Source organism: Flavivirga amylovorans (assembly GCF_030540875.1).
GTDB classification, from domain to species: Bacteria; Bacteroidota; Bacteroidia; order Flavobacteriales; family Flavobacteriaceae; genus Flavivirga; species Flavivirga amylovorans.
Genome location: NZ_JAUOEM010000004.1, coordinates 494,547 through 552,217, shown reverse-complemented (window position 1 = coordinate 552,217; position 57,671 = coordinate 494,547). Strand labels below are relative to the sequence as shown.

Sequence of the window (57,671 nt, the reverse complement as noted above, 5' to 3'; positions counted from 1 at the left end):
AGAGGTTTGGGACAGTCAAGGTGAAAAGAACCCCCATTCTGCAGCACATTATGGAACATACGCTTTTAAACCTAAATACCCCTTGGCACTCTTAGACCAAGGTGTAGATAAATATACAGGAACATCTATTTTTTTAGAAGCCCATAATAGAAATGAAGCCCAGTTTGACGAAGCCTCTGACCAAACAGGATTAGCAAGGTTTGGGAATTTAACACCAGATTTTATCTTGTTGTTTATAATGCCCTTGCTCATCCTCCTCATAGTTTATAATAGTCTGACGAAAGAAAAGGAAATGGGAACCATCACACTACTTGATAGTCAGGGAGCAATTGGTTTTAAACTCATTTTTGGAAAATGGTTGGCAGTATTTCTACCATTATTTACGTTACTATTTGTCCTCTTTATAACAACAGGTATCATCTTATCTAGCTTGCAAGATTTTGGCGTTTTTAGTTGGCTATCGTTAACGACTTTATTTCTGACTTATATAATCTATTACGCCATATTTATCAATTTGGTATTGATAATTTCTGCATTGGTAAAAAAGTCTGGAATCGCATTAGTACTGTCTTTAAGTATATGGATTTTAGTTTGTTTGATACTACCAAAAATAGCTAGTAACATTGCTGAATACAGATACCCTTACCCCTCAAAACAAGAGTTTGCAGCAAATATTGCAAAGGATAAAAAAGAAGGATTAGATGGTCATAACCCTTGGAACGAAGCATCAAAAGCTCTTGAAAAGCAAGTCTTGAAAGAATATGGTGTAGATAGTTTAAGTCAATTGCCTTTTAATTATGCGGGCTATAGAATGCAAAAAGGGGAAGAACACCAAGCGGAAATCTACTTCAAGCATTACAAAGAATTAAAAACGCAGTATTCAAACCAATCAAGAGTTTATAGACAACTAGCGGTTGTTTCTCCTTTTTTGCCCACTCGCTTTTTAAGCATGTCAATTGCCAATACAGATTATGCTACGCATTGGGATTTTGCTGATTCTGCTGAAAATTATAGAATTAAAACTCAAAAATTTCTTAATGAACATTTCGCAAATGAATCCAAATATGGTGATTGGTCCTGGAAAGCAGATGCAGACTTCTGGAAACAACTACCAAAATTCAATTACGAACCACCAACATTATCAGAAAACTTAAAACATAATACTGGTAATATCCTAATACTATTCTGTTGGTTACTCGGTTCGTTCGTCGTACTATTTTTCACAACTAAATCGCTTAAAAATGTTAAAATATAATTTTAAATACGAATGGTTACTTTTAATACGCAAACGATGGATTCAAGTACTAACCATACTACTATTCATCCTCTTTGGCTTCGCTGTATATAATGGTACACAAAAAGTCGATGCGAGGAATGCCAGTATTTCTTCTGCCATAAACGAGTTTAAAATGGAAGAAAAGAAAATGTTAGTACAATTCGACTCTATTGAAAAAGGTTTTAAGGTCAATACATCAAGTTGGCTCTTACCAACCCGACCGATAGTTATTGGTAATTTACATCCAAGAGTGGTCAATATGCCTGCTAAATCAACAGCCTTTATATCTACTGGACAGTCTGATATGTTTGCACATTATGTACAACCTATTGTTACTGGCGATGACTCAACAATGAATTTTAAGGAAATGACCAGTCCAGTTCAATTATTATTTGGAAGCTTTGATTTGACTTTTGTGACTGTTTACCTTTTACCGCTTCTTATTATAGCATTTTCATTCAATATATTGGCATCCGAACGTGAAAGTGGTTCTTTAAAATTATTGGCATCACAACCTATTAATATTAGGACTTGGGTCTTACAAAAACTAGGGTTGCGTTTCTTTTGGTTAGTCATTGCTATCATTATAACACTCTCATTAGTGTTCATTGTTTTTGGTTTTGACTTCAAAACAAGTTTAACGTCTTTTATGGCATTATTATCTATTATTATTACATATACTTTATTCTGGTTTGTATTAGCTTTTGCAACTAATATTTGGATAAAGAGTTCTGCTAAAAACGCCATTACGTTAATAGGATTTTGGATTCTGTTTGTTTTGTTGTCCCCTTCATTAATAAATCAAATAAGTAATACACTTTATCCCATTCCATCAAGAATATTGATGCTAAATGAAATGCGTTCAATTAAAGCCGAAGCCACCAAGAAGCAAGATGAAATTTTAGATAATTTTTTAAGAGACCATCCGGAATATGCAACAAATGACAGCACACAAGTAAGAGGGTTTTATCAAAAATATATGGCTACACAACAATTGATTCAAGATGAATTGAAGCCATTACTATCGGAATTTGATTCACAAATAAATAACCAACACAAGTTAGTAAATGCTTCAATTTGGCTTTCACCTGCTTTAATTGTACAAAATTCATTGAATAGAATTGCAGGTACTTCAACAGAAGACTATCAAGATTTTAAACGTCAAAGCTTAACATTTTCAAAAGAATGGAGGAACTTTTTTAAACCTATGATGTTTAAAGATGAGAAGTTCAAAAAAAGTGACTATAAAAATCTTCCAAAGTTTGAGTTTAGCTATGCTAATGTGAATACATACGGCAAAACACTTGGACTCGTGATATTAAGTAGTTTGATTTTGTTTTTAGTATTAGTACTAAAACCGAGGAAAAATCAAATAGAATTAATCAGTTAACCGTTAAATCTTATCAAAAAATGAACAACACAAATAAGCTACCAGTAACCGTTATTAGCGGTTTTTTAGGAGCAGGCAAAACCACTTTGCTGAACCATGTTTTACACAATAAGGAAGGTTTGAAAGTAGCTGTAATTGTAAATGATATGAGCGAAGTAAACGTAGATTCCGAATTGATAAAAAGTGAAAACACACTATCACGTACTGAAGAAAAACTGGTTGAAATGAGCAATGGCTGTATCTGCTGCACGCTTCGTGAGGATTTAATGGTAGAAGTTGAGCGATTAGCCAAGGAAAACCGTTTTGATTATTTGCTCATAGAAAGCACGGGCATTAGTGAGCCTGTTCCCGTTGCCCAAACGTTTTCTTTTGTTGACGAAGAAAATGGGATTGACCTGTCCCGATTTAGTTATGTCGATACCATGGTTACCGTCGTAGACGCATTTAACTTCTTTAAGGATTTTGGGAGTCCAGAAACTCTTATGGATAGAAAACTTACTGATATAGATGAAGATTACCGAACCATTGTGGATTTATTAACCGACCAAATTGAGTTTGCAAATGTGATCCTTTTGAATAAAACAGATTTAGTATCAAAAGAGCATCTGGATGTACTTATGAAAATTATTTCCAAACTAAACCCTCCCGCTCGTATACTGAAATCGAGTTTTAGCAAGGTTGAACCTAAGGAAATATTAAACACAGGCTTATTTGATTTTGAAGAAGCAGAACAAAGTGCTGGCTGGATAGAAGAATTAAAGAAAGACGAACATACACCTGAAACGGAAGAATATGGTATCAGTTCTTTTGTTTATCGTAGTAAGAAACCGTTTGATCCGGTACGTTTTTGGAATTACGTGCAACACCAATTCCCAAGTAACATTATAAGAAGTAAGGGCTTATTTTGGTTAGCATCCAGACCAGAACAAGCATTGGTTTGGGGCCAAGCTGGAGGCTCATTAAAAGCTGATAGTGCTGGCGTCTGGTGGAGCAGTATGCCTTTTAAAAAACGTATACAGCAAATGGCCTTTATAGAAAACCAAGGACATATAGAAAGCGAGTGGGACATTACTTTTGGTGACAGAAAAAATGAAATCGTATTTATAGCGCAAAATATGGATGAAGCACTTATTAGATCTCATTTAGATACTTGTCTTGTAACAAATGAAGAATTGGCAACCCAAAAATGGGAAGAAGGCTATGAAGATGATTGGCCTGTAGAAAGAGTCTATGCACTTTAATTAGATTAAAATGGAATACAGTAGAAGAAAATTTATTTCCTTTTAGAGCTCATATAAAAAACATGACGAGTGTTAATTGGATCATGCACAAAAGTTGTGTGTGATCCGTATTCTGTGTTTTACTTTCTCTTAATAAGCCTTATATTATTTATAAATACCTCCAAGGGTTCTTTATTAAACAGATTGCTTCGTCCTATCGTCCTCGCAAAGACGGTGTCTTGCTGTTTACGATTAAAAGCACCTCTGGTATTATCCTTCTTCTTTCGTTCTACAAGGCTTTAAGATAATCGTTAAGAACAGACCAAAGAGGCTAGCCCAGACCCTTGGCAAGAATAAAGAACAAAATTTTGAAAACCAGGAGCATAGCATTGGGTAGAGCGATGGAGCGACGCAAAATTTTGGGCTTGGTTCTTCTTGAACGACAGCAAAAGAAGAAATTCCTACGAAGGGGCGTCCTTTCTTTTGTTACTTTTCTTTGGACGAGCAAAGAAAAGTAAATCATTAAACAGTATAATTAATTTAAAATGCGAAATTTTGAATTAATCATAAACACAACAATTAATCTTGATCCGAAATATCTGCTGTACATATGTTGTACAGAAAAATAAAAAAAGGCTCTCGATTTCTCGAAAGCCTTGCCTTTACTAGTAGCGGGAACTGGACTCGAACCAGTGACCTTCGGGTTATGAGCCCGACGAGCTACCTACTGCTCTATCCCGCGATATAATACTAAAATAATTTACTTAGCTTTTAACTTTCGGTTCATAATGCCGACCAAATTATTTCGGACTGCAAATATACAATCCTTTTTATGTTTCTACAAGCTTAAAACTAAAAAAAATTATTGCTCAATGCTACTTGCCTGAAAATCTACTAATTCTGAATTTAAAAATTGAACAGACACTTGAATAGGATTGCAACATACTTCGCAATCTTCAATATAAGATTGTTTTGCAATAGAATTATCTATCAATACAGAAATCCTTTCCCAACAATATGGACATGTAAAAAAATGCTCTTGAATAGCTATAAAAATAAAAAAGCCAACATAAATAATGTTAGCTTTTAAAATAAAATTAATAAAATTTAATTATTCTTTTTCAATGTCCATAGTTGCTGTAGCATTTTGCATTTCTAAATGCACTAAACTTGGTGGGTTTTTACCAGAAACACTAATATATTCTTGGTTTAAATTATTGTCACTTACCATCATAGTATTCAACTTAGTTAAATTCATTAACTCCATTGGTAAATCGCCAGTAAACTGGTTTGTAGACAATAATAATTCTTCTAAATTCGTTAATTGTGCTATTTCAACTGGAATCTCACCGTTCATTTTATTATCCATGAGGCTTAGTTTTTGCAACTTAGATAAAGCAAATATTTCTCTTGGTATGTTACCTGTTAAATAGTTACTTCCTAATAAAAGTTCTTTTAAATTGGTTAAACTCATTAATGAATCAGGAATATTACCAGCAAATTTATTGCTATAAAGTTTTAAAGCTTCAAGTTTTTTTAATTCTCCTAGTTCGGGAGGAATTTCACCTTCAAAATTATTCATAAACAATTCTAAAGATGTCAATTCTTTTAAATTCTTCAAAGTAGATGGTAGCTTTCCCCTTAATTTATTAAAACCTAAATTAAGTTTCTTTACATGAATTAAATTACCAATTTCTTGTGGTAATTCACCTTGGAGATTATTAAATTGTAGGCTAATTTCAACTACTTTATTATCTTCTACTTTAATACCATACCATGTATCTATTGAAGCTTCTAAATCCCAAGTAGCACTCCACTCGGTTCCCTTCGTAGCTTTGTATATAGCAATTAATGCATCTTTTTCTGTAGAGGAAACATTAGCAAATGTATAAGCCGTTACAAAAAAGCATATTACTGAAAGTTTTAAAGTTTTCATGTTTCAAGTAAATTTGGGATTAATTCACTTACGAAATTAGAAGAAATATCGATTAAAAACTATTTTATTCGATGAAATACATTAAATTTTAACAAATACCTGCTGATAAGCTAGAATTTTACTTATCAAAAAATAAAATAAATAGGTTCATTCTAGTTTCTTAGAAATTGATATTTAAAATTCCTCCACTTATTTGAAGCATTTGCAATTCGGCTAACTTAGCAAAATATTTAGCTTGATTTCTATTCAATTCTGCATTAAGTAATGGTTGAATGTTAAACTAATTTCCTAAACCGTCTATTTCAAATTGAACTACTTCCCATTTCTCCATCAAGTCTTGCAAATCAGTTTTCTTTTTTTGATAATCATCGAAAAAGTTTGGTTTGGAAGTTACTGCCTCGTAATTAATTTCAAGCTCTAAGTCAATAGCTTTTATATCCCGTTCAAGCTGGTTGATTTGAGCTTCAACATTACTCAATCTATTATTTAAAGACTTTAGTTTTTTCTGGTCTTCATACGATTGATGCTTCTTCTCTTTTTCTTTAGGAACATCCTTTACTACTGTTCGTTTTTCGACTTCACGAAGGTTTTCAACTTTACGTTGCCCTAAATAATAATCTATATCTCCTAGATACTCTTTTATTTTATGATCTTTAAACTCGTATACTAAATTGGTTAAACCTTGGAGAAAATCCCTGTCATGCGATACCAAAATTAAAGTGCCTTCAAATCGTTTTAAGGCTTCTTTTAATACATTTTTAGATTTAATATCTAAGTGGTTTGTCGGCTCATCCATTATTAAAACATTGAATGGCTGCAACATTAATTTCGCTAATGCTAAACGATTTCGTTCGCCTCCAGAAAGTACACGTACGTATTTTTCAACTTCATCACCACGAAATAAAAAGGATCCTAAAATATCACGAACTTTACTTCTATTGGTTTCATTAGCCGCATCAATCATAGTATCTAAAACAGTTTTGCTACCATTTAAATACTCTGCTTGATTTTGAGCAAAATACCCTATCTGTACATTATGGCCTAACTTTAAATGCCCATCATACTTTATATCTCCTACTATAATCTTTGCTAATGTTGATTTTCCTTGTCCGTTTTGTCCAACAAAAGCTGTTTTACTATCTCGTTCTACAAGCAAATTAATGTTTTTAAGAACTTGATTATCCCCATAATTTTTTGAGACTCCTTCGGTTTCTACTACTACTTTCCCTGGTGTTATAGATACAGGGAAGTTAAGCGTCATTACACTATTATCATCTTCATCGACTTCTATTCTATCAATTTTATCAAGTTTTTTAATAAGTGATTGTGCCATCGTCGCTTTTGATGCTTTAGCACGAAATTTTTCAATAAGCTTTTCTGTTTGCTCAATCTGTTTTTGTTGATTTTTTTGAGATGCTAACTGTTGCGTTCTTAACTCTTCTCGTAGTACTAAGTATTTTGTATAAGGCTTAGGATAATCATAAATTCTACCTAAAGAAATCTCAATGGTTCTATTAGTAACATTATCTAAAAACATTTTATCATGCGATACTATAACTACTGCTCCTGGATAATTCTTTAAAAACCCTTCTAACCAGATAATAGATTCTATATCTAAGTGGTTAGTTGGCTCATCTAATAAAAGAATGTCATTATTTTGAAGTAATAATTTAGCCAATTCTATTCGCATACGCCAGCCTCCTGAAAAGGTATCGGTTAGCTTATCAAAGTCTGGTCGTTTAAAGCCTAGTCCTTGGAGAATTTTCTCAGTGTCTCCTTGGTAATTATAACCACCTAAAATTTCATATTGATGCTGAATCTCATTAATATCAATCATAAGTTGATTATAGCCTTCACTTTCATAATCGGTACGTTCTGCTAACTGGGTGTTGATGCCATCCATTTTAGCTTCTAACTCTTTAATTTCTGTAAAAGCTTGGTAAGCCTCTTCAAGTACCGTTCTTCCTAAAACAAAATCAATATCTTGTTTTAAAAACCCAATTTTTAGTTCTTTATCTGCTGCAATTTGTCCAGTATCTGGCTCCATCTCTTTTGACAAAATTTTAAGCATCGTGGATTTACCTGCTCCATTTTTCCCAATAAGCCCTATTCTATCCCCATTACCTAGTTTAAATGTAATGTCTTCAAACAGGTATTCCCCTTGAAATGATATCGATAAATTATGAATGTTCATCATAGATATGTAACTTAAATTACGGCACTTTAATTATTAAAACTTATTTTTGCCTTGACTTTGTGACTAAGACAATCTAAATAGAAACCCCAATTTATAATCGAGTTTTAGATTTTTTCTATTGCGCTTGCAAAAATACATTATATATGTTTAAAAAAGGAACAAAATTATATAGCATTCTAACTGGGGCTTGCCCGAAATGTCATGAAGAATCTATGTTTAAAAACAAGAATCCTTACATACTTTCTGAAGCTTTAAGCATGCATGAACATTGTAGTAATTGTAAAACAAAATACAAGATAGAACCTTCTTTTTTTTATGGTTCTATGTATGTGAGTTATCCTGTTGGAATTGCATTTGCTACAGCAGCTTTTGTTATTTCATATTTTGTGTTTAACGCAAGTATCCATATTATATTTATATCGATTATAGCAACTTTAATTGTGTGTATGCCTATTATTTTAAGGCTTTCAAGAAACATTTGGATTAACTTTTTTATGCATTACGATAAGTCGCTTGCAAAAAAGTAAAAAGCTACCTGTATCATTCTTAACTAGAACAGCACGTTTAAAAAGAAAAACGATTAATATCAATTTCTTTTTCTAGAGGAACCCCGTTTTCAATAAAATTATAAAGTTGCTTAGCTACATAAGGGCCAATCATAACACCTCGTGTACCTAAACCATTTAATACAAACAAATTTTTATGTTTTTGGTGTTTTCCTACTAATGGACGTCTATCTTTAACTGTAGGACGAATTCCAGCCACTTGACCTACTACTTCAAAAGAACAGCTAATAAGCTTTTTAAGCTTATTTAAGAGCGTTTCTTTTGCTTCTTTAGTAATACCATTACTTAAATCTTTCCATTCGTAAGTAGCTCCCACAATATATAAATCATTCCCCAATGGAATTAAAAAGACGCCTGCTTTTAAAACATAGTTTATTTTTAAATCTGGTGCATGTATTATTACTAACTCTCCTTTTGCTGGTACCAATGGTAAATGATTAAAATATGGGTTTTGTTTAATACCATATCCTTCAGAAAACACCATGTTGGTTGCTTTTAAATTTTGATATTGAATTGTATTGTTTTCTATTGTTATAGCATCATGATTAAAAGCTTCTTCAAGCAGTAGTTTATTTTTCAATAAATCTATTTTATAAGCTTCAATCATTGTTTTTACATCTATTCTTCCTGTATCTAAAACTTCACCGAATCCAAAATCTGCTTTAATAGCATGATTCTCATTTTTAATAAGTTTTTCCGATAGGTATTCTGAAAGTATGGGTTTATCTGATGCTGCAAACCAATCATTTTGTTCTTCTAGCGATGCAAACTTACGGTAAACAGGAATTTTATAATCTAATTTTACATCCAACTCTTTTTCTAAGCGTGCATAGAGTGGTAGTGCTATTTCTAATTGCTCTTTACTTTTCCAAACCGATGTAAATCGTTTCAATACTACTGGATTATATAATCCTCCAGCCACAATAGAAGATAATTGTGATGTGTTATCAAATGCTATAAATGTTTTTTTATTCGCTTTTAATTGCTCACAAAAACTAATGCCGGCTAGCCCAATTCCTACTACGATATAATCTACTTTCATAATCCACGAAGATAATTAGAAAATTGGATTCTTACTACTGTTTACATAAGGCCTTTCATCTCCATTCAAGATAGGTAAATCAACCTAAAATTCAGGGTAATAAAAAACGCCCACTTAAAAAGTGAGCGTTTCGTATATTCTAATTGATTGTGAGAATTAATAAGTCCACATATCTAATTCAAAGTCTCTAATTCTGTCTTTAATCCTTTGAGATTCTAATAATTGCATTAAAGCGTTTTGTGATATGTACTCAGATATTTGTCTATCTTCTTGAACATTTTCTTCTTTATAAATATATCCGTGAAAACGTCTTGCATTTAAAATATGGTCAAAAGAAAAAGGAATGGAACTATTTTGATTATTGAATGATTTTGCTTCATGCAATACCTCTCTAGCATCTGGGAAGAATACCCAAAATAAAGGTACTAAATCTGGCTCTGGCTCATCAATAAAATTTACATCTGGCGCAACAGGAGCTATTCCTAACAATCTGTATTTCATTTCAGCCTGACGCTTATCAAAATACCAAAGACCTTTGATGTGGTATTCCTTAATATCTGCAGCTGTAATATCTCTTCTATTAATATATTCTGGAGATAATGCTTCTCCCGCATTTAATTGTTCAATACCTAATTCTGTAGTATCTATTTTAACCAAAGCTGCTTCTATATCTTTTAAAGTACGTTTTGCTGTAAAATAAGAATCATCATATATGTTTTCTATTCTTCCATTAGCAATGTTCTTCATAAGGACATGATATAACGATCTTCTATCATTACCAATATTGTTAGTATCGGTAGGGTAATATAAAGGAAAGTTTGCTCGTTCATCAAGAATAATTTTTTCCCATGTCATCTTAGAAAACAGAATATCCCTATCATCAACATAACCATATTCTAAAGGCTTATCATTGTCAATTTCCCTTTGCTCGTCTGTTCTTACACCAATTTCCTCAGGGCTCTTAGCGTTTAATATATTTGCCTGGGCAAATACACCCGACACTGTAAAGACAGTTGTAACGGTTAATAAAAAACTTTTTAATTTCATGTTCTTATGTTTATTAATTCTCTATGGTCACATGTAATATCCATAATAACTTTAGAGTAAATTTTCTAACTTTATTATGGATATTTCATCCTAATTTGTACATTTTTATTTATTGAGGTTTAACCATAAAGGTTAATTCCAATATAACTAGTTTGTTACCTCAACAAAAACTGGAGATACTTTTTTAAGTATCACACTTACACCTTTAGCTTTAGCTTCAATATCAAATATTTGAACTCCAGATCCTCGCTTAGCTTTACGCAATGCTGCTTTAGCTCTAGTATCCAACTTGTTACCTCTAACTGTTATTGTTGGTTGTCCTGGAACTTTAAATTTAAATCCAGTAACACGCAATGGTAATTCAAAATCAAAATCATCAAACTTGGCACCAATAGTAGATATATCAAGAGCATTTTTTTGCATTTTTATAGCACCATCTTCTCCTCTAACAGTTCCTGTTGGTTTTGGTAAATCCTTAATTCTGAATTTAGCATTATCACTTACTTTTTGTCCTCCAGGTAGTGTTCCAGTAACATTAATTGTTACTTCTCTACCTTTAACTCTAGTAGCGTCCATTATATATCTGCTACCTCCAGCTCTTGATAAACCTTGAGCACTAGCAGATACTTTATTATCAGGGATACCAGCAAATGAAATAGTCATTGGGTTTTTAACACCACGATATACTACATTCATTTTATCAGCTGAAATAGTTGCAGCATTTGGTTTAGAAACTGTAGCAAATGATGACTTTACAGGCACTTCAATTTCTTCTCCATCTTGAGCAAAAATCAATTTCCCTTCAATTTTATGTTCACCAACACCACCAGTTCCTATTTTAAGTTTTACTTTTCCTTCTTCGATAATATATTGATCTTCTTTAAGCGGTCTACCATCTAGAGTCAACTCAACTCTAGTAGGTTTAGTAGAAGCATCTTTACGACCTAATACAATTTGCCCATCAAATTTCTCACCATTAAAGTAAGCTGATTTAGACGTTTCCATCAACGTTGTATAATTTGTCATAGACACTTCACTAGAAAGTGTTCCTTGTAACATATTAGACAATACTTCAGATTCTGTCGTCTTAATATCTGCTTGAAGTTGTGTCATTTTAGTTAAAGAAGCGACTAAAGGAAATCCTTTATAATGATAGTCTAACCAGCTTACCTTAAGACCATCTCTATTGGTAACTTCTTCTGTGCTAAACTTATCTTGAACTTCTTTAATAACGTCTTCCATCCCTTTTTCATCTTTCAAAAGGTTTGTTACACCGTCTCTAAAGGCAGCTATCTGATCTAAAAATGCTTGACCATCTTCTTTTAACTTGTCTCCTTTAAAGAAGTTTTCATCTAGATAATCTCCTTTATCCATGATTTCATAATCTGTAGGATCATCAAGCTTAGCGATCATTTTAGATTTTAAATCTTCTAAATGACTATTAAACGTTTTAGCCAATGCATCAATTTTATCTGCTTTAGACTTAAGTGGTTCATATTTTTCTGCTTGATCTGTAGCTTTCTGCTCTAAGTTAGCCATGAAGCTTTCATTACGTAATGTTGTTGCTTCATTAGATTCAGTAAGCTTCTCGTTCATTAATCCGAATGCTGAAAGTACTTCTTTCGACATATTTAAAGCCAACATGGCTATAAATATTAGGTACATCAGATTAATCATTTTCTGTCTTGGTGATAAATTTCCTGCTGCCATATTCTAATTAGGTTTTTGGTTAATAATAAATGGGATTAACCCCTAATTAGTCTTTATGCATTGCAGACAGCATACCACCGTAAACACCATTTAATGAAGACAAGTTAGATGCTAATGATTGCATTTGCTCTTTTAATTTAGCAGCATTTTCAATAGATTCTTCGTTAATTGAAGCTTGTTTGTTAACACTTTCTAACTGTACTTTATATAAGCTATTTAATGATTCCATTTGAGCCGCAGCTAATGATAATTCTTCACCATATTTTTTAGTTGCTTCAACAGAATCTACTGTAGACCCCATATTTCTTGCAGCACCTTCGAAATTTCTAATGCTTTCTCCTAAACTATTCATTAATTCGCTATCAATCTTAGCGTCTTTTAACAACTCATCTAATTTAGTAGCCAACATCCCCTGTGGATTTTCCTTTTCTTTACTACCAGACTGTCCCCCAGCTAATTCTGGATATACTAGAGACCAATCTAATTCATCATCAACTGGTTCGAACGCAGATAATGCAAAAATAATTGCTTCTGTTACAAGACCAATAGTTAACATTACGTTACCTGTTAAAGGGCCTATTTCGAAATGAATAATTTTGAATAGAGCTCCAACGATTACAATTGCTGCTCCTAATCCATAAGCCATATTCATGAATTTTTTACTTGCTTTTGACTTTGCCATAATTTTCGGTTTTTAATTTTAAGTAAGAATACTTAAGTAGGTTAATTAATAGTATTTATTGTTATTGATTTGATTCTTATTTGTTATTAGAGTTTTTTGTTACCTGTGTCCCCATGTAATCTTGTACTGTTCTAAATCCAATATAGCTTCTTGCAGAATCAGCGTATTCATAATCTCTTGAACTTACTTGTAAAAAGTACGCTACATCTTTCCATGAACCACCTCTTACAATTTTACGCTTATTATCTCTATCATTTACACTAGGATTTATTGTTGATATATAGGCATAAGATGACGCATCATAAGATGCATTTACCCATTCTGATACATTACCAGCCATATTGTATAAATTATAATCGTTAGGCTCGTAAGACTTAGCTTCTACTGTATATAATGCTTGATCTGCTGCATAATCCCCTCTAACTGGTTTAAAGTTTGCCATAAAACAACCTCTATCACTCTTAGTATAAGGTCCTCCCCATGGGTACGTTGCTGCTTGAAGACCGCCTCTTGCGGCATACTCCCACTCTGCTTCAGATGGTAATCTGAATCTATTTACCATTGCAGATCCTCTTTTAGATTTTTGGTAAGAGTTTTTATTAATAGTTCTCCACTCACAGAATGCTTTGGCTTGTTGCCATGTAACACCTACTACTGGATATTCACTATAAGCATCATGCCAAAAATAGTCATTATGCATAGGTTCGTTATAAGAATAAGCGAAATCCCTAATCCAAACAGTGGTATCTGGATATATTTCAATTTCTTCTTTTAAGATAACATCTTTACGTTTAACACTTCTATTTCTAGCAGCTTCTTGGATGTCCATATAATTAAATTGGAATTTAAATTTCTTTACATCCCAAGTACGTTGTCCATTATAAGATTCTTCTAAAGGAAGATACATAGTATCCATAACTTCAGTATAATATTCATCTGGATATTCGGCTGTGTCAAAAATTAAATCAACATCATGATTAATTTTTCGTCCTTCATAGCCTGTTGGCCCTAGACCTGTATAGTTTTCGAACATATATTTCTCGTAAACAGACATATTTGCTGTATCTGCATCTTTAAATGCATACTCACCAATACCTCCATCTTCTGGAACTAAACCAACTTCGTCAGCTAACACGGCTAGTTTCATTCTAACTATAGAGTCTCTTACCCAGTTAACAAATTGGCGATATTCGCTATTTGTTATCTCTGTTTCGTCCATATAAAAGGCTCTTACAGTAACTGTTTTTGCAGGTGCATCATGCACACCAGCAAGGTCATCATCTGCCTTACCCATAATAAACGATCCACCAGGAATTAGTTGCATCCCATAAGGCTTTTCTGGGTGCCATTTTTTTCCTTTTACACCTACTAGTTCGCCTCTATCTTTAGAGCCACAACTAGCTAGTACTGTCATTACTGTTATTAATAATATAAACTTCTTCATATCCATAGAAAACTCGAGGTTAATTAGTTTAAGCTTCATTTTTGAGAGCGTAAACATATTTATATATTTTTTAAAAAACAACTTTTTCAATAAAAAAAATACATTTCATCGTAAAAAAATAGCATTTTACCGATGAAATAAGCTTTACAACCTTTTATTGCTACTAAACACAATTCTTTTGAAATGCTTTATACCAACGGTCTGGCAACTTATTATTGCACGCATCTAGGTAATCCTGATGCATGCATGGTAATAACGTATGTCTTTTCAATTTATTATTTACTTCTGATAAAAAGGGAATTTCTATCCACCATCTACCTGTCTTATTACTCTTATAAAATACCAATTCCTGAACATCTACCAGAGTTATAAATTTTTGATAGTTTCTGTCTTCAGAAAAATCATCATCATTCACCCTGTAATTAACACCTTCAATAAAATACCAAATCATTTGGGCTACTAGCATAGATGTTATTTCATCATCCTTAGACGGTTTATATTCATATATACCAAAAGAGGTTACTTTATTACTAATACCTGCATAACGTGAAATAGCACATATTTCCTTTCCGTCTAATCCGTTTGGTGAATATTTTTGGTTTAAACTAACTTCAGATCCTTTTATCGATGTTAAATCTATACTAACAATATTAGCATCTCTTAATGCTGGTTCAACAATGGTTATATCGTTAGATACTTGTCCCAATCTGTAAGACTCAAAATAAAGGCTTTCCATTAAATCTATTTCTTCTTGCGAATTGAAATAGGTTTGATACCCAATGGTTGCATAGTTAAAAAGATTATAAGGCTGGTCTAAAATCACCTTACCAACAAAACTGTTATTTTTTATAGGTTTTGTTGAATCACCTAAATCAAACTTACTATCCACATTCACAATATTAACCATAGGCATTAAATTATCATAAGCCCGATAGTTAGCATAAGTAAGATCCTGGGTACCACCTAATATAATAGGTATGATTTTCTTTTTTACTAAAATACTTATTGCTGTTTTTAATGCAAAATAAGTATCTTCAACACTTTCTCCCTTATTAATATCTCCTAAATCCGCAATGGTAGTATTCCAACTTCCGGGAAAAAGACCATACAAGGATTTTCGAATTTCATCTAACTGAAATTCTTCTCCTATATAATTAACATCATTTCTATTTTCTAAAACACCAAAAATAGCAATATCAACATCATCTAAGTCTGGTATGCCATTTTGCAACGAGTGGATTTTAAATTTTCTTCCTAAAGCTTGAGATGAAAGTAATTCATTATGAGCTAAAACTAAATCTGAAACAGGAGACAAAAAATTAAAATTCATTTGATGATTCTTCTCTTATTAATTTGTTAAATTGTGGTGTACGCCATTATTAATCTATTTCGTACAAAGTATAGATTAACAAATACCGTTCTCTATTTCTTCTTTTTTGCTGGTGCTTTTTTCTTAGCTGCTTTTTTCTTTGGAGTATTGGCTTCTATAATTCCTTTAGCTTCTTCTAAAGTCATTTCTAAAACATCAACTGTTTTAGCAAGCTCTACTTTTACTTTTCCTTTTAAAACATTATGTCTGCCCCAACGTGCTTTTTCAACACGAATACCTTCTTCTTCCCAATTATGAATAACTTTATCTATTTCCTTTTGAATTTTTGTTTCAATTAATTCGACAATATCTTCATCGGATAAATTATCCCAATCGTATTTTTTATTTACGTTAATAAACATGTTGTTCCATTTGATGAACGGTCCAAAACGTCCTTTACCTTTTTGTACAGGTAATTCTTTATACATATATATTGGAGCATCTGCTTTTTGCTTTTCTTTAATTAAAACAATAGCATCATCAAGTTCTACACTTAAAGGATCTACACCTTTTGGTAACGAAACAAATGAAGCACCAAATTTAACATAAGGTCCAAAACGGCCATTATTTACAACAATGTCTTCTCCTTCGTATGCCCCTAAACTCTTTGGAAGTTGGAATAAATCCATAGCTTCCTCATACGTAATAGTTGTTAACTGCTGATCTGGACTTAAACTAGCAAACTGGGGTTTTTCTTCATCATCAACAGTCCCTATTTGTACCATAGGTCCAAACTTACCTAAACGCACACTTACTTGTTTTCCAGATTTAGGATCGGTTCCTAATATACGTTCACCAGATTCTCTCTCTGCATTTTCTTTGACATCTTCTACTTTTGGATGGAAGTTTTTATAAAATGTTTTCATCATTTTAGTCCAATCCTCATTCCCTTCAGCTATTTCATCAAAATCTGCTTCAACTTTAGCCGTAAAATTATAATCTAATATCGTTTCAAAATGATTAACTAAAAAGTCCGTGACAATCATACCAATATCTGTTGGTACTAATTTTCCTTTATCAGAACCTACTTTTTCGGATAATGTTTTATCATTTACGTTTCCATTTTGAAGTCTTAATTGTGTATAGCGTCTTTCAACACCTTCTACAGTACCTTTTTCTACGTAATTTCTATTTTGTATAGTTGAAATGGTTGGCGCATATGTAGATGGACGTCCTATACCTAATTCTTCTAACTTCTTAACAAGTGATGCTTCTGTATATCTTGCTGGTGGACGTGTATAACGTTCTGTAGCTGTGATATAATTATTAAGAAGTGTTTCATTTGTTTTCATTGCTGGCAACATACCTTCTTGCTCAACATCTTCATCATCTGTCCCTTCTAAATATACTTTTAAAAAGCCATCAAAAGTAATGACTTCTCCATTAGCTGTAAAAGTTTCGTTATGTGTGGATGCACTAACTTTTACATTGGTACGTTCTAATTCCGCTTCACTCATTTGTGATGCAATAGCACGTTTCCATATCAAATCATACAAGCGCGCTTGATCTCTATCTATATCTACTGAGTGCGTTGAGAAATTTGTAGGACGAATAGCCTCATGCGCCTCTTGAGCTCCTTTTGCTTTTCCTTTATAGTTTCTTGGTTTGCTATATTTTGCGCCATAGGCATTTTCAATTTCTGCCTGGGCTCCTTTTCGTGCTTCGTCCGATAGGTTAACACTATCTGTTCTCATATAAGTAATTAAACCTGCTTCATACAGGCGTTGTGCCATTGTCATGGTCTTACTTACTGAGAAATATAATTTTCGTGATGCTTCTTGTTGTAATGTAGATGTTGTAAATGGTGCTGCTGGTGATTTTTTTGCTGGTTTTTTCTCTAAATCAGCAACCTTGAAATTCGCACTACTATTTTTTTCTAAAAAATTTAGAGCTTCTTCTTTGGTTGAAAAATTCTTTGGAAGTTTTGCTTTAAAAGTTTGTCCGTCTTCATTAGAAAATTCTGCGTCAACTCTATAGGATGCTACTGGATTAAATCCTTGTATTTCTCTTTCTTTTTCAACAATTAACCTTACTGAAACAGATTGTACTCTACCTGCCGACAAACCTCCTTTCACTTTTCGCCAAAGTACAGGAGAAAGTTCATAACCAACTATCCTATCTAATACACGACGCGCTTGTTGCGCATCCACAAGGTCGTAATCGATGCCTCTAGGGTTCTCAATCGCTTTTTGAATAGCTGCTTTTGTGATTTCGTGAAAAACAATACGTTTTGTCTTTTCCTTATCTAACTTTAAAGTTTCTGCCAAATGCCATGCAATAGCCTCTCCTTCTCGATCCTCATCACTTGCTAACCAGACCCATTCTGCATTTTTAGCTAAATCTTTTAGTTTTTTTACGACTGCTTTTTTATCTTTTGAAACTTCATATTTGGGTTTAAAATCACCATCTACATCAACTCCCAATTCTTTGGAAGGCAGATCTGATATATGCCCAAAACTAGACTCTACTTTAAAGTCTTTTCCTAAAAACTTTTCAATGGTTTTGGCTTTCGCTGGTGACTCAACAATCACTAAATTCTTCGTCATACTTCAATTTTTGAAGCTACAAATGTATATCAAAAAAAGTTTATCTGCCGCATTTTATGGATTATCTGTTAATTATTTAATATTGAAAACCTGCTTTTTAACATTTTAAAAGCAGGTTTTCAGTATTAAAAATAAAATTTATTCAGATAAAGTTCCTATTTCTTCAATAGGGTCTGTATTATTAAAACCGATAACTTTTTTATATACTAAATAGATAGGATGGTAAACAAAAGGAGCTGTAAATAGCAATCCTATTCCACATAATAAAAAACCAACAATTTGTGATAAAAAGGAAGCTACCATCATTAATCCAAAAGTAATCAGCCATTTTTTATTCCCTAATTTAAAACTTGCTTTTACAATATCTCCCACACTAAGCTCGGGATTAAATGCATATATTAATGAAAAATAAGACAATGGTATCATGACATAAAATATTGGTAAATAGCATAGTAACATAGCTAAAATGGCAATCCCGAAAGAAGCCAACATTAACACAAAGATTTTACTTAAATATTTTCCTTTAATAAAATAAAAGAAATCGGATGTTGTCACGGCTTCATTATGATCTAACTTTTGCATAATTCTAAAAAACGCTGCATTTAAGGCCAGAGAAAGTGCTCCTAAAACAAATACCCCAACAATTACAAATAACACATACAAAATTGACATACCTGCAAAAAAGCCACTAAACGCCTCAGGATCTATAGTCCCATTTTCTTGTTGTGAAATTAGCATACCTATTAAAGGAAGGTACAAAACAATAATTAAAGGCATTACAATTATTATTGTAAATAATTGCAGTAAAAAGCCTTGAAGCCACGTTTTTTTAAATAATTCTATAGACTCATTAAGAATACCTCCAAAGTCTAAATCTTTGGCATTTTCTATTTTCTCTAACAAACTGTTAATTGTATTCATGTGTAAAGATTTTATTAATAATTAATAATCCAAATCATCTCTAATTCCTATTTGATCTATCTCACTATCTGCCTTAAACCCTATAACCTCTTTATAGATTAAAAACACAGGCAAATAAATAATCGACATAGTAAATAGCAATCCTACTACACAACCTAATATTCCCAGCATAGCTATAATACCTGTAACCAATATAGCTCCAAAAGTTATAAGCCATTTTTTGTTTCCTAATGCAAAACTCGCTTTAACAATTTCTTTCTCACTTAATTCTGGATTAAATGCAAAAATAATCGCAAAATAAGATAAGGGTACAAATACGTATAGATAAGGGATGAAAAGTAATAATTGTGCTACTGTTGCTATTAAAGTATAAATAATGCCAAGCATAAATACCTTTGTAAAGTATTCTCTCTTAAAAAAATAAAAATAGTCATCATTACTTGTTTCTCCCGAAACTATTTGCTTACAAATCCTATAAAAAGCAGCTACAAAAGCAAGTGTGAGTGTGCTAACTAAAATAGTTTGTGGAATGCTGTAAATTACATTTTGAGAATAAAAATCTGAAATCGATTCTAAATCAAAACCTTTATTAATATCAAAAGGATTGGTAGCAAGACCAATAAGTCCAAAGATTAAATTTAGAATCATAGCTGCAATAATCACAAATAGAATGATCAAAAATCCTTTGAGCCAAACCTTTTTAAATAAATCTATAGAATTATTAATAATATCACCAAAATCTAAAGGTTTTGCATTATTTATCTTCTGCAACAAAGTATTTAATGTATTCATAATCTGGTTGGGTTAAATTATTTATTAAGAACTTAGAGGCTAATGGCTTTCTACAAAACAATTGCAATATAATATAAAAAAACCTGCATGAAAGCAGGTTTTTTTAATTTATAAATAACAGCATGTTACCTTAACGAATAGGAACTTATTAAATCTACACCACCTTCTACATATTCATATTGATACAAATCATCACCGCCAATCATCAATAAACTATTTTCTAATGGGATAACGTCTTTAGATTGAATGTTATCATATATTTTTGTTAATTTTACCTGTAGCGGTTCTTCTTTATCAAATAATTTCAAGCCAGAAGTACCATCACAAACAAATAACATATTCCCTTTAACACCTAATCCATAAGGGTTTTCTAATTCATAACGACTTGCTAGCTTTGGCGTTGTTTTATCACTAATATCTATGACCTCTAAAACACTTTCCAATTGCCCACAATCGTTACCTCCTCGCAACGTCAAATATGCGTAATCCCCATCAACAACGACTGGATCACAACCTTCCCAATGCGTAAATTCTGAAACATATTCCGGCGATGATGGGTTTGCTATATCGTAAATATACATCCCATTAGTACTCCCTAAATACAAATAATCTTCAGCATGAAACATGGTTTCTATATTCCAACCTGCATTTTGTGTATTTTCAAGAATTGGTGCTGACAAATTCTGAATATTAAAAATAGTCATTTGATAATTTCCGACAGTATATAAATAGTTGTCTACTATTTGAAAACGTGCTAAAGAACCTCCTTGACCTGTAACAGATTCAGCAGTTGAAGTATTAAGAGCACCGTCTTGGATCGCAACATCAATAAATCGATTATCTATTTTCTTACGTCTCTCGGTAGTTACCGTCCATCCTACAATAATATTATTTTGCAAATCTGCTTTTCCGTAATCGACAGCTTGTGCTTCAATTGGAATATTATAATCGTAAATATTAAATACATCTTTTAGCCTTTCAACTAAAACAATAGAATTAACATCAGAAATATCGAAAACAACCAAATCTGTTGCACTATCTGCATATAAAAAATCGTCTTTTACAGAAATATCTTCATTGCCTGGAATCTTAATAAATTTAATCGCCTTTGGAAACTTAGGGTTAGAATTATCAATAACATGTACGCCTTTATTAACATCACTTACAAAAATATAATTTTTGTAAGCATATATTTTACCCGTTTCTTCAATTTCTTTAGGCACCGTAATAGTCACCGAATTTCTAAAATCAACTTTGGTCATTAATTCAGGAACTGCCACTTGAACGAGTTCAAAATTAAGATCCTTTTTATCACAAGACCATATGCCTATAAAAACTAAGGACAAAAAAAAGTATTTAAATTTCATAGCAAATGAATTTAGTTTAATATTTATAACGTAATGAAGATTCTAAACCTTCCAGATTTAGTATAATCTCATTACTTCCGCTAATTTGAAGTGGTGTTAAATCAAACGAGACAATTCTCTTAAAAACTGCCAAACAAGCCTCTTCATTTATTAATTGAAACTTCAAATAACGTTGTTCTGGTGAAGACTCAGCAACAGCTCCAGAATCTACTAAATTAAATTTCCATGTATTACCATCACAACCTGAGGCACTTATTTCAATCGTTAAGCAATCACCCTTTACTTCAGCATCAACGAATGTAAAATCAGCAGACACTAAACTATCATATATTTCCTTTTTAACGATGGTTGTTTGATCGCAAATCCCTTTAGTAGGTATATTATCATCATCTTCATCACACTGTATGCTTAAAAAACAGCACAGCACCACGGAAGTTACAAAAAGAATCCTTTTTATCATAATTTTATCTATTAGATTAATATATTAGTCTAGGAAATCCATTTTCACACACTATTTCTTTCGGTTGTGCTGGTAAATCACATGTTGAAACAATATTCCACTTAACATTAAATGCTTTTTCCAAATTGCTGTATTCTTCAACTTTTTGTAAAAAGGCCGTAGTGTCTATTTGCGTAGAATAAGCGATATAACCTTGAGGCCCTCCACAAGCTTTAGAACCATAAGCCGTAAAAGTCCAGTCATTAACATCTGTACAGGAAACACTTAATGACAATTCATAAATCTCATTAAATAAATCCATTAATTCTCGATGGTCCTTTTCTTGCTCCGTTAATTCTCTTTTTACAACTAATTCTTCTTCGGTAACTGAAACAATACGCCAGGAATAATCGTTAGGATATTGTTCCTGAGATATGGTTATAAGTGTATCATCTAACTGCCATTCGCCATTTGAATCGAAAAAAACCAATGGTGGTGTACCGCACCATCCGGAAGAACGTTCAACAAAATCGCCATTTTTTTTGAACAGAATTCCGTAATTGTCTTTAGGCAACACACTTGTTCTTTTAAATGTTGTCTTTTCGTCTTCATAGGTAGGATCTTCCCAAATTCCTATTAATAAATTGTCGGAATCTACAATATTATCATTATCATCCGAGCATTGCATGTTTGTAAAACAGCATATGACAGAAATAGTAAATAGCATCTTTTTCATAAATGTGAGGTTTTAAAAGTTTATTTTTTAAATAGATACTGAAAGCACATTTTGGTTGCGTTAATGGCAGATAATAATTATTAAAATCTGAAAGAAAATTAAACTGCCACTTTGTCACAAAACACAAATAAATTGTATCTTTGCATACTTATTGACTGCTTTCAGTTTTGAAATACTATGGATAAAATTATAGACGAAAATAAACAGGGTGAATCCCTCATCTTAGAACAAAAAAAAGATAATAAACGTAAACTTTTTATTGAAAGTTATGGATGTGCTATGAATTTTAGTGATAGTGAAATTGTGGCTTCAATCATGGCCAATCAGGGTTTTAATACCACACAGAATTTAGAGGATGCCGATTTGGTTTTGGTAAACACCTGTTCTATTCGTGATAAAGCAGAACAAACCGTACGTAAGCGCTTAGAAAAATACAATGCTGTAAAAAGATCCCATAATCCAAAAATGAAAGTAGGCGTTTTAGGCTGTATGGCAGAACGCTTAAAAACAAAGTTTCTTGAAGAAGAAAAAATCGTTGATTTGGTTGTTGGACCAGACGCTTATAAAGATTTACCAAACCTTTTAGCTGAAGTTGATGAAGGTCGTGATGCTATTAATGTCATTCTTTCAAAAGAAGAAACTTACGGAGATATTTCACCAGTACGTTTAAATACAAATGGTGTTACTGCTTTTGTATCTATTACACGCGGTTGTGATAATATGTGTACTTTTTGCGTCGTTCCCTTTACACGTGGGCGTGAGCGCAGCAGAGACCCACAGAGTATTCTGGAAGAAGTAAACGATTTATGGAACAAAGGTTTTAAAGAAATTACGTTACTTGGTCAGAATGTAGATAGCTATCTTTGGTATGGTGGTGGATTGAAAAAAGATTTTGAAAAAGCAAGCGAAATCCAAAAAGCAACCTCTGTAAATTTTTCAAACTTATTAGAACTATGCGCTAAAGCGCAGCCCAAAATGCGAATTCGTTTTTCAACATCTAATCCACAAGATTTAACGTTGGATGTGATCGAAACCATGGCGAAATATAATAATATCTGTAATCATATTCATTTACCTGTACAGAGTGGCAGCGATCGTATTTTAAAAGAAATGAACCGTTTGCATACTCGTAAAGAGTATATGACTTTAATTGATAATATTCGTAAAATCATTCCTAATTGTGCTATTAGCCAAGATATGATTGTTGGCTTCCCCACAGAAACTGAAGAGGATTTTCAAGACACTGTTTCATTGATGAACTATGTAAAATATAATTTTGGTTATATGTTTACGTATTCAGAACGTCCAGGAACTATGGCAGAACGCAAAATGGAAGATGACGTACCCGAGGACGTAAAAAAACGAAGATTGCAAGATATTGTTGATTTACAACGTGAGCACAGTGACATTAAAACTAAAGAACACCTCAACACTATTGTAGAAGTGCTGATTGAAAAAGAATCTAAAAAATCAAACTTACAATGGTCTGGACGTACGTCACAAAATATTGTAGCGGTATTTCCAAAGGAGCATTATAATATAGGGGACTTTGTGAACGTAAAAGTAACAGACTGCACAAGTGCAACTCTTATTGGTGAAGCAGTTGGGCATTCTGAAAACAATTAAAATAGATGACAGTATTCAACTTTAACGACAAAACATTTTCATTAATAGAAAATTCCGAAAACGGAAAAGTAAATTCTGAAACTATATTTAAATATAAACAAAAAGGCAATTTAGTTACAGCCGAATATTATGGAGGCACCATAAAATACGGTAAAATAATTGCCCATTTAAAAAATGATAAGCTTGATATGTTATACCAATGTATAACAACAGAAAATGAATTAAAAGCAGGAAAAGCTATTGCCGAAATAAGTTTAACGAACAATAACAAGATAAAACTTAAGCTTAATTGGGAATGGTTGGAAAATAAAAATGAGCGTGGAATTTCTGAATATATTGAGCAATAAAAATTGAAAAGATTCCCGCCTACGCGGGAATGACAAAGAAGACATATAAAATGGAATCAGTTCAAGCAATAAAACAACGTTTTGGTATTATAGGTAACACCCCTTTGCTAAATCGAGCCATTGAAAAAGCAATTCAGGTATCCCCAACCGATATTTCGGTTTTGGTTACGGGAGAAAGTGGTGTTGGAAAAGAAAGTATTCCCAAAATAATACATCAATTATCTCACAGAAAACATAACAAATACATTGCAGTAAACTGTGGAGCTATTCCTGAAGGTACTATTGATAGTGAGCTTTTTGGTCATGAAAAAGGAGCTTTTACAGGAGCTACACAAACTAGGCAAGGTTATTTTGAAGTAGCAGATGGTGGTACTATCTTTCTTGATGAAGTCGGTGAACTACCTCTAACTACGCAAGTTCGTTTGCTCCGTGTTTTAGAAAATGGTGAGTTCTTAAAAGTAGGCTCTAGTAAGGTACAAAAAACAAATGTTCGCATTGTAGCCGCTACCAATGTAAACATGTTTGAAGCTATAGAAAAGGAAAAGTTCCGAGAAGATTTATATTATAGATTAAGCACAGTAGATATACATTTACCTTCATTACGAGAGCGACGAGAAGACATCCATTTATTGTTTAGGAAATTTGCCAGCGACTTTGCTCTTAAATACAAAATGCCAACTATTAAACTAACAGATAATGCTATTCAAGTATTATCAAAACATCGCTGGGGTGGTAATGTTCGCCAACTTAGAAATATCGCAGAACAATTATCTGTTTTAGAACAAAATAGAACCATAACAGCAGAAACTCTTAGAGGGTATTTACCAACTTCTGGCACCAATTTGCCAGCAGTTATAAAAACATCAAAATCTGAAAGTGATTTTAGTAGCGAACGTGAGATTTTATACAAAGTTTTATTCGATATGAAAGCTGATTTAAATGATTTAAAAAAGCTTACTATGGAACTCATGAAAAATGGCAACACGAAAGACGTTGAAAAGGATAATGAAGGGTTAATTCAAAAAATTTACGGTAGTAATAAAGAGGAAGAACCCATCTATGAGAACTCAGTTCAAGAAACAGAAGTGTTATCTATTCCAGAACATCCTGTAGAGCAAGATGAGATTATTGACATACAAGATAAATATCATTTTGCTGAAGAGATTGAAGAAGAAGAAACCTTATCATTACACGACAAAGAATTAGAATTAATAAAAAAATCCCTTGAACGTCACAGCGGAAAGCGTAAATTAGCAGCTGCTGAACTCGGAATAAGCGAACGTACTTTATATAGAAAGATTAAACAATATGATCTTTAAATTAGTGACAGTATTCAGTAAATAGTTAAAATAACAACATTATAAAAAAGTAACCGTTTTAAAAATAAATCAGTATCATTCTAAAGTTTACATTGAGCCCAATCGAAGTGTAAACAAGAACCCAATAAAGCAAATGACATACACAAAGTATATTTTTATTTTATTAGTAAGCGCAACTCTTTCTGGTTGTGGTATTTATTCTTTTACAGGTGTAAAGACTGGAAATGCTAAAACATATCAAGTAAACCGTTTTGAAAATACATCCATATTAATTGAACCTGGTTTAGAAAGAGATTTTAAATTAGCACTTGAAGATTTAATACAAAACCAAACCAACTTGGGCTTAGTGCCTTCAAACGGTGATTTGGTATATGAAGGTGAGATAACCAATTACAGGATTTCTCCAACTACAGCGACATCTGAAAATACAGCAGCTCAAAACAGATTAACTATTGGTGTTAAAGTTCGATTTTATAATAGGCTTAATGAAGAAGAAGATTTAGATCAATCTTTTTCGTTTTTCTATGATTTTCCTGGAAGCTCTCAACTTGTTGGTAGCCAAAAAACAATAGCTCATGAAGAAATTTTCGAACGCCTTACGCAAGATATTATTAATGCAACATTAGCAAGATGGTAACCAAATGAACGCGACAGATTTTGTAAACATATTGCAACACCCACAAACAATTACACATCAACAAACCGATGCTATAAAATCTATTGTTAATGAATTTCCTTATTTTCAATCGGCTCGTGCTGTGTACCTAAAAGGTTTAAAAAACAAAAGTAGCTTTAAATACAACCAAGAACTTAAAACGACTGCTGCGTATACAACAGATAGAAGTATTTTGTTTGATTTTATTACCTCAGAGGTATTTGTTCAAAATGAAATCTCGCAATCTATAAAACAAAATATATCGCACCTAAAAGATATAGATGTTACTGTAGAAGATATTTCGATAAATAAACGTGTTAAAGTAGACAATACTTTAAAACAACAGATAAAAGACACTATAGGAGTACTGGATCCTACTTTGTTTCAACCCAAAGAAGAACGTCCAAAACCCTCAAATTTTGTTTTAGATGAATCTGAAACTATTGAAAACGTTCCGCCTGAGACTCTTGCTAAAGAAACCAAAACGCAAGAAAAACCAATTAGTGATATACTAAACTTAGGTAAGCCATTTGAATTTGACAAAAAAGAAACTCATTCTTTTAATGAATGGTTAAAATTAGCCCGCTATATCCCAATTGAAAGAAACAATCAAAAAGATACAGAAAACAATAAAGTTACGGAGAGCATAAAAGACACAGAGGATACAAAAAGTGTAACATCAGCAGAAGAGAAATCCTCTACAGCTATAGATAAAGCTAAAAAGTTTGAGCTCATTGATGAATTTATTACAAAAAACCCAAAAATAAATCCTTTCAGAGCTACAATTACAAAAGGCAATCTTGCAAAAGCACAGATGATACAACCTGAAGCCTTAATGACTGAAACTTTGGCACGTATTTATGTAGAACAAAAAAACTACAAAAAAGCAATTCAATCTTATAAAGTTTTAAGTTTGAAATATCCAGAAAAAAGTGGTTTCTTTGCAGACCAAATTAACGCAATAGAGCAATTACAAGAACAAAATAATATATAATAATGAGTACGTTTACAATATTTTTAGCATTAATTGTAGTGGTAGCATTTTTACTAATTGTAGTAATTATGGTGCAAAACCCTAAAGGTGGTGGTTTATCATCTTCTTTTGGTGGAGGTGGCACACAACAACTAGGTGGTGTAAAAAAGACAACTGACTTTTTAGATAAAAGCACATGGACTTTGGCTACCTTATTACTAGTTTTAATACTAGCTTCAAATATAGCAATTAATAGAGGTGGAGACACTATAGACTCTAAAGCTCTGGATCAGGATGAAGCAACAACAGCTCCATTACCTGCTCCACTGCCAGCAACTAATGATGATGCAACTGCAACACCAGCAGATGATTCTACAGGAAAGTAATTCTGTTTATAAAAGGAACAAAAAATGCCAACTTTAAAAGTTGGCATTTTTTGTTCCTACCTATTTGATAGGCAGGTCTGCAAGTTTGTCAGTTCTTAAGCATTGGCACATTTTTAGTATAAGGCTTAAGCATTAAGAAAAACATATTTTAAATTAATTAAAAAATATAAAAAATGGCATTAAATATTAAACCATTAGCAGATCGCGTTGTTATTGAACCTGCTGCAGCTGAAACAAAAACAGCATCAGGAATTATTATTCCAGATAACGCAAAAGAAAAACCACAAAAAGGAAACGTAGTTGCCGCTGGAAAAGGTACAAAAGACGAGCCTATTACTGTAAAAGTTGGTGACACTGTTTTATATGGAAAGTATGCTGGTACTGAACTTAAACTAGAAGGCAAAGATTATCTAATTATGCGCGAAAGTGACATTTTAGCAATTATCTAAACAATTGCTTCTTCCATCCCGTGAAGACGGGAACTTCATCAAATAAAACTAAATTTCTATTAAACAGATTCCCTCCTTCGAGGGAAGGAAAATAAAATTTTTAAAAATGGCAAAAGATATAAAATTCGATATTGAAGCACGTGACGGATTAAAACGCGGTGTTGATGCATTAGCTAATGCTGTAAAAGTAACTTTAGGTCCTAAAGGACGTAATGTAATTATTAGTAAGTCTTTCGGAGCACCACAAGTAACTAAAGATGGTGTTACCGTAGCAAAAGAAATTGAGTTAGAAAATCCACATGAAAACATGGGGGCTCAAATGGTAAAAGAAGTGGCTTCTAAAACCAATGATTTAGCAGGAGATGGTACTACTACGGCTACTGTTTTAGCGCAAGCTATTGTAAAAGAAGGTTTAAAAAATGTTGCTGCAGGTGCAAATCCAATGGATTTAAAACGCGGTATCGATAAATCAGTAAAAGCTATTACTACCGATTTAGAAAAGCAATCTAAACAAGTAGGTAATTCTTCTGAAAAAATAAAGCAAGTTGCCGCTATTTCTGCAAATAATGATGATACTATTGGTGAATTAATTGCCACTGCTTTTGGTAAAGTTGGTAAAGAAGGTGTTATCACTGTTGAGGAAGCTAAAGGTATGGAAACATACGTGGATGTTGTTGAAGGGATGCAGTTTGATAGAGGATACTTATCCCCTTACTTCGTAACGGATGCTGATAAAATGATTGCTGATTTAGAGAATCCATACATTTTATTATTTGACAAAAAGATATCTAACTTACAAGAAATCCTTCCAATCTTAGAACCTGTAGCTCAATCTGGCCGTCCTTTATTAATTATTGCCGAAGATGTTGATGGACAAGCCTTAGCTACTTTAGTAGTAAACAAATTACGTGGTGGACTTAAAATTGCAGCTGTTAAAGCTCCTGGCTTTGGTGATAGACGTAAAGCTATGTTAGAAGATATCGCTATCTTAACTGGTGGAACCGTTATTTCTGAAGAAAGAGGATTTACTTTAGAGAATGCAGACTTAAGCATGCTAGGTACAGCTGAAACCGTAACAGTTGACAAAGACAATACAACTATTGTTAATGGTGCAGGTGTCGCAAAAGACATTAAAGCTAGAGTCAACCAAATTAAAGCCCAAATAGAAACAACAACTAGCGATTACGATAAAGAAAAACTACAAGAACGTTTAGCTAAGTTAGCTGGCGGTGTTGCTGTTCTTTATGTTGGTGCTGCTAGTGAAGTAGAGATGAAAGAGAAAAAAGACCGTGTTGATGATGCCTTACATGCAACTAGAGCTGCTGTAGAAGAAGGTATTGTTGCTGGTGGTGGTGTTGCTTTAGTAAGAGCAAAATCAGTGTTAGAAAAGATAACTACTGAAAACTTAGACGAAGTTACTGGTATTCAAATTGTAGCACGTGCTATTGAGGCACCTTTACGCACTATTGTTGAAAATGCAGGTGGAGAAGGAAGCGTAGTAATTTCTAAAGTTTTAGAAGGTAAAAAAGATTTTGGTTACGATGCTAAATCTGAAGCCTATGTAGATATGCTTAAAGCTGGTATTATCGATCCTAAGAAAGTAACACGTATTGCATTAGAAAATGCTGCCTCTGTTGCAGGAATGATCCTTACTACCGAGTGTGCATTAGTCGACATTAAAGAAGAAGCTGCACCAGCTATGCCTCCAATGGGCGGTGGTGGTATGCCAGGAATGATGTAATATCGTTCGAAAAGATCGACATACAAATTATATCAAAAACATCTCAATTTATCTTGAGGTGTTTTTTTTATCTTTTCTATTTTAACGTAATTATGATAATCTTATAAAAAAGATTATTTCTTCTTTTGGAAAAAAGTCAATTTAGTTTCTTTGTTTGCATATAGTTTCGAAATCACATCTTCTATTTGGCTATAACCAGAATTAAATAGTGTATTTAATATTATTAAAATAATTAGTTTCTCATTTTATATCGAAAGATTTACATCTAGTTTGCTGGTAATGGATTGAATGAACTGCATTTTAAGATAATGTTTCAAATTAGCATGCATTTCACACTTACTTTACATTTAATTCTACTGATGCTTTAATTTTACTATCACTTTTTTTGTCCCAAATCACAACTTCGCAAGTCACAGGATTCTTTACATTAGAACCTGAGAAAATAAAACTTGGAGCTAATTGCTCTAATTCAGAAACTTCCATAACTGAATCTCCAATTAAATCCTCTTCGTTCACAATTATCCCACCTTCAGAATCTGTAGCTTTTAAACTTAATCCTAGAGCTAGTTTACCATCTTCTACTTTAAATCCTTGAAGCTTTTCAAATATTATATATATGTCTTCATTTAATTTTGCTTCACTACCAGTAATACAAATGTTTCTTTCCTGTGAAAATAAATACACTTCATTGTAAGTAACATGATCATTTTCAATTTTAATTTGATCGTTAGGAACTACATCTATATCCATTTCTGCTGTAAAAGTTCCTTCTCCTTTTTTATCCTAGATGTTTACAAATATTTCATATTCGTTATTTGAGTGGATAGGATTAGCTACTGTTATTACTGATTGTAATAATAAAGGTGAGACGTTAAACCCTTTTTTGTTATCAGCATATAAATCATTACTGAACATTACCGTATCTCCTTTTTTTCCAAGAATTAAAAGTTTCATACCAGGAAAAACACTGTTTTTTACTTTTTCAAATCCTTTAATGTTATTAAAATTCAAATAAAATTTCTCTCCGTACACGAATGAATTTCTATTTATTTTGTTAGTACCATCTGATAAAGAAACGTGATCACAAGAAAGTCCATCACCTTTAGTAGTTAGGCTTGTTGTTAAATCTTTACTTACCGATTTGTTAAATTCACATGAAAAAACTGCAAGCAATAAAAAGGTAACAACTAATATTTTAATCCTCATAATTTATTTTTAAGCTATTAAACGAATTTAGCCAATTTTCATATAGGATTAAATTTATAAAGTTACTGTCTTATTTCCGCTAGAATGGTGTAATTTAAAATCATTAATTGATATTAGTAATGTTTATTAGCTTCACTATATACTTCCAAAATGGCTTTAAATGATCCTGAATTATTCCTAGCTTCTTTGTCATTAATATGAAATACCACATTACCAGAAGGTTTTATCAAACTTAAATTGTCAAGGTCGTAAAACAAATAGGGGTCATTGTCTATTGTGTAAAACAAATCACCATGGTTCATCTCTTGTGTTCTATTATAAGCTCTAAAAGCTCCACTTGAAAATCCTTTAGGTCCAGAATATCCCGTAAACATACCATAGAAACTTTTCCGTTAACTTTAAATCCTACAACATCGCCTTTATTCAACTTAAGATTGGTCGATGTATTTTGTTTATTACCAGCCATACTAAAAACATAACAATTAATAAAACTATAATATTGTGGACATTCAAGTTAATTAATCTAAATTTCATCTTTATTTACCTGTTAATACATCTTTCCCTTTAAAGTATCCTTTTTTACCATTTGGTAGCTTAACGGCAATCCATTTTTCCTTATCAATACGCTCCAGCAAATCAAGCTCTAATCCCCCTGGAAACTGCCCTAGAATTTCTGATTTTTCATCAGGATTAGAATAAGCTATTTTTCTTTTGCTTCTAGATCCTTTAATTTTTATTCTCTCAATTAACAGGTTTTCTTTTGCCCCTTTTTTAAATTCGTATGGATAAATTTCTATTCCCATATTATAAAGGTCTTTAGTTAATAAAATATTTTCTTCAGATCTTCTCAACCCTTTAACATATGGTTCATTATCTGGATTCATGTTTACAGCAACGCTATAAAACTCTTTTGCTTTTTCATAGTTACCAACCACTTCGTTTAAAATCCCCATATTAAACACCAATTCTGCATTGTACGGATCAACTTCATATATTGCGTCATACATTTCATAAGCTTTATCTATTTCTCTTAGTCTTAAAAATTCATTAGCGTCTTTTACGCGTTCTTTTAATTTTTTATGCTTCACTTTTTCAAAAGTAAAAGTATATGAATAATAGAACGGAGAAATATAATCAGCAAATTGGCGAGCTATCCGTTCGCATGCATATTCGGCAAGTTTACCAGGAGCCATTACTGCATTATTAGTTGGCCTTGTCCCTCCCTTTGTAGAATCACTACCTGACGACCTGCCACTAGTTTGACCTATAATTTCTCCTGTAGAGACTAGTAAAATTTTCATTCTTGCTTCGGCAGAAGTTGTTCTTGTTAAAGTATAGGTATTAATTAACTTACCTTTATCATTTCTATATGAGCTATGATCTCTTTCGTCTGTACTGGAATAAGACACATTACCTAAAATAATGGCATCAACTCCTAGCATCTGCCCAATGGAAATGATTTCCGTATCACTTAATTGTCCTAATTCAAACTCTTTTTCTTCAAGAACTCTTTGCAATTCCTCTCTTTCTACTATCGAGTAAATATCTGTACGAGCGCCTTCTATAAAACAATTTTTATTTTTACCTCTATATTCTTTTAGTAACGAAATAGATATATAATCTGCTAACTTGCTTCCTATATCTATTCCTGCGTTTTTATATTCTTCACTGCTTATATTTTCAAAATCCAGAACTGCTATTCTTTTTACGTCACCAATATCCTTTTCTGCTGGACTTAAAAGTGATGTATTTAATGTTGTTTTAAATAATTGTGCCGAACAAATATTATAATTAAAAAATATCAGTAATAGAAACACTCCTTTTTTAATTTGTTTTTTTAACCCCATGATTTTATAATTTAATTATATTGTTTAACTACCAAATTGCTTATGTATATTAAGATTAACCCTTACTTAAAAAACGGGTTAGTTCTATTTACAATATTAAATTGCTTATTATATCCTTGCAATACGGGAATTCCCTTAACTTATTCAAAACAAATAAATTAATAACTATAATTTCTTACTTTAGACGCCTACAATTTCATACCGAATGAGTCGTATAATATTTTGTGTGTTCCTTTTTAGTATTTCTACTTTATTTAGTCAGAATAAAAATTCAATTAATATTGAACTTCTTATCAAAGAAGGGGACAGCCTTACCAGCATAAATAAAAATCATGAAGCATTAATAGCTTATAGAAAAGCACTAGTAATATCATTAGATTCAAAAAACAAAAAAATGACTGCCTTTATTTATAAAAAAATAGGCGTTAGTCATTATAAAAAAAAGGAATACATAAAAGCTGAAAATCATTATAAAAAGGGATTACTTATAGATAGTTTAACAAAAACCGCTGCCAATAATTATTACAACATAAACCTTGTAAAGAAGAAACTAAATCAACAAGATAGCGTACTGCATTATTTAGAAAAAAGTTTAAACCTTTACAAAACTTTAAACCATGATGAGGCCACTTATAATGCATTTTTAAGTGCAGGTATCACCTATAAAAACAGACAGCTGTATGAAAAAGCTTTAGAGTTATTAATTATAGCTTATAACGGTTTTAAAACTGGCAATAAAATAAAACTGGCACGAACTTGCACGGTAATTGGCAATATTCATAATCAAATTAAAAATTATAATCAATCCTTAGCGTATTATAAAGAAGCATTGCATATTTCAAAAACAAGTAATAAAAAAGAAAAGTCTCTAATATATAACAATATTGCCATAGCATATAAACACCTTAAAGTACACGATTCTGTTATTATCAACTATAAAAAAGCATTATTGTTAACCGACCCAGAAGACCCAAATTATGGTATAATTCTTCAGAATATAGCATTAACATATAGTGCATCAGGCAATATGAAAATCGCAAAAAAAAATTTTAAACAAGCCATTGAACTACATAAAACGTCAAAAGATACCTCTTCCCTTCTCTATTGCTATAACGGTATGGCAAGTTTACTTATAAAACAAAATAGAAAAAAGGACGTTAAAACTTATTTGGATAGTGTTTCTTTTTTACTAAGCAGTTCTATTGACAAAACACCACTTCTTGATTACTATACAAACCAGGTAGATTATCAAACCAGTATTAAGAAATATAAAATAGCATTAAACTACTATAAGCAGTACAATGAGTTATTCGAAAAAATATACAATATAAAACAAGTCGAGATCATTCAAAATATGCAATCTAGGTTTGATTATGCAAAAAATGAACATACCATATTAAAACTGTCTACACAAAATAAAGACAATTTGTTAAAGATAGCTTCTAAAAACAAGAGATTAGAAGGAAAGAACTTAATTATTATTTCGCTTAGCTGTATCATAGCCCTAGGTTTTATAGGCTATTACATTTATGTGCAAAGACAAAAAGCAACAAAACAACGACTTAAAATTGAAAAACTTGAAGCCATCTATCAAGGGCAAGAAACAATACAAAAAAGAATCGCGCAAGACCTTCATGATGTTATCACCAACAACTTCGACGGATTAAGACTTCAAATACTCGCATTACTACGCATGTCTAATCCTAAGGATCATATAATGAACATAGCAAATGAATTACAGGATATAAATCAACAAATCAGGCTAGTATCCCACCGTTTATCTCCAATAAACATGCATATAAAGCATCATAAGTTTACAGAAATAATTAAGGCTAGACTAAGCGAATTTCAAGTGTATCATAAAATATATGTTAATATAAAGAATGAATTACCTGAATTATTAAATGATTTACACGTTGAGACTCAAAACAACTTTTATAGTATCCTTTTAGAAATTTTAAATAATAGCTCGAAACATGCACAAGCTACAGAGCTTAGTATTACAAACCATATAAATAAAAATCAAAGTATTCATTTCATTTTAGCCGATAATGGCATAGGTATAAGTAATAATTATAAAATGGGTATTGGTTTACTTAATATAAAACAAAGGTCAGAAATCATAGGAGGTTCTGCAATTATTAAAAGGGTTGATTCTGGTACAGAAGTTCATATTCAATTTCCGTTGCAAATCAATTTAAAATGACAAAAAAATCAACTATTCTCATTGCTGACGATTCTGTAATATTCGCACAGGGATTATCCACATTATTACAACAATATCCAGACATTGTAAAAAATGTGTTGAAAGCAAAGAATTTCAAAGAAACCTTACAAATTACTAAAACTGAAAAAATTGATATACTAATTCTGGATATTAATTTTGAATCTGAAGAATATAATGGTTTCACCATAGCAGAAAAAATAAAAACACTTTACCCATACATAAAAATTATCATACTTACCCAGCAAGCAAAAATTGATAATTACGAAATTTTGTTTAATGACATAGGTGTTGATGGTTATCTGGATAAACAACTTTCTGTAGATATTGCTATTGAAGCAATTTCTCAAATACAAGAAGGGAAGAAATATATAGATAGTACCATCAAAGAAATGCTAGAAGTTGGGAGATGGATGAATATCTCATCTAGAGAAAAAGAAGTTATTGAATGGCTTAGCAAAGGATATTTACAAAAGGAAGTTGCAGACAAACTTTGCTTAAGTATTCGTACTATTGAGGTACATTGTCGAAATATGGTTAAAAGAATTGGAGCTAAAAATACAGCCCATTTAATTTCAATATATACTAAATATAAAGGAAGCAATAGGGAAAGAGCTCCTGATTGATAGTTAAAACCCTAATACTATGTTAGTATTAGGGTTAAAAGCCGCTATTAATTAGGATCCTCTTCTGGGTCGATAGGTTTCTCCGTGATATCTAAACCAATCGGATCATCATAAGTACTCAAACCATCAGGTCTGCATGAACAGAAAAGACAACTAGTCATTATGACAATAATCAAAACCAAAACAATTTTTAATGTTTTCATCTTTAATTATTATTTAATTAATTAAAGAATGAAGGCCTACATTCATAATCGATTTTCGACTACATAACAAATATTAGCCTTTTATTATCGACATATAGGACATGTCTGACATGTCGGACATCGACATAAAAATTTAACATTTTTAACAAAAAAAGACCTTAAAACATGAGGAAATACTTAAACAGGAATAATCTAGCTGCATTTTTATACTGTATGCATGAACTTGAAAAGTCACAAAAAACTCAAGAATTATTGCAAGATAAAGAATTTGAAAGAACTCTAAGAAGGTTTCTTGAAGTTGAAAGGACTATACTTACTGTAGATTTAGTAGACCTAGAAAAAGATAAAGAACGTGTTTTCGAATTAAAATCATTAGAAAAGGTTGTTCACTTTATATCTGAAGAAAAATACTTTGAAACATATATCAAGAATAATAAGAAAGATATTAATGATTATTATAAAAAACTTAAAATTACCGAGGAATATATTGACCATTTGTTTAATAAATATTTTATAACATCAACAAATAATCCACCAGTAAATTGTGAACAACCCTCGAATCATTTAAAACCAAAAACAGAACCGAATAATAATTCATTAAAAATAGCATTAGTCGATATTAAAGAATACCAGATGGAAGGTTCTATTTCAAAAGACGAACTGGTAACTGATATTCTAAAAACTAATATTGAAGAAGTTTACATTGAAAGTAATCGAAACATAATAATCAATCATTATTCGTATAGTGATTATAAGAAAATAAAAGATGACAATATAAATTATGATTTAATCATAAAAGGAAGATCTTCTTATGTCGACAATGAAAGAATATCTAGAATTCAATTTCAAGCTACAAGAAAAAATAGTGATTTAGAAACAGATTATAACAAAAATATTGATAGCATATATAAAATAGATAAATTCTGTTTTTTAGGAGAAGGGAAACTTCCTGCAAATATAAACTTCATAACCAAATGGGTACTAGCCTTAGACTACTACTTTAAAGAAGAACTCACTAAGTGTTTACCATTAGTATTAGAGCTTGAAAATATGCTTTCAGCAGATAAACAAGATACTTTTAAAGAGATAGATATTGGACATGTAGAAGTGCAATTTCTTAAAGCTGTCATATTTATGCTTCAGGATCAACAATATGATGCACTAGAAATCTTTAAGGTTATAGAAGCCAACCATATAAATTATTTAAAAAACAATTCACATATTTTATCAAAACTTCATCATAATATCGGAATCTTAGAGAAAGTGAAAGGTAATTTAAAGGTAGCAGTTAAACATTTTGAAAATGCCATAAGCTCTAAAGAAAATCAATGGCAAAGCTATTGGGAATTGGCCAGAATAGCAGCATACAAGAAAAAAAAGGAGAACACTGATAATATCATTATCAAAAAAGACTATCAATATTATTACACCAAAGCATTTGAGTATAGTGGGTTAAATCATATAAAAGAAGAGCTTGAACTTATAATCAAAAATGATTTTAAGATAATAAATACCATTAAAGATTATATAAATGAAACAAGCATCAATAGAAATAATAAAGATATTGTAATAAAAGGTAAAGAATAACATCATGAAAAGAACCCTTTTTAATTATCATATCAAAAAAGATATACAGCTAGAAAGCTTTCATCATATAATAGATAATTTTAAAATGGGAGAAACACCTGAAGAAGTTTTTTCTCAAAAACTTCTTCAGCAAATGGAAGTCTTCTTTTCAGAGGATTTACAGTTACAGCGTATTTTAAAAATTGCTCAAGAAACCCATGTATTGTTGCATCTTATTTCAGATAACAATGCTGTTTTAGCATTACCATGGCAATTTTATTTTGATCAATATCCATTAATAGGAATATCAAAAGGAAATAAGCCAATTAATAAATATGCTCCACCAAAAAAGAGTTCTAAACTCAATGTTCTGATGATTTTTTCTAGTCCTTTTGGACAAAGCTCATTAGACATTAAACATGAATCACACACACTATTGTCTAGATTTTTAAATAATGGCGTTAATTTAAAAATAACAGACGACGGATCATTAGTATCCTTAGAAAACATATTGCAAAAAGAACATTTTGACATTATTTACTATAGTGGTCACGGAAGCTACAAAAATGGCGAAACCACACTTTTCTTCGAAACCCCTTTAGTTGGCCATGAAGACGAAATTTCTGGTCAAAATTTTGTTGACAGTATAGTTAAACATGCTATAACATTACCGCAATTGGTTATATTATCATCATGTAATACAGCACTTGGAAAAGTAGGTTTTGAGGGTGTTACCAATCTTTTATTAGATAATAATATCTCTGCGGTGATTAGTTTTTCTAATGCTATTGAACAAGAAAATGCTACATTCTTTTGCAGTATGCTAGCCTATCATTTATCAAGAAAATACGACCTTCTTGATGCGTATAAATTCAGTGTGAATTCATTAAAAAAATTTAAGCAAAGACCCAAAAACGGAAGAGTTTCATGGCTGGAGTCTCAATTATTTCTTCAAAAACATATTGAAAAATTGGTAGGGTATGAAAATAAAACTACTATAAAAAATAATGACCATAAATATTTTTTTGGTTCAAAAAAATACTTTCCATTTTTACATAGAAATGAAATAAGAGAATTATCCAACTTAATTTTAAAAGGTAATGCAAAAATTAATATTTCTGGACATAAGGGGCTAGGAAAATCTGTATGTATTAATTATATATTACAAAATCATAAAGCATTTGTTCCTGACTTAAAAATATTACACTTTGCAGGAAATAAATGTACTCTTAACGATCTTAAAGAAAAAGCATCTATACTTATTGAGAAGCCTATTCTTGAAATAAAAAAAGATCTTACTACATATGCTCAAGAGCACCGTTTACTTATTGTTATTGATCAGATAGACGATTTAGTTATTGTAAATAATAACTCCTTTGTATTATCTAACGAAGTTTTAGATTTAGTTAAACAGATTGAAAATATTAATATCTTTTTAATAACTCGCTTTCCAATTGTTAATGATATTTTTCAAATTATTAAATTCCGGGATATTTCAATACCCCAGCTCTTTTTCATTTTCAAAAAAAGCTTTTTGGGAGAATATATAAACAAAATATTACCATCCAGAACTTTAAGCTCCATTTTCAGCAATCACCCTCTTTACTTGATTATTAAAGCCTTATTCACAACAGGCTCTTTTGGAGGTATTATAGAGTTATACATGATTTTTGAATATTTATTATCTAAAAGCATGAAAGAAATCGACTTTTATGATAGTGAACAAAGTTTTCTTGATGAACAAGCTGATACCATAAGAATGGCGCTTTATTTATATGAGGTACATGATAAAAAAGAAGGGTATTACATTCTATCTTATTTAAAACGCTTTGACAAACCCTTACAAAAAATCATAAAAACCGCTTCTATTCATAAAACGTCAGTAGGAAAAAAAATATTAATACCTAAAAATTTAAAAGACAAAGAAACGGATATTCATTTAAAAAAATTAGTTGCATTAAACCTTATAGAAACAGATGATATAGGTAGAGGAGAAAAACTCTACAGAACCCACCCTCTATTATCTAATTCACAATTTCTTGAAGTGGAAGATTTCTTTGATAAAAAAGCCGTAGCAGACTATTTATTATCATTCTTTGACGAAAGGCATGATAGCTTTAAAAGAATCCATAACAACACCTATATTAACTATTTAAATGAAGCATTTTATTTGTATGCAAACATACATGACAAATCTGGAATTGTATCTGCTGGAAAAAAATTATGTCATGAATATAATATTAATAGTAGCCCTGATGATGTTATTAGAATTGGAAAAACAGTTTTTCAGATAATCCAAGACCAAACTCCAACAGAAGTTTTAGAGCTATTATTTCAAGCTTATCAAAGAAAAGGCCTTCAAAATGATGCTGATTATATCAGCACAAAATATAAACAAAAAGCAATAGATGAAAAAGGTGTATTAGACATAATTAACTCATATCATTTAGAAGGCAATGCTTATACTGATAAAGGTTTATTTAAAAAAGCATCTGACAAATATGATAAAGCTTTAAAAGAGCTCAAAAAAAACGCGTTAAAAATTGAAGAAGTTTCAATGTTGGAGTTGGCCATATTGTCAGATTCTGCAAATGCCTTAAGACATATAAATAAATCTGAAGAAGCAGAAAAGAGGTTATTAAAGGCTTACAAAATAATGATCGATCTTAAGGTTGATTTCCCAGAAATAATGGATAACCTTTTAGCGTTTTATATAGAAAACAATAAACATAATAAATCTTTATATTATGCAGAAAAAACATTAGCAGAAAGCACCTTGAATCATAACGAAACTATAGAAATTAGTGCATTAAAGAAGCAAGGAATAATATATATGCAGAAGCATAAATTTGTATACGCTAAGACTATCTTTAATCAAGTCATGCATCTTGCCATATTGGCTTCAGATCACTTCTCTCAAGCCGAAGCTAATACATATATGGGTCATGTTTATTTATTAGAAGGAGAATATATGGAAAGTAAAAATATGTTCAATGCTGCTCTTTATAAAAAAGCTTTAAAGTTTTTTTTTAAAGCACGTGAATTTTACACGGAAAAACATCTTATTGATCTATATCAACTTTACAATATGATGGCTACTTGTTCTTCTAAAATCCAACAACCTAAACAAGCCATTAGCTACAGAGAACAGCAACTATTGCTAGCATCGGAAATGGAAGATTTAAAAATTGAACTTCCCTTATACACGGCTTTAGGAATAGATTATGGAAAACAGGGGAATATTAAGAAGTCTATGGAATATTATGAGCTACACAATGATAAAATTAATAATAGGTTAAATCAAGGTAATATAGATTTAAACCTCAAAAACACACTTTTGTCTAGAAAAATGCTTTGCTCATTATTAATAGCTAATACGTTATATAAAAATTTAAAGTCAGAAGAAGCCTATTACAATTATTCCACTATAGCTTTTTCTTTGTTCTTCATAGAAAAATTGCAATTACCATACAGTATAGAAAGGCAATTCATTATAAATGCAAATGCTTTTATTAATGCAGGTTTTCAATGCGAATTTCAAAATGAACTAGAAACTATAGTAGAGAGTTTAGCTAATAAATACTTAAGATAATATATTAAAAAATAACAAAACCTATGTCATTATTAAGATTAGATGGTATCTATTTTATGGAGTATGAAGACGACTCCTTTAACATTATAACTCGATTGTTTCGTTTTTATACTAAAGAATTTAATTTAAAATCTATTTTTTTACCGGGTAGAGATATTAATAGACAAATTATTTTGGGTTTAGGAAAGTCCCTAAAATTAATGGACAATGAAGTAACTGACTCTGGAATCATTATAAGTAAATATCAATTAGATGAAAATTATCAGATAAAATTTACTTTGGGGAATGAGGATTTTATAGGAAGTCTTTCGTTAGACCACTCATATATTAATATTACAATCGATAATACCACCAATGTAACTCTTAAAAAAATTGATTTAATTGAGTATATAAAACTAAAAGAATTAGAGTCATTTACATAACCATAAATTTCACTGATTATTTTTTAGAGAATCTTCTTCTATATTGACAGTAAAAAACCTGTAAAACAGACTTCACAGGTTTAATTTTATTTAAAAATTTGTCGACTTATTTTTGAACGACTCATACAAAAATCTAATGATTATTATGATCATCACCTTCCCTCTCATTTTCACCTTCTTTATGATCGTCTTTAACAGCTTCATCCCGGTATCTACAGCAAGGGTGTACCGTAGCATAAGCTTCATCTGTTGCTTTCACTTCTTTAGTATCATGCCCAACAGCCAGAATACTTTTTTGTATGGTTTTTACATCCGTTTTACGTTCGTCATAAATCAGTTTCAATTCATGAGTTTTTACATTCCATACTGCCGACTTAACTCCTTTAGTGTTTAAACTTGCTTTTTCAATACGGGTTTTACACATTAAACAAACACCATCAACCTCCATCGATGCTCTGGCATTTTTGTTTTGGGAAAATGATACTGTTGTTATTAATACGATTATTACTGTTATTATTTTTTTCATAATTTATATTTTTTGTCATTCCTGCGAAGGCAGGAATCTTTTAAATTGAAACCTAATTATTATAAAGTGGATTCCTGCCTTCACAGGAATTTAAATCGCAATCCTGCATAATACATACTACCAAAAATGGGTCCATATACAAATGTGGTATCAAAATTTGAACCAAAAGGGTCATCTCCTCCTAAAATAGGGTTATTTTGTCTCACATTGGTAATATTTTCACCTCCTAAATATACTTCAAATTTTAGAGAAAACACTTTGGTTACTTGTGCATTTAATGTTGCCAATGTTGGTGTTTTGTCTGGTAATTGATACTGTACAGGATTCGTTTCTGTTGACGAAAAGCGCTGCTTCCCCAACCAATTATATGTTGCATCAAATTTCCAGTGTTGACCATTATCTTGCTTATGAGTCTCGTAAGACGCATTTGCAAATAAACGGTGGGTTGGTACTAATGGTTTTGATAATTTACCAGAATTATAATCTGTTTTAACGTCATAATACTTATAAGCCATTCGCAAATCGAAATTCTCAAATGCATTATAATTAAGTTCCGCTTGAAAACTATTTGCGTAACTATCACCTTCTAAATTATAAAAACTCACTTCTAATGGGTTTTCATAATCAACCACCACTTGGTTTTTAAAATCCGTTTTATAAAAGTCTAAAGTCATATCTGCTTTTCTTCCAAAAAGATTAAAACCTTGTAAATAAGACACACCGTAATTCCATGCAATCTCTGGATCTAACCCATAAATAGTTCCATTCGTATTTACAATGTTAATATTTCTTGAGGTTGAAAATAACTGTTGATTTTCAGCAAAAATATTAGCACTACGTTTTCCGCGTCCAAAAGATGCTCGTAATGCCGATTTCTCCCAAGGGGTATAGCGAGCATGTACCCGAGGTGTTACAAATGTGCCTAGTAAATTATGATCATCAACGCGAAGACCTGCTGTGACATTCAGTTTGTCTAAGTTATCATAATTGTATTCAAAAAATGCCCCTACAGATCTTTCTGTTCTTTCATACGCTGTGGTATTGACAAATTCATCATAATGATCGTAAGTATAGCTAATTCCCGTTTTTATTTTATGTCTGGAATCACTAATTATAGAATTATAAATAGCATTGGCATACAAACTGTTATGAGTAATATCATACATATTTAAACCAAAATAAGAATCTTGTTTATGACTACTAAAAGCTGTTTGAACTCCTAAACTTTGGTATGGAATTTCTGGATTCACATAGCCTAATTTAGCCGACACCTCATAACGTCTTGTATCAATTTCACTTCCCCAAGCGTTGGTTGTTAGTTTATCTGTATCCGGATTAAAATCAAGTTGCCCTGTTTGTTTTTCATCATTTAAAAATTTCAGATTTATAAAACTCACAAAACCTTTTTCGGCATTGGTATACTGCCAACGATTCATAATATTAATTTGATGATATTTGGGCATGTCCATAAATCCATCATCGTTAACATCGTGTTCTTTATTATGGGTATTACCATGTAAATACAAACCTGTATGCCATTTATCACTTACTTTAGTATTTATATGCGTATTCAACTCTAATCGCTCATTGCTTGCTCCATACAAATTCACGAATAGCTTATCATCAGTAGTTGGTTTTACCAACTCAGCATTTATTTGTCCTGCTATACTTTCGTAACCGTTTACAACACTACCGGCTCCTTTTGTTATTTGAATGCTTTCCACCCAAGTTCCAGGTATAAAAGTCAGCCCAAAAGCTTGTGAAGCACCACGTATTGATGGTATGTTTTCGGTAGCAATTAAAATATACGGACTATTAAGTCCTAACATTTTAATTTGCCGTGTTCCCGTAACGGCATCAGCGAAATTCACATCAATAGACGGGTTGGTTTCAAAACTCTCAGAGAGATTACAACATGCCGCTTTTAACAATTCATCACTACTCACTGTAAATACATTAGCAGCTTGTAAATATGATTTTGATGTTGCTTGTTTTCTGGATTTTATGGTAACTGCATCTAAATTATCTGTTGGCTGTAACCAATGTTTTATCATCTTAGTATTGGTAACTGTTATGGTGTCGGTTTTAAACCCTACATAGCTAATTAATAATTGTGCATAACCTTTTTCGTAAGGGATACTAAACTTCCCATCTATATCTGTTACAGTTCCAACAGACGTATTTAACCAGTATACATTAGCTCCTGGCAAGCCTATGGGTTCGTTTTTTTCATTTGCTTCCATGATGATCCCACTAATTTTATTTTGAGACAACATCACCATAGGAAGTATTAATACTATATATATTATGTCTTTCATTTAATTGCAGGTCTTAATGAGCATGATAATTGCCATAACAATCATGATGCTATTTTCAATAAACGTTGCTTTAGTCATGGGGAGTTTTAAAGCGGTTCCTAAACAAGCACATGAAATCGTTTTCTTATTTAAAAGCGTTTTTGTAACTCCTATAGTTGTTATTCCTAAAATAGCCAATGTAATTATTAAGGCTATCGGGATTTGAATACGCATTAAAAACATGATGCCTAATGCTAATTCAATAAATGGATACACCCAACTATAAACAGGCATCACTTTAGCTAATGGGTCATACATTTCGAAAGATTCCGGAAAACCTTTTAAATCTAAAAGTTTAAAAAAACTAAAAACGATATAGAAAAGCCCCATGAAATCGAGCATAAAACCTGTTCCATTCCAAGGTCTATAATTTATCAAGATAGACGCGATCGTAATGTATCCGAAAATTAAAAACAATGGAAATAACTGTTTTAACTCGGATTTTTTTTCTTTTATCTCACTTGGCGTGAAGATATTCTTTTCTGAAATTGAATACTTGTCTGATAATGCTTTTTGAAATGCACTTATCGAAATAAAATTTGACATTTCTATAAGTGCTTCTGCTTTTTCTAAATCTACTGTAGCATTTAAAACACCGCTAACGGTATTCAGTTTATCTTCTACTGAAGTTCTGCATCCATTACAGGTCATACCCGTAATTGCATATGTATGTGTCATTTTGAAAAATAATTTGATTAAATAATTTTGATTGTCATTCCCGAAAAATAAATAAGATTCCTGCGAAGGCAGGAATGACAATAAATCAAATTAAAAAGACTTGGTCTAACACTTGTATGTCGGTGACCAAATTAGGGGGAGAATAGTTTTTATGAGGAATTGTTAATTTAGGTAGTTCCTCAAAAAGATTAATATAAGTATATGCATAAGATGCAATGATTTGCTGCTTCTCAAAATCTAAATCTTCAAACGAAGAAAATTTCAATTTGTTTTGACCTTCAATAACATCAACAACATCTTTACAACATGGTTTTTTTGTGACTTTTTCTAAAGCAATCTCATAAGCTTCCATAGCGCACTTATCCGCTTCTGTAAAAATGGAAATATCGACTAAAACATCGCCACAAAAATGCTTTTCAATAGTAAAAGATACTGTTGAAAACAAAACCAGCAACGCCAAAAGCATCGAAAAACCCTTATATAATAGTTTTATCACATAACAAAAATACAAAAAATTGAAATTGAAAATATTTTTTTATTAAATGATTAACACTTACTCTTTAAGTTTATGATAATAAAAAGCAGGTAACAATAAAATTAAAATGATGGGTTGAATTAAAAAACGACGCACGTTAAAAAACAGATAGTAGTCTTCTTGTTTAGGGTTTATAACGAAATACAAATAGACTAACAACAAAACAATATAAGCAACAAAATAAATAGCTATTGAGAACTTAATGATGCTCTTATCTTTAAAAAACACATATAAAATACCCAATGAAATAACACTATTTATTAAAAATCGCAGAGTAGTAAAACTGACCAATTTAAAAACTTCACGTCTTGGACTATCTATATACAAATAGTCGTTTTGAAAAAAGGTTAAATAAGGATCGTAAAATAATTCATTCTCAAAACCCCGAATTAAAACCAACAATCCAAATAAGACAAACAGTACTATATATTTAATCCATTTAGTCATCTTTCTTACGTAGTTTAGAAAAACGATTCACCCAAAAAATCCATAGTAAAAAAACCATTCCGTAGATAATTCCAGGAAAAACAACAGCATGTAAAATGTCTTGCTCCTCTGGGTAATGATATAATCCAATAGAGATTATCACAATGCGAATCAAATTAACTACATAAATCAAAACACTACCAGAAAGGATATAAAAAAATGTTGTTTTTAATTTCCCTGAAAAGGCTATAATGAATGACATAAATAGAATAACAACACTTATAGAATTACACCCTTCAATAACGCGCGCAACATACTTACCATTTACGCTAAGCTTCATAAAAGGCTTACTTAAATCAGGTAACACTTTAGCATCGTACCCAAACGTATTTAATAATGCTTCGCTTTGCACAGATACCAAATACGTCATGTAATCGGGATAATATTTTGAACCCTCAGAAGCATCCAAATACAATTTATAAATCACAGAAAAGGAGATATAAACTAATAAAAAAGTAAGGATAAACTTTATAACTGATTTGTATTTTATAAAAAGTGCTTTCAAAAAAGGCCTATCTGATTTTATTCGGTTAAATTTATGTGAAACCAGATATCGAAATTACACCTTTTTAAATACTTTTGCCAAAACTTTTGAAGTTATGATTTTTGAAAACCTAAAACTACAAGTAGAAACTATTGTTTCAAATACAGAAAAAACAGTAGAGGAACGTCTTTTAAATATTTGTGAGCTACTTGAAACCCATATAGATTATTATAATTGGGTGGGGTTTTATTTTAGAAACGGTGATAAAGAAGAATTACATTTAGGCCCTTATGTAGGAACTCCTACAGACCATACTGTAATTCCTTTTGGTAAAGGCATTTGCGGACAGGTTGCTGTTAGCAATGAAAATTTTGTAGTACCCGATGTAGCTGCTCAAGATAATTATATAGCTTGCAGTATTACTGTTAAAGCTGAAATTGTTATTCCAATTTTTGTAAATGGTGAAAACATTGGTCAAATAGATATTGATTCTAATACTCCAGACCCTTTTACAGAAACAGATGAACGTTTTTTAGAATTTGTTTGTGCTAAAGTAGCAACAATTCTTCCGTAAACTATAGTATTAAAATTCAAAATTTCAACGTTAAATTGAAATCTTAATTTAGTATTTAGAGCTTATTTTCTTTAGAATTTCACATGAGTGTTAACAACTTACTCTTTTAGTTGAAAAAATAGGCTCTTTTTAAGCAATCTTGAGCTCGTTTTTTAGTTGAAATAATTACTTTTGCATTTTATAACAAATTTCAATGTAAAACATTGAAAAACAGCAAAAATTTCAACCCTGTAAAGCAGGAATTAAAAACCATAATACAACAACTAATGAGCAACGAAAAAACAATTAAATCTGCATTAATTTCGGTATTTAGTAAAAATGGATTAGAACCTATTGTAAAAAAATTAAATGAACAAGGTGTTACTATTTATTCTACTGGTGGTACTCAAAAATTTATAAACGATTTAGGTGTAGATGTTGTTCCTGTTGAAGATGTAACCTCTTACCCCTCTATTCTAGGTGGTCGTGTAAAAACATTACACCCTAAAGTTTTTGGAGGTATTTTAAACAGACAAAGTCATGATGGTGATGTAGCTGAATTAGCTGAATATGAAATTCCTCAAATTGATGTGGTTATTGTTGATTTATATCCGTTTGAAAAAACAGTAGCATCTGGTGCTAGTACGCAAGATATTATTGAAAAAATAGACATAGGTGGTATTTCATTAATTCGTGCAGCTGCTAAAAACTATGCAGATGTTATTTGTGTATCGTCGGTAGATGATTATGCTGAATTTTTAGATTTGATATCTGAAAACAATGGCGTTATTTCAGAAGAAAATAGAAAACGTTTTGCTGGTAAGGCTTTTAATGTCTCTTCTCATTACGACACTGCTATTTTTAATTACTTCAACAAAAACCATGATGAAGCTGCTTTAAAAATTAGTGAAACTAAAGGCAAAGTGTTGCGTTATGGAGAAAACCCTCACCAAAGAGGCTTTTTCTTTGGAAACTTTGACGAGTTATTTACAAAATTACACGGTAAAGAATTAAGTTATAATAATCTTTTAGATGTGGATGCTGCTGTAAACTTAATGACAGAGTTTAAAAACGATGCGCCTACATTTGCTATTCTAAAACATAATAATGCTTGCGGTTTGGCTCAGCGTGACACATTACACCAAGCTTATACAGATGCTTTAGCTGGAGACCCGGTTTCAGCCTTTGGAGGTGTTTTAATTAGTAATACTGAAATTGATGTTGCTACTGCAGGCGACATTCATAAGTTATTCTGCGAGGTTATTATCGCGCCTTCTTTCTCTGCGGAAGCTTTAACCATACTTCAAGGTAAAAAGAATAGAATCATACTAACATTACACGATATAGAATTACCGAAAATGAATGTTAGGAGTTGCTTAAATGGTGTGTTACTTCAAGATAGAAACGAAATTACCGATACCATTGAAGGTTTAACAAATGTTACAAATTCTAATCCTAGTGATAGTGAATTAGAAGATTTAATATTTGCTTCAAAAATTTGTAAACACACAAAATCCAATACCATCGTATTAGCAAAAAACAAGCAATTATGTGCCAGTGGCACAGGACAAACAAGTCGTGTTGACGCTCTGGAACAAGCTATTCACAAAGCAAACTCATTTAATTTTGACTTAAATGGTGCTGCTATGGCGAGTGATGCTTTTTTCCCTTTCCCTGATTGTGTTGAAATCGCTAAAAATGCTGGTGTTACTGCTGTTATACAACCAGGTGGTTCTATAAAAGATCAATTAAGCATTGATTATTGTAATGAAAATGATCTAGCTATGGTGTTTACAGGAACACGTCATTTTAAACATTAAAAAATACAGACTACTTTAGTCATCCAAAAACCAACAAAAAGCGTATAACTAGATTATCCTATTTTTTTTAATAAAATTTGGAGATACTTAAAACCCATATATTTATTAACTTTTATTACATTTACGGGATTCGTTTTTTAAACCACTTAAAATTTTTAATAGCACATGGGCTTTTTTGACTTCTTAACCGAAGAAATTGCAATAGATTTAGGAACTGCAAACACGCTTATTATCCATAACGACAAGGTTGTTGTTGATTCACCTTCTATAGTTGCACGAGATAGAGTTACAGGGAAAATAACTCATGTAGGTCAGGAAGCCAGTTTAATGCAAGGTAAAACGCATGAAAACATCAAAACAATTCGCCCGTTAAAAGATGGTGTAATTGCAGATTTTGATGCGTCTGAGCAAATGATAAGTATGTTTATTAAAAACATACCTGCTTTAAAAAAGAAATTTTTCACTCCAGCACTTCGTATGGTCATCTGTATTCCTTCTGGAATTACCGAAGTAGAAATGCGTGCGGTAAAAGAAAGTGCAGAACGTGTTAATGGTAAAGAAGTTTATTTAATACATGAGCCCATGGCGGCGGCTATTGGTATTGGTGTAGACATTATGCAACCTAAAGGAAATATGGTTGTAGATATAGGAGGCGGTACTACAGAAATTGCTGTTATAGCTCTTGGTGGTATTGTATGTGATAAATCGGTTAAGATTGCGGGTGATGTTTTCACAAACGATATTGTTTATTACATGCGTACACAACATAATTTATATGTTGGAGAACGCACTGCTGAAAAAATAAAAATACAAATAGGTGCAGCTACCGAAGATTTAGAATTACCACCAGAAGATATGAGCGTTCAAGGACGTGATTTATTAACTGGTAAGCCTAAACAAGTATCTATTTCGCATAGGGAAATAGCTAAAGCATTAGATAAATCAATCTTAAGAATTGAAGATGCCGTTATGGAAACGTTATCTCAAACACCTCCAGAATTAGCTGCAGACATATACAATACAGGAATTTATTTAGCAGGGGGTGGTTCTATGCTACGAGGTTTAGACAAGCGCTTATCTCAAAAAACAGATCTTCCTGTTTACATTGCAGAAGATCCATTACGTGCTGTAGTAAGAGGTACTGGTATTACACTTAAAAATTTACCTAAATACAAAAGTGTATTGATAAAATAGAGACACCCATTAAATCATGCAGCAGATTATTAATTTCATAATAAGAAACAAAAACTTTCTGTTGTTCTTATTGTTGTTCTCTATTTCAATCTTGTTTACAATTCAATCACATTCTTATCACAAAAGTAAGTTTATTAACTCCGCTAACTTTTTAACTGGAGGTATCTACAATACTGCAAACCATTTTAGTGAGTATTTAAATTTAAAATCACAAAACAGACTTTTGTCTGAAGAAAATAAGCGTTTAAAATCGCTGCTATATAATACAAAAAACACCATAGAGACAAAAAATATAGATAGTCTTAATAAACCGTACTATTTTTCTAATGCGCAGATTATTAAAAACAACTACTCTGCAACAGATAATATGCTTTTAATTAACAAAGGCACTAACGATAGTATAAAGCAAGATTTTGGTGTTATAACAACTCAAGGAATCGTTGGCATTATTGATAAAACAAGTGGTAATTACGCAACCGTAATATCTATTTTAAATACAACTATTTCTATAAGTGCGCAATTAAAAAAAACAAATCATTACGGTGACTTAAAATGGGATGCTAAAAACCCTGCTATTGTTCAGCTTACAGACATCCCAAAAATAGCTAAGATTCTAGTTGGCGACACGATTGTCACGTCTGGACGTTCTTCTATATTTCCAAAAGACATCAATATAGGTACTGTTGAAAACTATAAACTTGATGATGCAGAGAATTATTATGAGATTAATGTGAAGCTTTTTAATGACATGACCAATTTAGAGCATGTTTATATTATAGAAAACATTAATAAACCTGAGATTACTAATTTACTAAATGAATAATTTACTTTCTGTAAATAGCGTCCGTTTTATTGTATTAGTATTAATACAGGTTTTAATTTTTAATAACATTAACTTTTTAGGTTATATAAACCCATATCCATACATTTTATTTATTGCTTTTTTCCCAGTAAAAAGTAATCGTGCCATTATAATTTTATCAGGATTCTTATTGGGATTAATTATTGACATGTTTTTAGATTCTGGTGGCATTCATGCAGCTGCTTGCGTATTTATAGCTTATGTAAGACCTGTAATTCTAAAGTTTTCTTTTGGTACTATGTATGAACATCATAATATAAAATTTGCTGCCGTAGAATTTGGATCGAAAATCACCTATATCGCCTTACTAGTAGCTCTACACCATATTATTTTATTTTCATTAGAAATATTTAGTCTACCAAAAATAATTTTAGTAGTTCAAAAAACGTTATTCTCAGGTATATTCACTATTTTATTAAGTATTATAATAACTATTATTTTTAGTAGAAAATCTAAATGAGACAATTTTTACTTTTCATTTCTATAATATTTGTTGGTCTTTTATTTTTATCTAGACTCTTCTATCTTCAGATATATACTTCAAATGAGTATGATTTATTTGATGACAACGCTATTAGAAAGGTATATGATTATCCGAAACGAGGGTTTATTTACGATAGAAATGGTGTGCTTTTAGTAGCCAATCAACCATCTTATGATGTGATGGTAATTCCTCGAGAAGTAGAACCATTAGACACCCTTGAGTTTTGTTCATTATTAAAAATAGATAAGGAACAATTTATAAAAACATATAATAAAGCAAGGCGCTATTCTCCTAGATTAGCATCTGTTTTTCTATCGCATTTATCTAAAGAAGATTATGCAGCTTTACAGGAAAAAATGCGAAAATTTAAAGGTTTTTATATTCAGAAAAGATCCCTGAGACATTATCAAAGAAGTATTGGTGCTAATGTTTTGGGTGACATTGGAGAAGTAAACACCAGCGACTTGAAAAAAGATCCCTATTACAAAATGGGAGATTTAAAAGGTAAACAAGGTGTTGAAGCAACTTATGAAAAAGTTCTTCGAGGTGTAAAAGGCATCAAGTTTATTCAAAAAGATCGGTTTAATAGAAACATTGGGGCTTATAAAGAAGGAAAATTTGATACCATTCCAAAACAAGGAAAAGATATTACAATAACTATTGATTCAAAACTACAAGCTTATGGTGAATTGCTAATGCAAAATAAGCGTGGTGGGGTTATAGCTATCGATCCTTCTTCAGGAGAAATATTAACTATGGTGGCAGCGCCAACTTACGACCCCAATCTATTAGTAGGAAGGGAGCGTTCCAAAAATTTCAGCAATCTTATTTGGGATTCTATAGCCAAACCACTTTTTAACAGAAGTCTAAAAGGTGTTTACGAGCCTGGTTCTCCTTTTAAACTGATGAATGCTTTAATTGGTTTACAAGAAGGCGTTATCACTCCAAATGAGACTGTTACCTGCTATGCAGGTTATAAATACGGCAATCGATTTATGAAATGCCACTGCTATATAGGTAAGCGCAATAATCTAATTTCTGGGATACAAGAATCTTGTAACGCCTATTTCGCAACCACTTACAGAAAAATTTTAGATAAAAACGGTAACGCTTCAACTGGTATCGACACCTGGAGCAATCATGTTAAAAGTTTTGGTTTAGGTAATTATTTAAATAATGATTTATTTGTTGGTGAAAAAGGTCGTATTCCTAATAGAGCTTATTACAAGCATGCTTATCCAAAAACATTTTATTCAACCTATACGATATCTAATGCGATTGGACAAGGTGAAGTTGCTACCACCCCAATTCAGTTAGCCAATATGGTTGCTGCCATAGCCAATAGAGGCTATTACTACACCCCGCATATTATTAAATCTATTGAGGATAAAATACTTCCTGAAGAGTTTACTAAAGCTAAGTATACCACTATTGATAAAACCCATTTTGAACCTGTTATTGAAGGTATGTTGCAGGTTTATAAAAAAGGAACTGCGGCGTCATTGCAAGTAAAAGATATCGATATTTGTGGTAAAACAGGTACTGTAGAAAATTTTGCTATTGTAGATAGTTTAAAAACACAACTTACAGACCATTCCATTTTTGTTGCTTTTGCTCCTAAAAATGATCCCAAAATAGCCATTGCTGTATTTGTTGAAAATGGGTATTGGGGAAGTCGTTTTGCTGGAAAAATTGCTAGTTTGATAATTGAGCAACATATTAAGGGCGATATTACTAGAAAGGATTTAGAAGAATGGATTTTAAAACATAGTTTAGAAAATGAATATGCAAAACCCTATTCTGGAGAACCTTTTAAAATAAACAAACAAACCAGGTTACAGCTTGTTGATGACTCTGAATACAAACGACTTAAAAGACGATTAAAAAAATTACAAAACCCATAAATTAGATGGTTAGGGACACTAACAAACATTTTAAATTTGATTGGACTACTATTATCCTTTTTTTATTGCTAGTTGGATTTGGGTGGCTTAATATATTATCGGCTTCTCATACTGGAGGCGACATAGATTATTTCGATTTATCGCATTCTTACGGAAAACAACTCGTATTTATTTTTTTAACATTTGTTTTAATTATCCTCTTGCTTGGTATTGATGCTAAGTTTTACGAACGCTTTTCAAGTATTATATACATAGTCTCCATGCTGTCCCTTGTTGGGCTTTTCGTCTTCGGAAAAAATGTAAACGGAGCAACATCATGGTATGCTATTGGAGGCATGACACTACAACCAAGCGAATTTGCAAAAACGGCAACCGCACTTGCTGTAGCAAAGCATATTAGTGATTTAAATACAAACATTAATAGTTTCAAAGATCAAATACAAACTTTTATAATTATTATCATTCCCGCTATTTTAGTACTATTACAAAATGACACTGGGAGTACAATTGTTTACGGAGCCTTCTTTTTTGTATTATATAGAGAAGGATTACCAAAATACTACCTTTCTATAGGCATATCGGTCATCATACTATCCGTGCTAGCTTTAAAATTTGGAGCTATAACCGCTTCAATAATTGGTGCTGTACTAATTTTTGGGTATCACTTTAAAAACAGAAAACAATTTTCATTTTTTAAAGCCTTATTAGCTTTATTACTTGCTATAGGATTATCTTTTGCTGTAAAGTTATTTTATCAAAATGTGATACCACCACATCAGCAGGATAGAATAAGTTTATGGTTACGGTTAGAAAAAGATCCTGTTAAATTACAACAGATGAAAAAAACGTTTGCCTATAACCTGAATGAATCTGAAAAAGCAATCAGCTCAGGTGGTTTTACAGGAAAAGGATTTATGGAAGGTACTAGAACAACTGGGAAATTTGTACCAGAACAACATACCGATTATATTTTTAGCACTGTAGGCGAAGAATGGGGATTCTTAGGTTGTTCCTTTGTCGTTGTATTATTTGTGTTACTCTTATTACGCATTCTACATTTAGCAGAATTACAAAAATCGCAATTCAGCAGAGTTTATGGGTATGGAGTGGCTTCTATTATATTTATTCACTTCCTAATCAATATTGGTATGGTCATGGGGTTAATTCCAACCATAGGGATTCCACTACCCCTATTTAGTTACGGTGGGTCTGGACTTTGGGCGTTTACCATTTTAATTTTTATCTTTATTAAATTAGATTCTAATAGAATTAATGAGTGGTAGTCGATAATCGACATTTTATTATTTCTCTTTTATGAAAAAATTAATTCTTACAATCTTTTTTCTCTCATTAGTTATCGGATGCTCTAGCACCAAATACATTAGAGGAAACTCCTTTTCTTCTAATGAAACGAAACTTGTTAATAGTGCGGATAGTTTTACACCCATGAGGGTTTATAAAATAACGAATAAACAAGACTCCCTTTTACTAAGAACAAAAAGTAGTTACATAAAACCAGATCCAAACGATAAGATACTGCTGCTTTTTGTGAAAAGACTACACACCACAGTTAGAGATAGCATATCTATGGGCGTTGGTATCGCGGCACCTCAAGTAGGTATTTTAAAAAATATTATTTGGGTGCAACGTTTTGACAAGGAATATTTTCCTTTTGAAGTCTATCTAAACCCAAAGATTATTAAATATTCTGAAGACAAACAAACTTCTAAAGAAGGCTGTCTATCTATCCCAAACCGAACAGATGCCTTAAACAATAGAGCTGAATCTATAACCATTGAATATGACACCATGAAAGGTGAGCACAAAACTGAAATTATCAAGGGTTTTACATCGGTTATTTTCCAGCATGAAATAGATCATTTAAATGGTATTCTATATTTAGACCACCTAAATAAAGAGATTCGAGAGACTAAAAGTTAAAATTCGCTCTTTTAGTTTTATCCGTTTAAACACAAATAATTAACACTTTAATTGATAACTAGACCCAAAACAGTTGTTATTACGTATATAAAATGAATCAAACCAACATACCTACTTATGAAAACGCTACTGAACCTATTGATTATATCACCATTTTTATTTTTAAGTTGTAATAATGACGACACTATTCCTGAAGAAAATCAAAATGATTTAGAATCCTTACCTAAGGACTTAGGAGGCGCTCATAAAGCATATACTCTTGACAACACTAATGCTAAATTTGGACATTATATTTATACTCCGAGTGATTACAATAGTGATTCTTTCGAATATCCATTATTAATTTTTTTACACGGTTCTGGAGAACGAGGTAATAGCGAAACAAATCCAGATATTTTAAATAAAGTACTAGTAAACGGACCACCTAAACTCATAGCAAAAAACGAGTGGTCTCCTAAATATCCAATGCTAGTTGCTTCTCCTCAATTACCTTCTGGAAATTGGAATCCAGAAGATATTCATGATTTTATAGCCTACTTAATTGCTAATTATAAAGTAAACACAAAACGCATCTATCTTACAGGTTTAAGCCTTGGTGGTTTTGGAAGTTTCAATTATATTTCTAGATATGGATCAGAGGCTTATACAGCTGCAATTGTTCCTATTGCAGGCGGAGGGAGCAAAAATTCTGGGGATAAATTCACAACGATTCCTGTTTGGGCATTTCATGGCGATAATGATAATGTAGTGTCACATAACAAGTCAATTGATATGGTAAACGCCATTAATACAGCGAACCCTAACACACCTGCAAAATTAACAATATATCCGGGTGTTAAACATAACTCTTGGGCTAGAACCTACAACGGAAGTGGAATGGGAGATGAAAGCAATACATACGATGCTTTTAATACAACCATTTATGATTGGATGTTTATGTTTGAAAAATAAATCTTTTCAAACATAACTTGTAGAAACAATGGAAGGTTAATTTATTACTTTTTAATCTCCAGTTTTTCAGCAAAATAATCGCAAAAATCCTTCATAGTTGCAGTCATTTTTTCATCTTGAGTCGCTCTGTTAAAAGTATCACTCATAGCAACTAATGTTTGATGGAAAAACACTTTCATTTCATCTACAGGCATATCTTTTGTCCATAAATCGATACGAAGTGTTTCTTGTACCTTAGAATCCCAAACGGCAAGCATCATCGCTTTTGCTTCTTCATTAGTAATACCTCCATCCTGTGCTGTCCAATATAATTTCTCTGGCACCCTATTAGCATCAAGCTCTACATTCAATTCTATCTTAGAAGTCATTTTTTCAGACATTATTTACGCGGTTTAAATTTTGAATTATTAAAAATATCGTCGGCACTTGTAATTAACATATCTTTTAAGGACAACTTATTTTGCGCCATATAAGCTCGTACAATTTGCCAACCTGTATATTGACCTAAACGACCAGGAGAATCTGTATCTATCTCTTCTAGATAAAACTTAGAAAAAGGCGCTGGGTTTATAAATCGACCAAGTAGTTTAGAGTCTGTACTAAATAATAACTCACGCTCTACAAAATATCGCCAAATATAACTTTCGTTAGCAATAGCCCAATCTAATTGTTCTTGAGAATACCCAATACGTTCAGCATCAGTTTTAAAAGGAACAACTACATCTTTAAAATAGAGCAGTTTTCCAAAATATATCATTTCGTCTAACAACGTTTTATTTTGCCCTTGATATATATATTTTTTAGCATACTCCTCGGCCAAATCAACTGTAATTTGCTCTTTCTTTAAATTCTCACTTACATACTTTGGTATACTACTATAAAATTCATGCTCACCTCCTAAATATGTATCCAAAGCCAATATTGCAATAGTATCAGTAATTATAACTCGATTTCTATAATCTACATTACTCGTGGTCGTAATAACTCGTGGGGGTGTAAACTCAGGAAAATAATATCTTAAATGATTAAATAAA

54 protein-coding genes and 1 tRNA gene (2 of these 55 cut by a window edge) are annotated in these 57,671 nt (G+C 31.7%); 26 read left to right on the top strand and 29 right to left on the bottom strand.

The features are described from left to right. The 3 genes in view from Q4Q39_RS13965 to Q4Q39_RS13955 are tightly spaced (at most 20 nt apart) and all read left to right on the top strand, a layout consistent with a single transcriptional unit that may run on beyond the window. Positions 1–1,255, top strand: the 3' portion of a protein-coding gene (locus tag Q4Q39_RS13965) for an ABC transporter permease (protein ID WP_303283128.1). The gene continues 167 nt to the left of window position 1, outside the view; the window shows 1,255 of its 1,422 coding nt (coding positions 168–1,422); the start codon falls outside the window, past its left edge; its stop codon occupies positions 1,253–1,255. Continuing rightward, on the top strand, positions 1,242–2,666 hold the full coding sequence (locus Q4Q39_RS13960) for a DUF3526 domain-containing protein (protein ID WP_303283127.1): 1,425 nt from the start codon (positions 1,242–1,244) through the stop codon (positions 2,664–2,666). The genes Q4Q39_RS13965 and Q4Q39_RS13960 overlap by 14 nt, the downstream gene beginning before the upstream one ends. A 20-nt stretch (positions 2,667–2,686) precedes the next feature. After that, complete coding sequence (locus tag Q4Q39_RS13955; protein ID WP_303283126.1) at positions 2,687–3,907, top strand: GTP-binding protein; 1,221 nt, start codon at positions 2,687–2,689, stop codon at positions 3,905–3,907. A gap of 648 nt (positions 3,908–4,555) precedes the next feature. Here Q4Q39_RS13955 and Q4Q39_RS13950 read toward each other — a convergent pair. The 4 genes from Q4Q39_RS13950 to Q4Q39_RS13935 all read right to left on the bottom strand — a co-directional run bounded on the left by Q4Q39_RS13950 (position 4,556) and on the right by Q4Q39_RS13935 (position 8,019). Next, positions 4,556–4,628, bottom strand: a tRNA-Met gene (locus Q4Q39_RS13950). Positions 4,629–4,748: 120 nt separating this feature from the next. Next, positions 4,749–4,931, bottom strand: coding sequence for a CPXCG motif-containing cysteine-rich protein (locus tag Q4Q39_RS13945; protein ID WP_303283174.1), 183 nt, complete (start codon positions 4,929–4,931; stop codon positions 4,749–4,751). Positions 4,932–4,997: 66 nt separating this feature from the next. After that, positions 4,998–5,822, bottom strand: a complete 825-nt coding sequence (locus Q4Q39_RS13940) for a Two component regulator three Y domain protein (RefSeq protein ID WP_303283125.1) — start codon at positions 5,820–5,822, stop codon at positions 4,998–5,000. A gap of 280 nt (positions 5,823–6,102) precedes the next feature. Beyond that, entirely contained in the window at positions 6,103–8,019 is a 1,917-nt protein-coding gene (locus tag Q4Q39_RS13935) for an ABC-F family ATP-binding cassette domain-containing protein (RefSeq protein ID WP_303283124.1), read from the bottom strand. A 143-nt stretch (positions 8,020–8,162) separates the two neighbouring features. Between Q4Q39_RS13935 and Q4Q39_RS13930 the strand changes: the two genes are divergently transcribed. Beyond that, a complete protein-coding gene (locus Q4Q39_RS13930) occupies positions 8,163–8,546 on the top strand; it encodes a DUF983 domain-containing protein (RefSeq protein ID WP_303283123.1) in 384 nt (127 codons plus the stop codon). Between the two features lie 37 nt (positions 8,547–8,583). On the opposite strand, the gene Q4Q39_RS13925 is transcribed toward Q4Q39_RS13930, so the two are convergent. From Q4Q39_RS13925 to Q4Q39_RS13870, 12 genes are all read right to left on the bottom strand, one after another. Continuing rightward, a complete protein-coding gene (locus Q4Q39_RS13925; RefSeq protein ID WP_303283122.1) occupies positions 8,584–9,627 on the bottom strand; it encodes an NAD(P)/FAD-dependent oxidoreductase in 1,044 nt (347 codons plus the stop codon). Positions 9,628–9,783: 156 nt separating this feature from the next. Beyond that, a complete protein-coding gene (porN, locus tag Q4Q39_RS13920) occupies positions 9,784–10,674 on the bottom strand; it encodes a type IX secretion system ring subunit PorN/GldN (protein ID WP_303283121.1) in 891 nt (296 codons plus the stop codon). 147 nt (positions 10,675–10,821) lie between these two features. Beyond that, a complete protein-coding gene (gene porM, locus Q4Q39_RS13915; protein ID WP_303283120.1) occupies positions 10,822–12,384 on the bottom strand; it encodes a type IX secretion system motor protein PorM/GldM in 1,563 nt (520 codons plus the stop codon). 46 nt (positions 12,385–12,430) lie between these two features. Next, complete coding sequence (gene porL, locus Q4Q39_RS13910) at positions 12,431–13,066, bottom strand: type IX secretion system motor protein PorL/GldL (protein WP_303283119.1); 636 nt, start codon at positions 13,064–13,066, stop codon at positions 12,431–12,433. Positions 13,067–13,142: 76 nt separating this feature from the next. After that, complete coding sequence (gene porK / locus Q4Q39_RS13905; RefSeq protein ID WP_486320963.1) at positions 13,143–14,510, bottom strand: T9SS ring complex lipoprotein PorK/GldK; 1,368 nt, start codon at positions 14,508–14,510, stop codon at positions 13,143–13,145. A 163-nt stretch (positions 14,511–14,673) separates the two neighbouring features. Next, a complete protein-coding gene (locus Q4Q39_RS13900; protein ID WP_303283118.1) occupies positions 14,674–15,840 on the bottom strand; it encodes a formimidoylglutamase in 1,167 nt (388 codons plus the stop codon). A gap of 92 nt (positions 15,841–15,932) precedes the next feature. Then, positions 15,933–18,425 carry a type I DNA topoisomerase gene (topA, locus tag Q4Q39_RS13895; RefSeq protein ID WP_303283117.1) on the bottom strand — a complete coding sequence of 831 codons (2,493 nt, stop codon included), beginning with the start codon at positions 18,423–18,425 and terminating at the stop codon, positions 15,933–15,935. A 138-nt stretch (positions 18,426–18,563) separates the two neighbouring features. After that, positions 18,564–19,346, bottom strand: a complete 783-nt coding sequence (locus tag Q4Q39_RS13890; protein WP_303283116.1) for a hypothetical protein — start codon at positions 19,344–19,346, stop codon at positions 18,564–18,566. Positions 19,347–19,367: 21 nt separating this feature from the next. Beyond that, on the bottom strand, positions 19,368–20,138 hold the full coding sequence (locus Q4Q39_RS13885) for a hypothetical protein (protein ID WP_303283115.1): 771 nt from the start codon (positions 20,136–20,138) through the stop codon (positions 19,368–19,370). Positions 20,139–20,263: 125 nt separating this feature from the next. Beyond that, a complete protein-coding gene (locus Q4Q39_RS13880) occupies positions 20,264–21,505 on the bottom strand; it encodes an LVIVD repeat-containing protein (protein WP_303283114.1) in 1,242 nt (413 codons plus the stop codon). A 16-nt stretch (positions 21,506–21,521) separates the two neighbouring features. Next, complete coding sequence (locus Q4Q39_RS13875) at positions 21,522–21,965, bottom strand: hypothetical protein (RefSeq protein WP_303283113.1); 444 nt, start codon at positions 21,963–21,965, stop codon at positions 21,522–21,524. Positions 21,966–21,981: 16 nt separating this feature from the next. Next, a complete protein-coding gene (locus Q4Q39_RS13870) occupies positions 21,982–22,680 on the bottom strand; it encodes a hypothetical protein (RefSeq protein ID WP_303283112.1) in 699 nt (232 codons plus the stop codon). Between the two features lie 177 nt (positions 22,681–22,857). Here Q4Q39_RS13870 and miaB point away from each other — a divergent pair, with 177 nt between their 5' ends. The 8 genes from miaB to groL all read left to right on the top strand — a co-directional run bounded on the left by miaB (position 22,858) and on the right by groL (position 30,176). Further along, the gene (gene miaB, locus Q4Q39_RS13865; RefSeq protein ID WP_303283110.1) at positions 22,858–24,306 is read left to right on the top strand and encodes a tRNA (N6-isopentenyl adenosine(37)-C2)-methylthiotransferase MiaB; all 1,449 of its coding nucleotides are present in this window, start codon (positions 22,858–22,860) and stop codon (positions 24,304–24,306) included. A gap of 5 nt (positions 24,307–24,311) precedes the next feature. Then, positions 24,312–24,653, top strand: coding sequence for an avidin-fold protein (locus Q4Q39_RS13860; protein ID WP_303283109.1), 342 nt, complete (start codon positions 24,312–24,314; stop codon positions 24,651–24,653). A 50-nt stretch (positions 24,654–24,703) separates the two neighbouring features. Then, positions 24,704–25,972, top strand: a complete 1,269-nt coding sequence (locus tag Q4Q39_RS13855) for a sigma-54-dependent transcriptional regulator (RefSeq protein ID WP_303283108.1) — start codon at positions 24,704–24,706, stop codon at positions 25,970–25,972. Between the two features lie 133 nt (positions 25,973–26,105). Then, on the top strand, positions 26,106–26,609 hold the full coding sequence (locus Q4Q39_RS13850; RefSeq protein WP_303283107.1) for an LptE family protein: 504 nt from the start codon (positions 26,106–26,108) through the stop codon (positions 26,607–26,609). Positions 26,610–26,613: 4 nt separating this feature from the next. Continuing rightward, a complete protein-coding gene (locus tag Q4Q39_RS13845) occupies positions 26,614–27,621 on the top strand; it encodes a DUF8458 domain-containing protein (RefSeq protein WP_303283106.1) in 1,008 nt (335 codons plus the stop codon). Positions 27,622–27,623: 2 nt separating this feature from the next. Further along, positions 27,624–27,986: a preprotein translocase subunit SecG gene (gene secG / locus Q4Q39_RS13840; protein ID WP_303283105.1), complete on the top strand. Its 363-nt coding sequence runs from the start codon at positions 27,624–27,626 to the stop codon at positions 27,984–27,986. 173 nt (positions 27,987–28,159) lie between these two features. Further along, entirely contained in the window at positions 28,160–28,435 is a 276-nt protein-coding gene (locus Q4Q39_RS13835) for a co-chaperone GroES (RefSeq protein WP_303283104.1), read from the top strand. Between the two features lie 106 nt (positions 28,436–28,541). Further along, positions 28,542–30,176, top strand: coding sequence for a chaperonin GroEL (groL, locus tag Q4Q39_RS13830; RefSeq protein WP_303283103.1), 1,635 nt, complete (start codon positions 28,542–28,544; stop codon positions 30,174–30,176). A gap of 336 nt (positions 30,177–30,512) precedes the next feature. Here groL and Q4Q39_RS13825 read toward each other — a convergent pair whose 3' ends face one another. The 4 genes from Q4Q39_RS13825 to Q4Q39_RS13810 form a co-directional block, all read right to left on the bottom strand. Continuing rightward, complete coding sequence (locus Q4Q39_RS13825) at positions 30,513–30,926, bottom strand: hypothetical protein (RefSeq protein WP_303283102.1); 414 nt, start codon at positions 30,924–30,926, stop codon at positions 30,513–30,515. 33 nt (positions 30,927–30,959) lie between these two features. Beyond that, a complete protein-coding gene (locus Q4Q39_RS13820; RefSeq protein ID WP_303283101.1) occupies positions 30,960–31,382 on the bottom strand; it encodes a hypothetical protein in 423 nt (140 codons plus the stop codon). A gap of 113 nt (positions 31,383–31,495) precedes the next feature. After that, a complete protein-coding gene (locus Q4Q39_RS13815; RefSeq protein WP_303283100.1) occupies positions 31,496–31,756 on the bottom strand; it encodes a hypothetical protein in 261 nt (86 codons plus the stop codon). A 162-nt stretch (positions 31,757–31,918) separates the two neighbouring features. Then, a complete protein-coding gene (locus Q4Q39_RS13810; protein WP_303283099.1) occupies positions 31,919–33,229 on the bottom strand; it encodes a CsgG/HfaB family protein in 1,311 nt (436 codons plus the stop codon). Between the two features lie 205 nt (positions 33,230–33,434). On the opposite strand from Q4Q39_RS13810, the gene Q4Q39_RS13805 reads away from it, so the two are divergent. Continuing rightward, a complete protein-coding gene (locus Q4Q39_RS13805) occupies positions 33,435–35,435 on the top strand; it encodes a tetratricopeptide repeat-containing sensor histidine kinase (RefSeq protein WP_303283098.1) in 2,001 nt (666 codons plus the stop codon). Next, entirely contained in the window at positions 35,432–36,079 is a 648-nt protein-coding gene (locus Q4Q39_RS13800; protein WP_303283097.1) for a response regulator transcription factor, read from the top strand. The genes Q4Q39_RS13805 and Q4Q39_RS13800 overlap by 4 nt, the downstream gene beginning before the upstream one ends. 47 nt (positions 36,080–36,126) lie before the next feature. On the opposite strand, the gene Q4Q39_RS13795 is transcribed toward Q4Q39_RS13800, so the two are convergent. Further along, positions 36,127–36,255, bottom strand: a complete 129-nt coding sequence (locus Q4Q39_RS13795) for a hypothetical protein (protein ID WP_303283096.1) — start codon at positions 36,253–36,255, stop codon at positions 36,127–36,129. 192 nt (positions 36,256–36,447) lie between these two features. On the opposite strand from Q4Q39_RS13795, the gene Q4Q39_RS13790 reads away from it, so the two are divergent. Genes Q4Q39_RS13790 through Q4Q39_RS13780 form a run of 3 tightly spaced genes read left to right on the top strand, consistent with a single transcriptional unit; the run spans position 36,448 to position 41,862 of the window. Continuing rightward, positions 36,448–37,869, top strand: coding sequence for a hypothetical protein (locus Q4Q39_RS13790; RefSeq protein ID WP_303283095.1), 1,422 nt, complete (start codon positions 36,448–36,450; stop codon positions 37,867–37,869). 4 nt (positions 37,870–37,873) lie between these two features. Beyond that, a complete protein-coding gene (locus Q4Q39_RS13785; RefSeq protein ID WP_303283094.1) occupies positions 37,874–41,440 on the top strand; it encodes a CHAT domain-containing tetratricopeptide repeat protein in 3,567 nt (1,188 codons plus the stop codon). 23 nt (positions 41,441–41,463) lie between these two features. Further along, entirely contained in the window at positions 41,464–41,862 is a 399-nt protein-coding gene (locus Q4Q39_RS13780) for a hypothetical protein (protein WP_303283093.1), read from the top strand. A gap of 133 nt (positions 41,863–41,995) precedes the next feature. On the opposite strand, the gene Q4Q39_RS13775 is transcribed toward Q4Q39_RS13780, so the two are convergent. From Q4Q39_RS13775 to xrtF, 6 genes are all read right to left on the bottom strand, one after another. Then, the gene (locus tag Q4Q39_RS13775; protein WP_303283092.1) at positions 41,996–42,388 is read right to left on the bottom strand and encodes a heavy-metal-associated domain-containing protein; all 393 of its coding nucleotides are present in this window, start codon (positions 42,386–42,388) and stop codon (positions 41,996–41,998) included. A gap of 80 nt (positions 42,389–42,468) precedes the next feature. Continuing rightward, positions 42,469–44,706 carry a TonB-dependent receptor plug domain-containing protein gene (locus tag Q4Q39_RS13770; RefSeq protein ID WP_303283091.1) on the bottom strand — a complete coding sequence of 746 codons (2,238 nt, stop codon included), beginning with the start codon at positions 44,704–44,706 and terminating at the stop codon, positions 42,469–42,471. Next, complete coding sequence (locus Q4Q39_RS13765) at positions 44,707–45,423, bottom strand: heavy-metal-associated domain-containing protein (protein ID WP_303283090.1); 717 nt, start codon at positions 45,421–45,423, stop codon at positions 44,707–44,709. 85 nt (positions 45,424–45,508) lie between these two features. Continuing rightward, positions 45,509–45,919, bottom strand: coding sequence for an HYC_CC_PP family protein (locus Q4Q39_RS13760; RefSeq protein ID WP_303283089.1), 411 nt, complete (start codon positions 45,917–45,919; stop codon positions 45,509–45,511). A 57-nt stretch (positions 45,920–45,976) separates the two neighbouring features. Further along, complete coding sequence (locus tag Q4Q39_RS13755; protein ID WP_303283088.1) at positions 45,977–46,405, bottom strand: exosortase F system-associated membrane protein; 429 nt, start codon at positions 46,403–46,405, stop codon at positions 45,977–45,979. Beyond that, a complete protein-coding gene (gene xrtF / locus Q4Q39_RS13750) occupies positions 46,398–46,949 on the bottom strand; it encodes an exosortase family protein XrtF (protein ID WP_303283087.1) in 552 nt (183 codons plus the stop codon). Before xrtF ends, Q4Q39_RS13755 begins: the two co-directional genes overlap by 8 nt. 94 nt (positions 46,950–47,043) lie before the next feature. On the opposite strand from xrtF, the gene Q4Q39_RS13745 reads away from it, so the two are divergent. From Q4Q39_RS13745 to Q4Q39_RS13705, 9 genes are all read left to right on the top strand, one after another. Next, positions 47,044–47,502 (top strand): GAF domain-containing protein, encoded by a 459-nt coding sequence (locus Q4Q39_RS13745; RefSeq protein WP_303283086.1) that lies wholly within the window; start codon positions 47,044–47,046, stop codon positions 47,500–47,502. Positions 47,503–47,768: 266 nt separating this feature from the next. Next, positions 47,769–49,301: a bifunctional phosphoribosylaminoimidazolecarboxamide formyltransferase/IMP cyclohydrolase gene (gene purH / locus Q4Q39_RS13740; protein ID WP_303283085.1), complete on the top strand. Its 1,533-nt coding sequence runs from the start codon at positions 47,769–47,771 to the stop codon at positions 49,299–49,301. 165 nt (positions 49,302–49,466) lie between these two features. Next, positions 49,467–50,495 (top strand): rod shape-determining protein, encoded by a 1,029-nt coding sequence (locus tag Q4Q39_RS13735; RefSeq protein ID WP_135877250.1) that lies wholly within the window; start codon positions 49,467–49,469, stop codon positions 50,493–50,495. Positions 50,496–50,511: 16 nt separating this feature from the next. Next, complete coding sequence (gene mreC / locus Q4Q39_RS13730) at positions 50,512–51,318, top strand: rod shape-determining protein MreC (RefSeq protein ID WP_303283084.1); 807 nt, start codon at positions 50,512–50,514, stop codon at positions 51,316–51,318. Further along, entirely contained in the window at positions 51,311–51,817 is a 507-nt protein-coding gene (mreD, locus tag Q4Q39_RS13725; RefSeq protein ID WP_303283083.1) for a rod shape-determining protein MreD, read from the top strand. The genes mreC and mreD overlap by 8 nt, the downstream gene beginning before the upstream one ends. Further along, complete coding sequence (mrdA, locus tag Q4Q39_RS13720; protein WP_303283082.1) at positions 51,814–53,745, top strand: penicillin-binding protein 2; 1,932 nt, start codon at positions 51,814–51,816, stop codon at positions 53,743–53,745. Before mreD ends, mrdA begins: the two co-directional genes overlap by 4 nt. A gap of 5 nt (positions 53,746–53,750) precedes the next feature. Beyond that, on the top strand, positions 53,751–55,028 hold the full coding sequence (gene rodA / locus Q4Q39_RS13715) for a rod shape-determining protein RodA (RefSeq protein ID WP_303283081.1): 1,278 nt from the start codon (positions 53,751–53,753) through the stop codon (positions 55,026–55,028). Positions 55,029–55,059: 31 nt separating this feature from the next. Further along, a complete protein-coding gene (gene def, locus Q4Q39_RS13710; protein ID WP_303283080.1) occupies positions 55,060–55,686 on the top strand; it encodes a peptide deformylase in 627 nt (208 codons plus the stop codon). Between the two features lie 117 nt (positions 55,687–55,803). After that, positions 55,804–56,637, top strand: a complete 834-nt coding sequence (locus tag Q4Q39_RS13705; protein ID WP_303283079.1) for a carboxylesterase family protein — start codon at positions 55,804–55,806, stop codon at positions 56,635–56,637. A 44-nt stretch (positions 56,638–56,681) separates the two neighbouring features. On the opposite strand, the gene gldC is transcribed toward Q4Q39_RS13705, so the two are convergent. Together gldC and gldB are read right to left on the bottom strand one after the other, a co-directional pair. Further along, positions 56,682–57,017, bottom strand: coding sequence for a gliding motility protein GldC (gldC, locus tag Q4Q39_RS13700; RefSeq protein ID WP_303283078.1), 336 nt, complete (start codon positions 57,015–57,017; stop codon positions 56,682–56,684). Beyond that, positions 57,017–57,671, bottom strand: the 3' portion of a protein-coding gene (gene gldB / locus Q4Q39_RS13695) for a gliding motility lipoprotein GldB (RefSeq protein WP_303283077.1). Its footprint extends 308 nt past the window's final position; the window shows 655 of its 963 coding nt (coding positions 309–963); the start codon falls outside the window, past its right edge; the stop codon is at positions 57,017–57,019. The genes gldC and gldB overlap by 1 nt, the downstream gene beginning before the upstream one ends.

Bases quoted from the DNA above. Each gene is read 5' to 3' on its own strand.
- Q4Q39_RS13765 (WP_303283090.1), bottom strand. From the start codon at position 45,423: ATGACACATACATATGCAATTACGGGTATGACCTGTAATGGATGCAGA.
- Q4Q39_RS13940 (WP_303283125.1), bottom strand. From the start codon at position 5,822: ATGAAAACTTTAAAACTTTCAGTAATATGCTTTTTTGTAACGGCTTAT.
- secG (WP_303283105.1), top strand. From the start codon at position 27,624: ATGAGTACGTTTACAATATTTTTAGCATTAATTGTAGTGGTAGCATTT.
- mreC (WP_303283084.1), top strand. From the start codon at position 50,512: ATGCAGCAGATTATTAATTTCATAATAAGAAACAAAAACTTTCTGTTG.
- Q4Q39_RS13735 (WP_135877250.1), top strand. From the start codon at position 49,467: ATGGGCTTTTTTGACTTCTTAACCGAAGAAATTGCAATAGATTTAGGA.
- Q4Q39_RS13820 (WP_303283101.1), bottom strand. From the start codon at position 31,382: ATGAGGATTAAAATATTAGTTGTTACCTTTTTATTGCTTGCAGTTTTT.
- Q4Q39_RS13825 (WP_303283102.1), bottom strand. From the start codon at position 30,926: ATGGATATAGATGTAGTTCCTAACGATCAAATTAAAATTGAAAATGAT.
- mrdA (WP_303283082.1), top strand. From the start codon at position 51,814: ATGAGACAATTTTTACTTTTCATTTCTATAATATTTGTTGGTCTTTTA.
- Q4Q39_RS13800 (WP_303283097.1), top strand. From the start codon at position 35,432: ATGACAAAAAAATCAACTATTCTCATTGCTGACGATTCTGTAATATTC.
- rodA (WP_303283081.1), top strand. From the start codon at position 53,751: ATGGTTAGGGACACTAACAAACATTTTAAATTTGATTGGACTACTATT.
- Q4Q39_RS13705 (WP_303283079.1), top strand. From the start codon at position 55,804: ATGAAAACGCTACTGAACCTATTGATTATATCACCATTTTTATTTTTA.
- porK (WP_486320963.1), bottom strand. From the start codon at position 14,510: ATGAAGAAGTTTATATTATTAATAACAGTAATGACAGTACTAGCTAGT.
- Q4Q39_RS13870 (WP_303283112.1), bottom strand. From the start codon at position 22,680: ATGAAAAAGATGCTATTTACTATTTCTGTCATATGCTGTTTTACAAAC.
- Q4Q39_RS13780 (WP_303283093.1), top strand. From the start codon at position 41,464: ATGTCATTATTAAGATTAGATGGTATCTATTTTATGGAGTATGAAGAC.
- porM (WP_303283120.1), bottom strand. From the start codon at position 12,384: ATGGCAGCAGGAAATTTATCACCAAGACAGAAAATGATTAATCTGATG.
- Q4Q39_RS13790 (WP_303283095.1), top strand. From the start codon at position 36,448: ATGAGGAAATACTTAAACAGGAATAATCTAGCTGCATTTTTATACTGT.
- Q4Q39_RS13930 (WP_303283123.1), top strand. From the start codon at position 8,163: ATGTTTAAAAAAGGAACAAAATTATATAGCATTCTAACTGGGGCTTGC.
- Q4Q39_RS13835 (WP_303283104.1), top strand. From the start codon at position 28,160: ATGGCATTAAATATTAAACCATTAGCAGATCGCGTTGTTATTGAACCT.
- Q4Q39_RS13960 (WP_303283127.1), top strand. From the start codon at position 1,242: ATGTTAAAATATAATTTTAAATACGAATGGTTACTTTTAATACGCAAA.
- porL (WP_303283119.1), bottom strand. From the start codon at position 13,066: ATGGCAAAGTCAAAAGCAAGTAAAAAATTCATGAATATGGCTTATGGA.
- groL (WP_303283103.1), top strand. From the start codon at position 28,542: ATGGCAAAAGATATAAAATTCGATATTGAAGCACGTGACGGATTAAAA.
- porN (WP_303283121.1), bottom strand. From the start codon at position 10,674: ATGAAATTAAAAAGTTTTTTATTAACCGTTACAACTGTCTTTACAGTG.
- Q4Q39_RS13885 (WP_303283115.1), bottom strand. From the start codon at position 20,138: ATGAATACATTAAATACTTTGTTGCAGAAGATAAATAATGCAAAACCT.
- Q4Q39_RS13955 (WP_303283126.1), top strand. From the start codon at position 2,687: ATGAACAACACAAATAAGCTACCAGTAACCGTTATTAGCGGTTTTTTA.
- Q4Q39_RS13855 (WP_303283108.1), top strand. From the start codon at position 24,704: ATGGAATCAGTTCAAGCAATAAAACAACGTTTTGGTATTATAGGTAAC.
- Q4Q39_RS13755 (WP_303283088.1), bottom strand. From the start codon at position 46,405: ATGACTAAATGGATTAAATATATAGTACTGTTTGTCTTATTTGGATTG.
- Q4Q39_RS13810 (WP_303283099.1), bottom strand. From the start codon at position 33,229: ATGGGGTTAAAAAAACAAATTAAAAAAGGAGTGTTTCTATTACTGATA.
- mreD (WP_303283083.1), top strand. From the start codon at position 51,311: ATGAATAATTTACTTTCTGTAAATAGCGTCCGTTTTATTGTATTAGTA.
- Q4Q39_RS13815 (WP_303283100.1), bottom strand. From the start codon at position 31,756: ATGTTTACGGGATATTCTGGACCTAAAGGATTTTCAAGTGGAGCTTTT.
- Q4Q39_RS13890 (WP_303283116.1), bottom strand. From the start codon at position 19,346: ATGAATACAATTAACAGTTTGTTAGAGAAAATAGAAAATGCCAAAGAT.
- purH (WP_303283085.1), top strand. From the start codon at position 47,769: ATGAGCAACGAAAAAACAATTAAATCTGCATTAATTTCGGTATTTAGT.
- gldC (WP_303283078.1), bottom strand. From the start codon at position 57,017: ATGTCTGAAAAAATGACTTCTAAGATAGAATTGAATGTAGAGCTTGAT.
- Q4Q39_RS13880 (WP_303283114.1), bottom strand. From the start codon at position 21,505: ATGAAATTTAAATACTTTTTTTTGTCCTTAGTTTTTATAGGCATATGG.
- Q4Q39_RS13845 (WP_303283106.1), top strand. From the start codon at position 26,614: ATGAACGCGACAGATTTTGTAAACATATTGCAACACCCACAAACAATT.
- Q4Q39_RS13805 (WP_303283098.1), top strand. From the start codon at position 33,435: ATGAGTCGTATAATATTTTGTGTGTTCCTTTTTAGTATTTCTACTTTA.
- miaB (WP_303283110.1), top strand. From the start codon at position 22,858: ATGGATAAAATTATAGACGAAAATAAACAGGGTGAATCCCTCATCTTA.
- Q4Q39_RS13925 (WP_303283122.1), bottom strand. From the start codon at position 9,627: ATGAAAGTAGATTATATCGTAGTAGGAATTGGGCTAGCCGGCATTAGT.
- Q4Q39_RS13900 (WP_303283118.1), bottom strand. From the start codon at position 15,840: ATGAATTTTAATTTTTTGTCTCCTGTTTCAGATTTAGTTTTAGCTCAT.
- topA (WP_303283117.1), bottom strand. From the start codon at position 18,425: ATGACGAAGAATTTAGTGATTGTTGAGTCACCAGCGAAAGCCAAAACC.
- Q4Q39_RS13850 (WP_303283107.1), top strand. From the start codon at position 26,106: ATGACATACACAAAGTATATTTTTATTTTATTAGTAAGCGCAACTCTT.
- def (WP_303283080.1), top strand. From the start codon at position 55,060: ATGAAAAAATTAATTCTTACAATCTTTTTTCTCTCATTAGTTATCGGA.
- Q4Q39_RS13785 (WP_303283094.1), top strand. From the start codon at position 37,874: ATGAAAAGAACCCTTTTTAATTATCATATCAAAAAAGATATACAGCTA.
- Q4Q39_RS13770 (WP_303283091.1), bottom strand. From the start codon at position 44,706: ATGAAAGACATAATATATATAGTATTAATACTTCCTATGGTGATGTTG.
- Q4Q39_RS13875 (WP_303283113.1), bottom strand. From the start codon at position 21,965: ATGATAAAAAGGATTCTTTTTGTAACTTCCGTGGTGCTGTGCTGTTTT.
- Q4Q39_RS13745 (WP_303283086.1), top strand. From the start codon at position 47,044: ATGATTTTTGAAAACCTAAAACTACAAGTAGAAACTATTGTTTCAAAT.
- Q4Q39_RS13860 (WP_303283109.1), top strand. From the start codon at position 24,312: ATGACAGTATTCAACTTTAACGACAAAACATTTTCATTAATAGAAAAT.
- Q4Q39_RS13775 (WP_303283092.1), bottom strand. From the start codon at position 42,388: ATGAAAAAAATAATAACAGTAATAATCGTATTAATAACAACAGTATCA.
- Q4Q39_RS13935 (WP_303283124.1), bottom strand. From the start codon at position 8,019: ATGATGAACATTCATAATTTATCGATATCATTTCAAGGGGAATACCTG.